50 protein-coding genes (1 of these 50 running past the window's edge) are annotated in these 57,671 nt (G+C 60.8%); 17 read left to right on the top strand and 33 right to left on the bottom strand.

What is annotated here, in order from left to right:
• From pabC to KW824_RS00205, 10 genes are all read right to left on the bottom strand, one after another.
• On the bottom strand, positions 1 to 300 hold the start of the coding sequence (gene pabC, locus KW824_RS00250) for an aminodeoxychorismate lyase (RefSeq protein ID WP_218408541.1). Its footprint begins 507 nt before the window's first position; the window shows 300 of its 807 coding nt (coding positions 1–300); it begins with the start codon at positions 298 to 300; its stop codon lies beyond the left edge, outside the window.
• 67 nt (positions 301 to 367) lie between these two features.
• On the bottom strand, positions 368 to 1,609 hold the full coding sequence (fabF, locus tag KW824_RS00245) for a beta-ketoacyl-ACP synthase II (protein ID WP_218408540.1): 1,242 nt from the start codon (positions 1,607 to 1,609) through the stop codon (positions 368 to 370).
• An 82-nt stretch (positions 1,610 to 1,691) separates the two neighbouring features.
• The gene (acpP, locus tag KW824_RS00240) at positions 1,692 to 1,928 is read right to left on the bottom strand and encodes an acyl carrier protein (RefSeq protein WP_005300909.1); all 237 of its coding nucleotides are present in this window, start codon (positions 1,926 to 1,928) and stop codon (positions 1,692 to 1,694) included.
• A gap of 157 nt (positions 1,929 to 2,085) precedes the next feature.
• Positions 2,086 to 2,820 (bottom strand): 3-oxoacyl-ACP reductase FabG, encoded by a 735-nt coding sequence (fabG, locus tag KW824_RS00235; RefSeq protein WP_025326981.1) that lies wholly within the window; start codon positions 2,818 to 2,820, stop codon positions 2,086 to 2,088.
• Positions 2,821 to 2,833: 13 nt separating this feature from the next.
• A complete protein-coding gene (gene fabD / locus KW824_RS00230; RefSeq protein WP_043131875.1) occupies positions 2,834 to 3,769 on the bottom strand; it encodes an ACP S-malonyltransferase in 936 nt (311 codons plus the stop codon).
• A gap of 66 nt (positions 3,770 to 3,835) precedes the next feature.
• The gene (locus KW824_RS00225; RefSeq protein WP_218408539.1) at positions 3,836 to 4,795 is read right to left on the bottom strand and encodes a beta-ketoacyl-ACP synthase III; all 960 of its coding nucleotides are present in this window, start codon (positions 4,793 to 4,795) and stop codon (positions 3,836 to 3,838) included.
• Between the two features lie 6 nt (positions 4,796 to 4,801).
• Entirely contained in the window at positions 4,802 to 5,821 is a 1,020-nt protein-coding gene (gene plsX / locus KW824_RS00220; RefSeq protein WP_218408538.1) for a phosphate acyltransferase PlsX, read from the bottom strand.
• A gap of 9 nt (positions 5,822 to 5,830) precedes the next feature.
• Complete coding sequence (gene rpmF / locus KW824_RS00215) at positions 5,831 to 5,998, bottom strand: 50S ribosomal protein L32 (protein ID WP_005300935.1); 168 nt, start codon at positions 5,996 to 5,998, stop codon at positions 5,831 to 5,833.
• 20 nt (positions 5,999 to 6,018) lie between these two features.
• Positions 6,019 to 6,540, bottom strand: a complete 522-nt coding sequence (yceD, locus tag KW824_RS00210; RefSeq protein WP_025326977.1) for a 23S rRNA accumulation protein YceD — start codon at positions 6,538 to 6,540, stop codon at positions 6,019 to 6,021.
• A gap of 270 nt (positions 6,541 to 6,810) precedes the next feature.
• Entirely contained in the window at positions 6,811 to 7,464 is a 654-nt protein-coding gene (locus tag KW824_RS00205; protein ID WP_256351208.1) for an START domain-containing protein, read from the bottom strand.
• A gap of 144 nt (positions 7,465 to 7,608) precedes the next feature.
• Here KW824_RS00205 and KW824_RS00200 point away from each other — a divergent pair, with 144 nt between their 5' ends.
• Entirely contained in the window at positions 7,609 to 8,190 is a 582-nt protein-coding gene (locus tag KW824_RS00200; RefSeq protein ID WP_218408537.1) for a nucleoside triphosphate pyrophosphatase, read from the top strand.
• 72 nt (positions 8,191 to 8,262) lie between these two features.
• On the opposite strand, the gene KW824_RS00195 is transcribed toward KW824_RS00200, so the two are convergent.
• Both KW824_RS00195 and rluC read right to left on the bottom strand, forming a co-directional pair.
• A complete protein-coding gene (locus KW824_RS00195) occupies positions 8,263 to 8,910 on the bottom strand; it encodes an HAD family hydrolase (protein WP_218408536.1) in 648 nt (215 codons plus the stop codon).
• The gene (gene rluC, locus KW824_RS00190; RefSeq protein WP_202619452.1) at positions 8,910 to 9,854 is read right to left on the bottom strand and encodes a 23S rRNA pseudouridine(955/2504/2580) synthase RluC; all 945 of its coding nucleotides are present in this window, start codon (positions 9,852 to 9,854) and stop codon (positions 8,910 to 8,912) included. Before rluC ends, KW824_RS00195 begins: the two co-directional genes overlap by 1 nt.
• A gap of 413 nt (positions 9,855 to 10,267) precedes the next feature.
• On the opposite strand from rluC, the gene rne reads away from it, so the two are divergent.
• Positions 10,268 to 13,441 (top strand): ribonuclease E, encoded by a 3,174-nt coding sequence (gene rne, locus KW824_RS00185; RefSeq protein WP_218408535.1) that lies wholly within the window; start codon positions 10,268 to 10,270, stop codon positions 13,439 to 13,441.
• Positions 13,442 to 14,082: 641 nt separating this feature from the next.
• Here the strand turns inward: rne and KW824_RS00180 are convergent.
• The 4 genes from KW824_RS00180 to apbC all read right to left on the bottom strand — a co-directional run bounded on the left by KW824_RS00180 (position 14,083) and on the right by apbC (position 18,384).
• Positions 14,083 to 15,555, bottom strand: a complete 1,473-nt coding sequence (locus tag KW824_RS00180; protein WP_043131893.1) for an inorganic phosphate transporter — start codon at positions 15,553 to 15,555, stop codon at positions 14,083 to 14,085.
• Positions 15,556 to 15,903: 348 nt separating this feature from the next.
• Positions 15,904 to 16,485, bottom strand: a complete 582-nt coding sequence (gene dcd, locus KW824_RS00175; RefSeq protein ID WP_005328350.1) for a dCTP deaminase — start codon at positions 16,483 to 16,485, stop codon at positions 15,904 to 15,906.
• Positions 16,486 to 16,548: 63 nt separating this feature from the next.
• Complete coding sequence (gene udk, locus KW824_RS00170) at positions 16,549 to 17,193, bottom strand: uridine kinase (RefSeq protein WP_041205758.1); 645 nt, start codon at positions 17,191 to 17,193, stop codon at positions 16,549 to 16,551.
• A gap of 108 nt (positions 17,194 to 17,301) precedes the next feature.
• Positions 17,302 to 18,384, bottom strand: coding sequence for an iron-sulfur cluster carrier protein ApbC (gene apbC, locus KW824_RS00165; RefSeq protein WP_005328348.1), 1,083 nt, complete (start codon positions 18,382 to 18,384; stop codon positions 17,302 to 17,304).
• Between the two features lie 185 nt (positions 18,385 to 18,569).
• Here apbC and metG point away from each other — a divergent pair, with 185 nt between their 5' ends.
• A complete protein-coding gene (gene metG / locus KW824_RS00160; RefSeq protein ID WP_218408534.1) occupies positions 18,570 to 20,603 on the top strand; it encodes a methionine--tRNA ligase in 2,034 nt (677 codons plus the stop codon).
• A gap of 67 nt (positions 20,604 to 20,670) precedes the next feature.
• Here the strand turns inward: metG and KW824_RS00155 are convergent, their stop codons facing one another.
• Positions 20,671 to 21,414, bottom strand: a complete 744-nt coding sequence (locus KW824_RS00155) for a CHAD domain-containing protein (RefSeq protein WP_218408533.1) — start codon at positions 21,412 to 21,414, stop codon at positions 20,671 to 20,673.
• Between the two features lie 19 nt (positions 21,415 to 21,433).
• Positions 21,434 to 21,706, bottom strand: coding sequence for an acylphosphatase (locus KW824_RS00150; RefSeq protein ID WP_205641771.1), 273 nt, complete (start codon positions 21,704 to 21,706; stop codon positions 21,434 to 21,436).
• An 85-nt stretch (positions 21,707 to 21,791) separates the two neighbouring features.
• Between KW824_RS00150 and KW824_RS00145 the strand changes: the two genes are divergently transcribed.
• Positions 21,792 to 23,222, top strand: a complete 1,431-nt coding sequence (locus KW824_RS00145; protein WP_218408532.1) for a methyl-accepting chemotaxis protein — start codon at positions 21,792 to 21,794, stop codon at positions 23,220 to 23,222.
• Positions 23,223 to 23,360: 138 nt separating this feature from the next.
• Here KW824_RS00145 and KW824_RS00140 read toward each other — a convergent pair whose 3' ends face one another.
• Complete coding sequence (locus KW824_RS00140) at positions 23,361 to 24,893, bottom strand: flagellin (RefSeq protein ID WP_218408531.1); 1,533 nt, start codon at positions 24,891 to 24,893, stop codon at positions 23,361 to 23,363.
• 338 nt (positions 24,894 to 25,231) lie between these two features.
• Between KW824_RS00140 and KW824_RS00135 the strand changes: the two genes are divergently transcribed.
• On the top strand, positions 25,232 to 26,425 hold the full coding sequence (locus KW824_RS00135; RefSeq protein ID WP_043131905.1) for a class I SAM-dependent methyltransferase: 1,194 nt from the start codon (positions 25,232 to 25,234) through the stop codon (positions 26,423 to 26,425).
• Positions 26,426 to 26,838: 413 nt separating this feature from the next.
• Here the strand turns inward: KW824_RS00135 and KW824_RS00130 are convergent, their stop codons facing one another.
• Positions 26,839 to 27,483 carry a glutathione S-transferase family protein gene (locus tag KW824_RS00130; protein WP_218408530.1) on the bottom strand — a complete coding sequence of 215 codons (645 nt, stop codon included), beginning with the start codon at positions 27,481 to 27,483 and terminating at the stop codon, positions 26,839 to 26,841.
• 328 nt (positions 27,484 to 27,811) lie between these two features.
• On the opposite strand from KW824_RS00130, the gene selD reads away from it, so the two are divergent.
• The 3 genes from selD to KW824_RS00115 are packed head-to-tail and all read left to right on the top strand — an operon-like array spanning position 27,812 to position 30,670.
• On the top strand, positions 27,812 to 28,849 hold the full coding sequence (gene selD, locus KW824_RS00125) for a selenide, water dikinase SelD (RefSeq protein WP_043131909.1): 1,038 nt from the start codon (positions 27,812 to 27,814) through the stop codon (positions 28,847 to 28,849).
• A 52-nt stretch (positions 28,850 to 28,901) separates the two neighbouring features.
• Positions 28,902 to 30,032 (top strand): tRNA 2-selenouridine(34) synthase MnmH, encoded by a 1,131-nt coding sequence (mnmH, locus tag KW824_RS00120; protein ID WP_218408529.1) that lies wholly within the window; start codon positions 28,902 to 28,904, stop codon positions 30,030 to 30,032.
• On the top strand, positions 30,026 to 30,670 hold the full coding sequence (locus KW824_RS00115) for an MBL fold metallo-hydrolase (protein ID WP_218408528.1): 645 nt from the start codon (positions 30,026 to 30,028) through the stop codon (positions 30,668 to 30,670). Before mnmH ends, KW824_RS00115 begins: the two co-directional genes overlap by 7 nt.
• Here KW824_RS00115 and KW824_RS00110 read toward each other — a convergent pair.
• From KW824_RS00110 to KW824_RS00080, 7 genes are all read right to left on the bottom strand, one after another.
• Positions 30,646 to 31,662 carry an HD domain-containing phosphohydrolase gene (locus KW824_RS00110; protein WP_042650066.1) on the bottom strand — a complete coding sequence of 339 codons (1,017 nt, stop codon included), beginning with the start codon at positions 31,660 to 31,662 and terminating at the stop codon, positions 30,646 to 30,648. The two genes, KW824_RS00115 and KW824_RS00110, sit on opposite strands and share 25 nt — an antisense overlap.
• Complete coding sequence (locus KW824_RS00105) at positions 31,659 to 34,829, bottom strand: hybrid sensor histidine kinase/response regulator (RefSeq protein ID WP_218408527.1); 3,171 nt, start codon at positions 34,827 to 34,829, stop codon at positions 31,659 to 31,661. The genes KW824_RS00110 and KW824_RS00105 overlap by 4 nt, the downstream gene beginning before the upstream one ends.
• A 203-nt stretch (positions 34,830 to 35,032) precedes the next feature.
• Positions 35,033 to 35,320 carry a 50S ribosomal protein L25 gene (rplY, locus tag KW824_RS00100; RefSeq protein WP_041205748.1) on the bottom strand — a complete coding sequence of 96 codons (288 nt, stop codon included), beginning with the start codon at positions 35,318 to 35,320 and terminating at the stop codon, positions 35,033 to 35,035.
• Between the two features lie 163 nt (positions 35,321 to 35,483).
• Positions 35,484 to 36,326 (bottom strand): hypothetical protein, encoded by an 843-nt coding sequence (locus KW824_RS00095; protein WP_218408526.1) that lies wholly within the window; start codon positions 36,324 to 36,326, stop codon positions 35,484 to 35,486.
• Positions 36,327 to 36,424: 98 nt separating this feature from the next.
• Positions 36,425 to 40,351 (bottom strand): ATP-dependent RNA helicase HrpA, encoded by a 3,927-nt coding sequence (hrpA, locus tag KW824_RS00090; RefSeq protein ID WP_218408525.1) that lies wholly within the window; start codon positions 40,349 to 40,351, stop codon positions 36,425 to 36,427.
• A gap of 177 nt (positions 40,352 to 40,528) precedes the next feature.
• Entirely contained in the window at positions 40,529 to 40,951 is a 423-nt protein-coding gene (locus KW824_RS00085) for a CBS domain-containing protein (RefSeq protein ID WP_005325086.1), read from the bottom strand.
• An 82-nt stretch (positions 40,952 to 41,033) separates the two neighbouring features.
• On the bottom strand, positions 41,034 to 42,104 hold the full coding sequence (locus tag KW824_RS00080) for a helix-turn-helix transcriptional regulator (RefSeq protein ID WP_171268967.1): 1,071 nt from the start codon (positions 42,102 to 42,104) through the stop codon (positions 41,034 to 41,036).
• A gap of 447 nt (positions 42,105 to 42,551) precedes the next feature.
• Here KW824_RS00080 and KW824_RS00075 point away from each other — a divergent pair, with 447 nt between their 5' ends.
• On the top strand, positions 42,552 to 43,874 hold the full coding sequence (locus KW824_RS00075) for a YjiH family protein (protein WP_218408524.1): 1,323 nt from the start codon (positions 42,552 to 42,554) through the stop codon (positions 43,872 to 43,874).
• Between the two features lie 83 nt (positions 43,875 to 43,957).
• Here KW824_RS00075 and KW824_RS00070 read toward each other — a convergent pair whose 3' ends face one another.
• Positions 43,958 to 44,848, bottom strand: coding sequence for a LysR family transcriptional regulator (locus KW824_RS00070; RefSeq protein WP_218408523.1), 891 nt, complete (start codon positions 44,846 to 44,848; stop codon positions 43,958 to 43,960).
• Positions 44,849 to 44,945: 97 nt separating this feature from the next.
• Between KW824_RS00070 and KW824_RS00065 the strand changes: the two genes are divergently transcribed.
• Entirely contained in the window at positions 44,946 to 45,812 is an 867-nt protein-coding gene (locus KW824_RS00065) for a pirin family protein (RefSeq protein ID WP_218408522.1), read from the top strand.
• A gap of 164 nt (positions 45,813 to 45,976) precedes the next feature.
• The gene (gene ycaC, locus KW824_RS00060) at positions 45,977 to 46,603 is read left to right on the top strand and encodes an isochorismate family cysteine hydrolase YcaC (protein WP_043131365.1); all 627 of its coding nucleotides are present in this window, start codon (positions 45,977 to 45,979) and stop codon (positions 46,601 to 46,603) included.
• Between the two features lie 525 nt (positions 46,604 to 47,128).
• Here the strand turns inward: ycaC and KW824_RS00055 are convergent.
• The 4 genes from KW824_RS00055 to KW824_RS00040 all read right to left on the bottom strand — a co-directional run bounded on the left by KW824_RS00055 (position 47,129) and on the right by KW824_RS00040 (position 51,327).
• Positions 47,129 to 47,458, bottom strand: a complete 330-nt coding sequence (locus tag KW824_RS00055) for a YbaB/EbfC family nucleoid-associated protein (RefSeq protein WP_011706069.1) — start codon at positions 47,456 to 47,458, stop codon at positions 47,129 to 47,131.
• Positions 47,459 to 47,588: 130 nt separating this feature from the next.
• Complete coding sequence (dnaX, locus tag KW824_RS00050; RefSeq protein WP_218408521.1) at positions 47,589 to 50,099, bottom strand: DNA polymerase III subunit gamma/tau; 2,511 nt, start codon at positions 50,097 to 50,099, stop codon at positions 47,589 to 47,591.
• A gap of 172 nt (positions 50,100 to 50,271) precedes the next feature.
• Positions 50,272 to 50,817: an adenine phosphoribosyltransferase gene (gene apt / locus KW824_RS00045; protein WP_005327012.1), complete on the bottom strand. Its 546-nt coding sequence runs from the start codon at positions 50,815 to 50,817 to the stop codon at positions 50,272 to 50,274.
• A gap of 132 nt (positions 50,818 to 50,949) precedes the next feature.
• Complete coding sequence (locus KW824_RS00040) at positions 50,950 to 51,327, bottom strand: YbaN family protein (RefSeq protein WP_139750892.1); 378 nt, start codon at positions 51,325 to 51,327, stop codon at positions 50,950 to 50,952.
• Between the two features lie 177 nt (positions 51,328 to 51,504).
• Here KW824_RS00040 and dusC point away from each other — a divergent pair, with 177 nt between their 5' ends.
• From dusC to KW824_RS00020, 4 genes are all read left to right on the top strand, one after another.
• Positions 51,505 to 52,449, top strand: a complete 945-nt coding sequence (gene dusC, locus KW824_RS00035) for a tRNA dihydrouridine(16) synthase DusC (protein ID WP_218408520.1) — start codon at positions 51,505 to 51,507, stop codon at positions 52,447 to 52,449.
• Positions 52,450 to 52,505: 56 nt separating this feature from the next.
• The gene (locus KW824_RS00030; protein WP_218408519.1) at positions 52,506 to 53,333 is read left to right on the top strand and encodes an AraC family transcriptional regulator; all 828 of its coding nucleotides are present in this window, start codon (positions 52,506 to 52,508) and stop codon (positions 53,331 to 53,333) included.
• A gap of 75 nt (positions 53,334 to 53,408) precedes the next feature.
• Positions 53,409 to 54,374 carry a DMT family transporter gene (locus KW824_RS00025; protein ID WP_218408518.1) on the top strand — a complete coding sequence of 322 codons (966 nt, stop codon included), beginning with the start codon at positions 53,409 to 53,411 and terminating at the stop codon, positions 54,372 to 54,374.
• 81 nt (positions 54,375 to 54,455) lie between these two features.
• A complete protein-coding gene (locus tag KW824_RS00020; protein ID WP_043131350.1) occupies positions 54,456 to 54,824 on the top strand; it encodes an RNA polymerase-binding protein DksA in 369 nt (122 codons plus the stop codon).
• A 153-nt stretch (positions 54,825 to 54,977) separates the two neighbouring features.
• On the opposite strand, the gene KW824_RS00015 is transcribed toward KW824_RS00020, so the two are convergent.
• Positions 54,978 to 55,649, bottom strand: a complete 672-nt coding sequence (locus tag KW824_RS00015) for a response regulator transcription factor (RefSeq protein ID WP_218408517.1) — start codon at positions 55,647 to 55,649, stop codon at positions 54,978 to 54,980.
• 174 nt (positions 55,650 to 55,823) lie between these two features.
• Between KW824_RS00015 and KW824_RS00010 the strand changes: the two genes are divergently transcribed.
• Both KW824_RS00010 and KW824_RS00005 read left to right on the top strand, forming a co-directional pair.
• Entirely contained in the window at positions 55,824 to 56,150 is a 327-nt protein-coding gene (locus tag KW824_RS00010) for a PilZ domain-containing protein (RefSeq protein WP_218408516.1), read from the top strand.
• A gap of 88 nt (positions 56,151 to 56,238) precedes the next feature.
• Positions 56,239 to 57,671 (top strand): cadherin domain-containing protein (locus tag KW824_RS00005; protein WP_218408515.1); only part of this gene is annotated, 1,433 nt, incomplete at its 3' end.

Below are 57,671 nucleotides of genomic sequence, written 5' to 3'. Positions count from 1 at the left end.
GGTAGGCGTATTGCATCCCGCGCCGTCATAGCCCCGTCCCCCACTGCCACGGGTCAGCACTATCTTGGCGACAGCCTGCGTCTGCCCTGCTGCCACTTGCGCCACTTCGGCGGCCAGGCTATCCCAGGGAAGCTCAGCAAACCCCAGTCTGGCGCAGGCATGCTGCAACCTGGCGAGGTGTGCCGGCCACCAGATCACCTGCCCCTGTTTCACCAACATGGTAGTGAAATGGCCGTCCCCGTATGTCAGCCCTCGATCCCGGGCGGACACTGCTTCTGTCGGTATTCCATTAATCAGCAAGGGGATCCCTCCGATAAAAAAGGCCCGATACAGTCGTATCGGGCCTTATCATTTCGCCCAAAGCGAATTATACGCGTTTGAAGATCAGGGAGCCATTGGTGCCGCCGAAACCAAACGAATTGGAGAGGGCATATTCAAACTGGCCGGGTTTGGCCACATGGGGCACCAGGTCCAGATCGCACTCCTCATCCGGGTTGTCCAGATTGATGGTGGGCGGTGCCACCTGATCACGCAGGGCCAACACAGTGATGATCGCCTCGATGGCCCCCGCCGCCCCCAGCAGGTGGCCGGTCATGGACTTGGTGGAGCTGATCATCAGGGACTTGGCATGATCGCCAAACACCTCTTTCATGCCACGCAGCTCGGCCACATCACCCAGTGGGGTGGAGGTGCCGTGGGCATTGATGTAACCGATCGCCTCCGGCGCTATGCCGGCATCCTTGATGGCATTCTTCATGGCGCGAGCGCCACCGTTGCCATCGGAGGGAGGCGCCGTCATGTGGTAGGCGTCACCGCTCATGCCAAAGCCTACCAGCTCGGCATAGATCTTGGCGCCACGGGCCTTGGCGTGTTCGTACTCTTCCAGCACCAGCACCCCGGCGCCATCACCCAGCACGAAACCGTCGCGATCCTTGTCCCAGGGACGGCTCGCCTTCTGGGGTTCGTCGTTGCGGGTAGAGAGTGCCTTGGCCGCCGCAAAGCCGCCCATCCCCATGGGGGTGGAGGCTTTCTCGGTGCCGCCGGCGACAATCACGTCCGCATCACCGTAGGCGATCATCCGGCCGGCCATGCCGATGGCGTGGGTACCCGTGGTGCACGCCGTAGTCACGGCGATGTTCGGGCCCTGCAGCCCCTTCATGATGGAGAGATGACCGGACACCATATTGATGATGGTGGATGGCACGAAGAAGGGGCTCAGCTTGCGCGGGCCGCCGTTGACGAGGCTGCTGTGGTTCTGCTCGATGAGACCCAGACCGCCGATGCCGGAGCCGATGGCAACGCCGACCCGCTCCGCATTCTCTTCGTTGATGACGAGGCCGGAATCATCCAGTGCCTGCACCCCCGCCGCCACGCCGTACTGGATGAAGAGATCCATCTTGCGGGCTTCTTTGCGGTTGATGCCGTATTGTTCTGGATCGAACTCTTTGACCAGGCCTGCGAAACGGGTCGCAAACTCGCTGGCATCAAAGTGATCGATGAGAGAAATGCCGCTCTGCCCGTTGAGCAGGGCTTGCCAGCTGGATTCGGCAGTATTGCCCACAGGGGAAAGCATCCCCAGGCCGGTTACCACGACTCTGCGTTTTGACACTGAGCTAGTCTCCGAGAGGTATTTTGAAAGGGAGTAAACATAAAAGAAGCGGCCCTTGGGCCGCTTCTTTCAGAACAGGAACTTATTCCTGATTAGCGGTGATGTAGTCGATAGCCGCTTGAACAGTGGTGATCTTCTCGGCTTCTTCATCAGGAATTTCGGTATCGAATTCTTCTTCCAGCGCCATTACCAGTTCAACGGTATCCAAAGAGTCAGCGCCCAGGTCGTCGACGAAGGAGGCAGCGTTCTTGACGTCTTCCTCTTTAACACCCAGTTGTTCGATGATGATTTTCTTTACGCGTTCTTCGATGTTGCTCATGACCTGAATTTTCCTTTAAAAATACGCTATTGCGTCTGGTTGGGGTAGTGTATTCAATTGACGTGAGTTTGCAAGTGACTTGCCGCTGGTCAAACCACGAAATTCGCCAAACTTCGGCGTATTATCGCAAATTTGAACAGATCTTACGACAAATTGATTACACCATGTACATCCCGCCATTAACATGCAGGGTTTCGCCGGTAATATAGGCAGCGTCGTCAGACGCCAAGAATACCACAGCGGCAGCAATTTCTTTCGGATCACCCAAACGGGCGGCAGGCACCTGATTCATGATGCCGGCACGCTGTTCTTCATTCAGTGCCTTGGTCATGTCGGTTTCGATGAAACCGGGGGCCACCGCATTCACCGTGATACCACGGGAAGCCACTTCACGGGCCAATGACTTGGTAAAGCCCACCAGACCGGCCTTGGCGGCAGCATAGTTGACCTGACCGGCGTTGCCCATGGTACCGACCACGGAACCTATGCTGATGATGCGACCATGGCGCTTCTTCATCATGGCACGCAACACCGGCTTGCTCAGACGGTACAGAGAGGTGAGATTGGTGTCGATGATCTCATTCCACTCGTCATCTTTCATCCGCATCAACAGGTTATCGCGGGTGATACCGGCGTTGTTGATCAGGATGTCGATGTCGCCAAAGCGCTCCTTGATGGCGGCAAAGACAGTTTCGATGGATTCCTGGCTGGTCACGTTCAGTGCCATGCCACAGCCCTGCTCGCCCAGATAGGCGCTGATCGCCTCGGCACCGCTCTCGCTGGTCGCGGTCCCCACCACTTTCGCGCCACGGGCCGCAAAAGTTTCGGCAATCGCACGGCCTATGCCACGGCTGGCGCCGGTGACCAGCACAACTTTATCGGTAAAACTCATGACTTGCTCCTGTTTATTTGACTTGGGCCAGCGCCAGCTCGAACGAGGCGGCATCGTTGGCGTGAATGCCTTCCACGCGCGGATCGATGCGCTTGGCCAGCCCGGTCAACACCTTGCCCGGGCCCATCTCGAGCTCGAGGGTGATACCGTCGTTTGCCATCCGCTCTACCGTCTCGGTCCAACGAACCGGGCTGAACAGCTGGCGCACCAGGGCTTGCTTGATGGCGGCCGGATCCTGTTCACAGGAGACGTCGACATTATTGATGACGGCGATGGTTGGAACCTTGATCTCGATCCCATCCAGCGCGGCGGCCAGTTTTTCGGCAGCGGGTTTCATCAGGGCGCAGTGGGACGGCACCGAGACCGGCAGCGGCAGTGCACGCTTGGCGCCGGACTCTTTCATCAGCACGTTGGCGCGCTCGACTGCTTCCTTGTGACCGGCGATGACTACCTGGCCCGGGGAGTTGAAGTTGACCGGAGAGACCACCTGCCCTTGCGCCGCTTTCTCGCAGTTGGCGGCGATGGAGTCGTTGTCCAGACCTATGATGGCGGCCATGGCGCCAGTGCCTTCCGGCACGGCTTCCTGCATGGCGAGACCACGCAGTTCGACCAGCTTGACCGCATCGGCAAACGCCAGGGCGCCGCTGCACACCAGGGCGGAATACTCGCCCAGGCTGTGGCCAGCCATGACGGCGGGGGTTGCCCCGCCCTGCTGTTGCCACAAGCGCCACAGGGCGACGGATGCGGTCAACAGTGCCGGCTGGGTGCGCCAGGTCTTGTTCAGATCCTCGGCGGGACCATTCAACACCAGGGCCAACAGGTCATAGCCCAGCACCTGGCTCGCCTCGGCGAAGGTCTCTTTAATCACGGCGTGTTGCTCGGCGAGCTCCGCCAGCATGCCGACGCTCTGGGAACCTTGTCCCGGGAAGGCAATGGCAAATCGGGTCATCATTGATTCCTTTAAGGTAAGACGAAATCGGTAAGCGGGCGCCGAGACGCGCGGCGCCGCTTGGTATCAGAAGCGAACCAGCGCCGAACCCCAGGCAAAACCGCCGCCGAAGGCTTCCAGCAATACTAGCTGGCCCGGTTTGATACGGCCGTCACGAACTCCTTCATCGAAGGCGATGGGCACGGAGGCGGCGGAGGTGTTACCGTGGCGGTCAAGGGTCAGGATCACCTTGTCGAGCCCCATGCCGAGTTTCTTGGCGGTGGCGTTGATGATGCGGAAATTGGCTTGATGAGGGACCAGCCAGTCCAGCTCGCTCGGATCGATATTGGCGGCAGCCAGGGTCTCGGTCACGATCTCGCTCAGGCGCGTCACTGCGACCTTGAAGACATCGTTGCCCTTCATGTACATGTAGGCTTCGAGCTCGGCACCCGGCATGCCACGACGAGGCTGCGGCAACTTGAGCAGTTCGCCATAACGGCCGTCAGCATGCAGGTGGGTAGACAGTATCCCGGGCGTCTCGCTCGCGCCGATCACCACGGCCCCGGCTCCATCTCCGAACAGAATGATGGTGCCCCTGTCTTCCGGATCGCACATGCGGGAGAGCACGTCGGCCCCGACCACCAGGACGTGGCGAGCGGCGCCGGACTTGACGAACTGATCGGCAATGGAGAGCGCATAGGTGAAACCGGCGCAGGCCGCCGCCACGTCAAAGGCCGGGATCCCCGGTACTTCGAGCAGCCCCTGCAGTTCGCAGGCAGCGGCCGGGAAGGCGTTCTCGGCGCTGGTGGTCGCCAACACTATCATGTCCAGATCGGCGGCGGTCAGACCCGCAGCATCCAGCGCCCGCAAGGCCGCCTGATGAGACAGGGTCGCGACGCTCTCGTCGCTCCCGGCGATGCGGCGTTCACGGATCCCGGTACGTTCCACGATCCACTCGTCACTGGTTTCAACCATCTGCTCAAGATCGGCGTTGGTACGAACCGAACTCGGCAGATAACTGCCAGTACCCAGAATTTTGCTATGCATAGAGTTTTATAAATCCCTGTCGGAAAAGACAGATTCAAGGCGATCTGCAATTTGCAATGGAAGTTGGTGTTTGGCTTCTTGTGCGGCCAGCAGAATCGCATGACACAGAGCGCGGCGCTCGGCCCGCCCATGGCTTTTTACCACAATGCCGCGCAATCCTAACAGACTCGCGCCATTATACTGGTCGGGGTTCAGGTAAGAAAAACGCCGTTTGAACATAAATCCGGCGAGTCGACCAAGAAAACTGCGTTTTTTGCGAGGATATCCGGCCAGTTCGGCCATCATTCGCACCACGCCTTCGGCGGTCTTGAGCGCCACGTTGCCGACGAAGCCGTCACAGACGATGACGTCGCTGTCACCGCTGAAGATCCTGTCCCCCTCGATGAAACCGACAAAATTGAGCGTGGCGCACTGGCGCAACAACTCGGCACTGTGGCGTACCAGGTCATTGCCCTTGATCTCCTCCTCCCCCACGTTGAGCAGCGCCACCCGGGGGGATGCTATCCCCTCGACCTGCTCAGCCACGACGGAGCCCATCACCGCAAATTGCAGCAAGGTGTCGGCATCGCAGCTCACGTTCGCCCCCAGATCCAGCATTACTGTGCGTTTTCCGCTCAATGTCGGCAGCGCCTTGATGAGGGCGGGCCTGTCGACCCCGGGCAGGGATTTGAGCACGCATTTGGCCATGGCCATCAGGGCACCGGTATTGCCGGCACTGACGCAGGCATCGGCCTCACCGGCTTTCACCAGATTGAGCACAACCCGCATGGAGGAGTCTTTCAGGGTACGCAGCGCCACGATCGGCTTTTCGCCCATGCCAACCACTTGGGATGCATGTACGAGACGAACGCGGGGATGAGTCAGCAAGCCATGTTGCTGCAACAGAGGGGCGATCAGGTGTTGGTCACCGACCAGAACAAGATTTAGTTGAGGCAGAAGAGACAGTGCCTGCACGGCGGCAGGCACTGTTTCAGAGGGGCCAATATCTCCCCCCATTATGTCTAGCGCGACAGTTTGCGTAGACAAAGGCAATCCTTAAGCGATTACCTTTTTACCGCGGTAGAAACCATCGGCAGTCACGTGGTGACGACGATGAATTTCGCCACTGGTCTGATCAACAGTCAGGGCTGCAGTGGTCAGCGCATCGTGGGAACGACGCATGCCACGCTTGGCGCGGGTTTTACGGTTCTGTTGTACGGCCATGGTAGGCTAACTCCTAAAATTCACTTACGTTTGAGCTCTTCAAGAACTGCAAAGGGATTCGGCCGCTCATCAGCAGGCTCGATGTCACCCCAAGTCATTTCCATGTTTCCTCGCGGGCAGACATCCATGGGATGCATGGCCACCTGAGGCAACGAGAGGATGAGTTCATCCTCCAGGATTTGATGAAGATCTATCTCGCCGTTTTCGTCCAACTCAATGGGCTCATAAGCTTCCGGCAGCTCTTCCTCGTTTGTTCTCTCGAACAGCGGAGTGTAAATAAAACTAGCTTCACAAAGGTGCTCGAAAGCCTCTCCACAACGCTGGCAAACCAGGTCAACCTTGGCATGGGCAGTGCCTTTCATAACGGTCAACTTCTGGACATCTTTGCCAAACTGCAGAGTGACGTCCACATCACTTCGCAAGCCTTCAGTTGATGCTTCCAGTCTGGGCATCTGCGACTTTTCCACTATCCCGACATAATCGAGTAGCTTCAAGGCATTACGGACTGGATCAACCTTAACGGGCAACTTCACCTTTTGCATAGGGCGCGAATATTATAGGTCCAACAAGGGATAGTCAAAGGAAAAAGTCCTTACCGCCGATGATTTTACCTGCACAAGCCCCTGCATGCAGGAACTTGTGTTCATCGGTGGCCGATTATGCCATAAACCGCGGGATCCCGCACAGGATCCTGTGCAGTCATCCCCCTTGGCCAGGATCTCGGGGTCAGTGGGCCTTTTATGCCGTTGCACGTCCCTCCCCCATCCCGTGCCCCGCTCGCCAGGTACCCGGCTTGGCCTCCATTTCCAGATTCAGGACGCGGCAGGACAGCCTCCACCGCCGAGCAGGCGTTGCCTAGGCGCGGCTCTGGGTTGGGCCTCCATCAGGCGACGTATGGCCTGAAAACTGCCCAGCGCCGCCTTGATAGCCATTGGATTGACCAGCCAGCCTGGCAAATGGCTGCCCGGGTTGGTATGGCTTTCGAGCCTGATCAGGGTGCTGCCATCGCGTTGTGGCAGCGCCTCCCAGCGACCGGCACTCTCCCGGATCCGGTACAGACCTGGGCGAGGCGCCAGGGCGTCCGGCTCGGCCCACACCTCCAGCACCAGCGCGCAGCCAGCCCGCCGGCTCAAATGGGAGCGTGTGATCAGTTCCCTGTCTTGCACCGGCCAAGGGGACGCCAAGCGGGTGTAAACCAGATCATCATCGGGGCCGGATTTTGCCAGCAACCGTACCTCGCGACTGGACGGTAACCACTCCCGATGGCGCGCAGTGTCTCGCAGCACGGTCAGCAACGCCATGGGATCCGCCTTGACCCGCATCTCCAGGCGCAAGGCCAGAAAGGGGGACGGAGGGCGTGCCTGGGTCCAGAGCTGTACGCCGCCCTCTCCCTTCTCTGGCTGCCACTCCTGCCCCCAGCTCGCGAGGGAGAGCAGCATCAGGGCCAGCACACCGAATCTTGTCATGTCGCACTCCTGCCTCATCAAGCGGTGTTATCGCCGTTCTCGGTCACCAGCATGCGTGTTGCGCTGGCGCTCGGGGTGGTTTGCGTGGGCCTTCTGCCACAGTTAGAATCAACCAATTGATTTATAAATGGATATCATCAACATATGCACACGCCCTTGATCCTCGCCTCCACTTCCCGTTATCGCAAGGCGCTGCTGGAAAAACTCGGCCAGCCGTTCCTATGCGCCTCCCCCGAGGTCGATGAAACCCCGCTGCCCGGGGAGCCGGCCGAGGCACTGGTCAGCCGCCTGGCCCATGCCAAGGCGAGTGCCATCACCCGCCAACATGATCAGGGGTTGATCATCGGCTCGGATCAGGTGTGCGTCTGTGACGGCCGCATTCTCGGCAAACCGGGTACGGTGGATAACGCGGTGGCACAGCTGATGATGGCCCAAGGCAAGAGCGTCACCTTTTATACAGGCCTGTGTGTGCTGAATGCCGCAAATGGCCGGGTCGAGCAGCTCGTGGAGCCCTTCACCGTACATTTTCGCTCCCTGGATGAAGCGGCCTTGCGCCGTTACGTAAAGGCGGAGTTGCCCCTCGATTGTGCCGGCAGCTTCAAGTGTGAAGGCATGGGCATCATGTTGTTCAAGGGGCTGGAAGGGCGGGATCCCAACGCCCTGATCGGTCTGCCCCTGATCGGCCTGATCGAGTTGTTGGCACGTCACGGCCTCAATCTGCCCTGAGCAGGAAACAGAAACAACAATGGGAGCCAAGGCTCCCATTGTTGTTTCTGTGTTCATCAACCCGGTGCGCACTCAGCCCAGCAGTTGCCTCAGCTCATCCATGGTATCGACGATGGCAACGGGATGATGTTCGGCCAACCTGGCACGATCATGGACACCCCAAGTGACGCCGATGCGGGGCATCTGCAAGGCCTCAGCCATCGCCATGTCATGGATGGAGTCGCCAATCATCACCGCCTGGTGCGGGGCAAAACCCAGCTCATCCAGAATTTGCGTCAACATCAGGGGATCGGGTTTAGAGTTCGCTTCATCCGCACCACGGCTGGCGGCAAAGAGAGGACGCAAACCCGTTTCATCCAGCACCCTGTCGAGGCCCCTGCGGGACTTGCCCGTGGCAACCGCGAGGCCAATGCCCTGTGCCCGCCAGCCAGAAAGCAACTCGCTAGCCCCGGCAAACAGCGGGCTGGGTGTATCGTCATGCAGATAATGGTGACGATAACGGGCGATCAGGGCCTGGGCCCGCTCACTCCCCTCTGCCAGATTGAACAAACGGGGAATGCCGACCGCCAGGCTGAGCCCGATGATCTGATGGATGGACTGCGGCTCGGGCACCCCCTCGCCGCAGTCGCGGGCGGCCGCTTGCACGCAGGCAACAATCCGCCCCACCGAATCCATCAGGGTACCGTCCCAATCGAAAATGGCGAGTCGGACGCGTTTCATCAGCGTGCCAGCTTGTTCAGGAAGGCATCGAGCTCGGGGGCGAGCGGCGCTTCCACCTGCATCTCGCGATCATCGGCCGGATGGGTGAAGCTCAGTTTCCAGGCGTGCAAAAAGAGCCGCTTCAGCCCTAGGGTCCGCATCTTCTCATCAAACGCCGCCTCACCGTATTTGTCATCACAGGCGATGGGATGGCCGGCATGCTGGGTATGAACCCGGATCTGGTGGGTACGACCGGTGATCGGGCTGCACTCCACCAGGGTCGCTTCGGCAAATTGACGGGCAATGCGGAAGCGGGTCTCGGAGGGCTTGCCGTCACTGCTGACCCGCACCACCCGCTCGCCGGATTGCAGATCGTTCTTGCGCAGCGGCGCATTGACCACCTTGACGTGTGACTGCCACTGACCGCGCACCAACGCCAGGTACTGCTTGCGCATGGTCTTGACCCGCAACTGCTCATGGAGGCTGCGCAGGGCACTGCGCTTCTTGGCAACCAGCAGCACGCCGGAAGTGTCGCGATCGAGCCGATGCACCAGTTCCAGGAAGCGGGCTTCCGGGCGCAGGGCACGCAGCCCCTCGATGACGCCAAAGCTCAAGCCACTGCCGCCGTGCACCGCCATGCCGGACGGCTTGTTCAGCACTATCATGGCCTCGTCTTCAAACAGGATCTGGCTCTCCAGACGCTGGATGCTGCCAAGGTTGGCAGAGGGCAATTCGTTCTTCTCGGCCACCCGCACGGGGGGCACCCGCACCTCGTCACCGGCGCAGAGTTTGTATTCCGGTTTGATGCGTTTCTTGTTGACGCGCACCTCGCCTTTTCGAAGGATGCGATAGATCAGGCTCTTGGGGACGCCCTTTAACTGAGTCTTGAGAAAATTGTCGATGCGCTGCCCTTCATGCTCAGCTTCGATGGTGAGCAGCTGCACTTGTTGATGTATCTGTGTCATGGCGCGGATTTTAACACCGCCAGCAGCCCTTGGCTGCATGCTTTGTTAAAAAATGGCGTCTTGCTATAAAAGTGGTTTAAATGGGATAATAAACAAGGTTTTGTCATTGTGTTCAAGCCTTGTACTAAGTGGCCAAAAAGTATGCCACCCAATCCCGAAACACCGTGTATACAAGAACATGACGGTTCCCGGGTGCGAGGTACAACGCATGGAGAACGCAAACAGAGCCGATTTAATTGTCTCCACACCGGTATCCTTAATTCATGCCTTCTCGAGAAGACTGAACCAGAGTGCCCTTAGTTTGCGCCTCATGCATACCCCAACCGGGAGGTTGCCCAAGCATGCTGAAGACCCGAGGCCGGCGCCGGCAGGATCCTGTGGAGGAATCAAAATGACAAAATAATGAGAACTCAATGAAAAGAATGCTAATCAACGCGACTCAGGAAGAGGAGTTGCGCGTAGCGCTGGTTGACGGACAACAGCTCTACGATTTGGATATTGAAAGTCCGGGACACGAGCAGAAAAAAGCGAACATTTACAAGGGTAAGATCACCCGCGTAGAACCCAGTCTTGAAGCTGCTTTTGTTGACTATGGCGCCGAGCGCCACGGTTTCCTGCCGTTAAAGGAAATCGCCCGCAATTACTTCCCCTCCGGTTACTCCTATCAGGGTCGTCCCAACATCAAAGAAGTGGTCCGCGAAGGCCAGGAAGTGATCGTCCAGATCGACAAGGAAGAGCGTGGCACCAAGGGTGCGGCCCTCACCACCTTCATCAGTCTGGCCGGCAGCTATCTGGTGCTGATGCCGAACAACCCCCGTGCTGGCGGTATTTCCCGTCGTATAGAGGGTGACGAGCGGACCGAGTTGAAAGAAGCCCTGAGCGGACTGACCGTGCCGGACGGCATGGGCCTCATCGTGCGTACCGCCGGTGTCGGCAAATCCCCGGAAGAGCTGGAATGGGACTTGAACGTTCTGCTCAACCACTGGGACTCCATCCACAAGGCGTCACAGGACCGTACCGCGCCCGTGCTCATCCACCAGGAGAGCAACGTGATCGTGCGTGCCATTCGTGACTATCTGCGTCGCGATGTCGGCGAGATCCTGATTGACAACCCGGTCATCTTCGAACGAGCCAAGTCGCACATCGAGCTGGTGCGCCCCGATTTCCTCAATCGCGTGAAGCTGTACAAGGGTGATGTCGCCCTGTTCAATCACTTCCAGATCGAGAGCCAAATCGAGTCTGCCTTCCAGCGTGAAGTGCGTTTGCCCTCCGGCGGCAGCATCGTCATCGATCCGACCGAAGCGCTGACCTCCATCGATATCAACTCCTCCCGCGCCACCAAGGGCGGCGATATCGAAGAGACGGCGCTGCAGACCAACCTGGAAGCGGCCGACGAAATTGCCCGTCAATTGCGTCTGCGTGACCTGGGTGGCCTGATCGTCATCGACTTCATCGACATGACGCCGGTTCGCCATCAACGCGAAGTGGAAAATCGTCTGCGTGAAGCGGTCCATCAGGACAGAGCCCGCATCCAGCTGGGCCGGATCTCCCGTTTCGGTCTGCTGGAAATGTCTCGTCAGCGTCTGCGTCCCTCCCTCAACGAATCCAGCAGCCACATCTGCCCCCGTTGCCAGGGTCAGGGTGTCATCCGTGACAACGAATCCCTCGCCCTGTCCATCCTGCGTCTCATCGAAGAAGAGGCCATGAAGGACAACACCGAGCAGGTTCACGGCCAAGTGCCGGTCGATGTCGCCGCCTATCTGCTCAACGAGAAACGCGCCGCCATCGCCAGCCTGGAACAGCGCAATGATGTTCGTGTTTACATCATTCCGAACCAGCATCTGGAAACCCCGCACTACGAAGTGACCCGCATCCGTCAGAACGAGATCCCGGAAGCGGCCAGCTACGAGCTGAAAACCGAGATTGCCAAGCCGGTCTACCAGCCCAAGCAGGCTCAGGTCATCGAGCGCGAGCAGCCGCTGCTGCAAGGTTTCGTCCAGGCGCCTCAACCGGCCACCCCTGTTGCCGCCCCTGCCCCCGTCGCTGCACCGGCACCGGTCGCAGCCGAAGCGGGTCTGTTTGGCAAGTTGTTCAAGGCCATCTCCGGTCTGTTCGGCTCCGACACCGCCCAGGTTGAGGTGAAAGCACCCGCCGAGAAACCGGCCGCCCAACGGGAAGCGCGCAAGGATGAGGGTCACCGTCATCAGCGTGACGAAACCCGCAGCCGTGGCCAGCGTGGTCGTCGCGATGACAACCGCAGCAACCGCAACCCGGCCGACGCTGGCGAGAAGCGTGAAGGCGCTGCCAACCGCGAGGGTGGCGAGAGCCGCAACCGTCGTCCGCGTAAAGAGCGCGAGCCCCGTCAGGAGCGTGAAGCCCGTGGTGAAGTGCGTAGCGAACAGCGCATGGAACGTGAACCCCGTGGCGAAGTGCGCAACGAACCGCGTATGGATCGCGAACCCCGTGAGCCCCGTCAGGAACGTGAACCCCGCGCCCCGCGCCCGGCTCGCGAACCCCGTGCTCCGCGCGAGCCCCGTGCCGAGGTCGTGGTTGAAGCGGTAGAAACCGTCGAGACTGTCGCCGTCAGCGCCGAGCCGCGTCAGGAAAAAGAGCAGAAAGTGGCCGAGCGCCGCGAACGTCGCCAGCTGCGCAAGCAGGTTCGGGTCGATGTCGCCGCCACCGACACCCCTGTCCTGCCGGTAGACGAGCAGGCTCCTGATCTGGCCGAGACTGCGGCCGTGGTCGGTGAGCAAGAGGAGCAGACCGAAGGTCAGCGCCGCTCTCGCCGTACTCCGCGCAGCCAGCGGATCGAAGGCCAGCGTCGCAAACGCATCAACGAAGATGCCCGTGGCCAGCGTGATGATGAACCTCAGGCCGACGTGCAACTGACGACAGCCGCCCAGGCGGATGCTGCTCAGGTGAAGGTGGAAGAGCCCGCCGTGCCTGTCATCACCATCCCGAGTGCCGAGGCCGTTGCCGCCGCGCTGCAAGCCTCCTCCGCCCTGACCGAGCACGTGGTCGCTGAAGCCGTGGCCGAAGAGGCCCATGAGCAGGCTCAAGCGGCTGCGACCGAAGTCGCCGCCCCTGTGGTCGCCGAGGTGGTTGAAGCCCCCGTTGCAGTCGAAGCGGCTCCTGCCGCCATCGAGCCGGCCCCGGTAGCAATCGAAGCAGCTCCTGTCGCTGCCGAACCTGTGACCGAGGTGGTTGTCGAGGAGACTCAGGTCGTGGTCGAGGCCAGCATCGCTGAGCAGGCTGTGGTAGAAGCCGCCCCCGTTGTGGTGGAGCCGGTTCCTGCCCCGCAAGCCGAGGAAGCGATTCCTGCCGCAGAGCCTGTTGCCCCTGTGGTTGCACAGCCCGAGCCTGTCGTCGCCCCGGCCACAAAACCAGTTGCCAAAGGCGCTGGCGTACTGGCCCGTGCCCGCAAGGCTTCTGCCCCCATGGCAACGCCGGCAGCCGTGCCTGCCCAGGCTCCCCGTGAGCCGGTTGAGCAGGCCCCGCTGGAGCGTAGCGAAGTCGCGAGCTCAGGCCGCCACGGTGGCAGCACAGCCGCCGTCAATGTAGCAACCAGCCCGGCGGGTCGTCCCTGATCCCCTAGCTTGTCTGGTCTGATAAAAGAGCCACACCTTGTGTGGCTCTTTTTTTGTCTGACAATTGGTCTGTGTCCTCAATCCCTTGCCCCCTTGCCCCCTTGCTCCTCTTCCTCTTTCAGGGAAGACAAACTCTGGTACCGGGGTTCTCTGCTCTGCACTCCCCTCCATCTCTTGCTTTGTCGCGACCAAGATGCCACGGACAATGCCATGCCATGGGGCGCCGCCCTAGCTCCCGTTATCCAACCCTCTCGCTTTATGGCAAGAGAGCCCGTCACGGGGCAAGTGCAAGTTTCCCCCGCAACTCGACAAGGAATCATGGTCGGTCATACCGACGGCGAACGTCGCGCGTCATGAGCGGATGCATTCAAGGAATGAAGGACGAGAGCTGAAGCCATGATGATAAGATGCAACGGTGGCTTAGCTCTCGGCCCCTGACAGGCGAGATGGGCTGTGGTCAGCAGCCTTCTGTTGACAAGGGGGTGAATGAGGGATAGGTGAGTTGGCAGGGAACTATCAGTAAATAAGCATTCTTGTTTGATGGCATATAAAGCTTGTTTCTGGCCGGCTAGCAGCGGCCTGATCCCTGCCATGAAAAAAGGGCCCGCAGGCCCTTTGTCATTGATGCAGTGTGTTGGCTATCAACCACCGAACAGGTTGTTGCTGATCAGGAACAGCCCGCCGGAGAGCAGCATGGTGAGCGGCAGGGTCAGGACCCAGGCCAGCAAGATGGTCTTGATGGTCTGGCTCTGCAGGCCTGATTTGTTCGCCACCATGGTCCCCGCCACCGCAGAAGAGAGGATATGGGTGGTGGACACCGGCATCCCGGTCAAGCTGGCCACCCCGATGGAGGCCGCAGCCGTGATCTGGGCGGCAATGCCCTGGCTGTAGGTCATGCCGGAAGAGCCTATCTTCTCGCCCACGGTGTAGACGATACGACGCCAGCCCACCATGGTGCCGCAACCCAGCGCCAGGGCGATGGAGACGATGACCCAAGTCGGCGCGTATTCGGCCGTGGCGGTCAGGTCCTTGCGCCATTTGGCCAAGTCAGTCAGCTCCTTGGCTGGCAGCGGCAGCTTGGAGACCTTGCGAGCGGTATCATCGATACAGAGCAGCAGACGGCGCACCTCGCGGCGATCGGTCAGACTCATCTCCTCGTAGGTACGCACCTGGCCCAGACGGTTGTCCAGGGTGGCCATGGCCTCGAGGGCCTCACCGGCCTCGCAGTGAGTCATCAACTCTTCCTGGGCATGGGCAGGTACACTGAAGTTTACGACAGTGGAGACCTGCTCCTGGTTGCGCTGGTAGATTTCCATGATGCGCTGGTTGGCATCTTGGGTTCTGTCCAGATCGTAGGAGCGGCTGCTCATGTCCAGTGCGAAGTAGGCGGGCGCCATGCAGATCAGCACCAGCATCACCAGACCAATACCCTTCTGACCATCGTTGGAGCCGTGCACGAAGCTCACCCCCATGGCAGAACAAATCAAGGTCACACGAGCCCAGAACGGCGGATGTTTCTTGCCATCCACCAGCAGTCGCTCTTCCGGGGTTTTGTGGATCTTGCTGCCAAGCCAGATCCGCTTCATGGCGAACAGCAGCAAGGCAGCAATGATGAAGCCCACGGTGGGAGAGATGATGAGAGAGAGCATGATGTCGATCGCTTTGCCGACGTTGATGCCCTCTTTCAGAGGCTGATCACTGATCAGGGCATAGGCACCGCCTACCCCCAGAATGGAGCCGATCAGGGTGTGAGAGCTGGATGCCGGGATGCCGAAGTACCAGGTTCCCAGGTTCCAGACAATGGCCGAGAACAGCAGGGAGAACACCATGATCAGACCCTGGGTCGAATCCATGCCGAGCAGCAGATCGATGGGCAACAGATGGACAATGGCATAGGCCACCCCCAATCCCCCCATCATGACCCCGGCAAAGTTGAACAGGCCGGAAGCCACTACCGCGGTGTGTGCGGGCATGGCCTTGGTATAGATAACCGTTGCTACCGCGTTGGCGGTATCGTGAAAGCCATTGATGAACTCATAGGCCAGCACAAAAAAAACGGCCAATACCAAACCGATTGACCACCACAAACCCAAACCACTAAACATTTCAAACATAAAAAACGAACCTGTTTATGAGTTGCGGCGGATTATGCCAGAAGGCTCGGTGTGCCATACCCGTTGTTGAAATATTTCAGTAAGAAAAAAAAAGGGCATTCCGTCAGAAAATGTCTTAGGCCCAGCAGGAATGGGGCTTGTCATGGATTAATTAAAGGCCGTCTACGCCTTGTGGATAGGCGCCAATCAACACCAAACATCCATCATTGGGCCACCAAACCAGCGATTTTATACGCGTTTTACCATCACGGCAGCGCATGGGGCGCCGTACAGCACATCCCCTTCCCTTCGCAGAAAAAGCAAGAGGGTGCCGAAGCACCCTCTATATAAGCAGCATGAAGGCGGACATCAGTCCTGGTTGATGCGGCTGGCCACCGCGCCTTGCTGGCTCTTGTACTTGGCGTTTTCCCGCTTGTTGTAGGGACGGGCCGCGGCGCCGGAGAGCATCTCGAAGTTCAGGGCCCCTATCTTCATCTTGGGGCGCAGCGCCAACGGCAGCTTGCCGCCGTTGTAGAACTCCAGCACGATGCGACCGGACCAGCCCGGATCGATGCGGTGCGCGGTCACGTGCACCATCAAGCCGAGGCGTGCCAGGGAGGAGCGTCCGTCCAGCCAGCCGACGATGTCCGCAGGCAGGGTCACGGATTCGTAGGTCACCGCCAGCGCCAGTTGCCCCGGGTGCAGATAGAAGGCTTCGCCGTCCGGGATGTGGATCTCGTCGCTCATCACCCGATCGATGGCATCGGCCATCTCGGCACTGGTACCGCCGAGGTCGATATAAGGCGCGGCATGATCGCGAAACACGCGAAACTCGTTGCCGAGCAGCACATCGACGCTGACGCCACTGATCCGTTCAACACCGGGCCTCGGCTCAATGACGATCTTGCCTTCATCCAGATGGCGTTCGATATCGGTATCACAAAGACGCATTCGGCGACTCTCCTGACAAAAGTTTCATTTAAAAAAGCCGGGCATCACCCGGCTTGTTTCATATCAACCAATCAACATGTGGCGGATACGCGCTTTGAGCATGTCGATGGCGATGCGGTTCTTGCCGCCACGGGGCACGATCACGTCCGCATACTGCTTGGACGGGTCGATAAACTGCATGAACATAGGGCGGACCGTCTTTTGATACTGCTTGAGGACGGAGTCCATGGTACGGCCACGCTCTTGCACGTCACGCACCAGACGGCGCAGCAGGCAGATGTCCAGCGGGGTATCCATGAAGATGGAGGCATCCATCAGCTCACGTAGACGACTGTCGGTCAGCAGCAATATGCCTTCCAGGATGATGACCCGGCGCGGTGCGAAGGCGGTGACTTCGCTCATGCGCGTGTGTTCGGTATAGGAGTACTGGGGAATATTGACGGCATCCCCTTGCACCAGTTGGGTCAGATGCTGCACCAGCAGATCGTGATCCAGGGCATTGGGGTGGTCATAGTTGGTCTTGACCCGCTCTTCCATGGTCAGGTGGGTCTGATCACGGTAGTAGCAATCCTCGGTGATCACACCAATCTGACCTGCGCCCAGCTCGGCCACCAGCTCTTCGTAGATGGTTTGAGCGATAAGACTCTTGCCGGATGCGGACGCACCAGCAATACCGATGATCACACACGAATGTTGAGTATCAGACATTGAAAATACCTAAAGAGAAGAGCACTGGGGATTGTTTAAACCAATCCATTATATAAAAAAGGGTGGGCCATGCCCACCCCAAATCCATTGCAACCGGCCGACAGCCGATTATTCGTCCAGCGCCACCGTGTAGAGCGGGGTCGCAATCGGTTTACCGCTGAAATAGAGCTCGGCCCCCACCCGACGGGCCAGTTTCAGATAGGCCTCAGCCAGTCCTCCCTCCGGTGAACCGAACACGGTGGGACAGCCATCGTCCATGTGCTGGCGGATATCGATGTGCAGCGGCAACTGACCAAGCAGCGCCACTTGATACTGCTCAGCCATCTTCTTGCCACCACCGGTACCGAACAGCGCCTCGTGATGACCACAGGCACTGCAGACGTGATAACTCATGTTCTCGACGATGCCGAGCACCGGCACATTGACCTTGTTGAACATGGCGATCCCCTTGCGGGCATCCGCCAGTGCCACATCCTGCGGAGTGGTGACAATCAGGGCGGCCGTCGTAGGTACCTGCTGGGCCAGGGTGAGCTGGATATCACCGGTACCCGGCGGCATGTCCACCACCAGGTAATCCACCTCGCCCCAGCGGGTCTCGTGGAGGATCTGCGCCAGCGCCTTGCTCGCCATGGGGCCGCGCCAGATGGTGGCATCCTGTTCCGCCACCAGGTAACCGATGCTGTTGGTCTTGAGACCGCAGGCCATGACGGGCTCCATCAACTTGCCATCCAGGCTGTGGGGGCGCTCCTTGAGGGTCCCCATCATGGTCGGAATGGAGGGGCCATAGATGTCCGCGTCCAGAATGGCGACCCGCGCCCCCTCCTTTTGCAGCGCCAGCGCCAGGTTGACGGCGGTGGTGGACTTGCCCACCCCCCCCTTGCCGGAGGCCACCACCAGGATGTTGCGAATGCCCTGTACCGCCGCCAGTTGCTGGGCGCGAGGCATGCTCGCCACCTCGATGTCGCACTGCCAGTCGACGATGGCGGCGCCCGTGGCGGCCCTGATGTGCGCATCAAACGTTTCTTTCATCTGTTCAAACAGGGTCTGACCGGCAAAGGGCAGCACCAGCTTGATGGTCAGGGTCTGCTCATGCTGCTCGACGGCACGCACAAAACCGGCCGCAACCAGATCCTGGCCCCATCCAGCCGGCTTAAATTCGGCAAGGATCTGTTTTACTGAATCAATCACCATTAACTCCCCATTATGTTGTCGTTATCCTGAGGTGAACGGTTACCGCACACAAATCAGTGGCTTGCCGACGCCTTGCTGATGCCGTCAGCCAAGGCCCCGGGGGCCACAACCCTAGGCAGGCCGCCCCCAATTCGGGTAACATGCTCGGCACTGTATCATCCCAACAGGCACATCAAGAACGTATTATGGCAACTGATCCTCGTAGAATGCTGGTAACCTGCGCCCTCCCCTATGCCAACGGCTCCATCCATCTTGGCCACATGCTGGAACACATCCAGGCCGATATCTGGGTTCGTTATCAGCGAATGCGTGGCAATCAGGTGCATTTCGTCTGTGCCGATGACGCGCACGGCACCCCCATCATGCTCAAGGCGCAGCAGATGGGGATCACTCCCGAGGAGATGATCGCCGCCGTATCCCAGGAGCATCAGGGGGATTTTGCCGGCTTCAACATCAGCTTCGACAACTATCACTCGACCCACAGCGACGAGAACCGCGAGCTGGCCGGGCTTATCTATGGCCGCCTCAAGGCGTCCGGCAAGATCAAGATCCGCACCATCTCCCAGCTGTTCGATCCGGAAAAGTCCATGTTCCTTCCGGACCGCTTCGTCAAGGGTACCTGCCCCAAGTGCAAGTCTCCTGAGCAATACGGTGACAACTGCGACGCGTGCGGCGCCACCTACAGCCCGACCGAGCTCATCGATCCGAAATCCGCCGTCTCCGGTGCGACACCGGTGATGAAGGACTCCGAGCACTTCTTCTTCGATCTGCCCCAGTTCGAAGCCTGGCTCGCCGACTGGGTGCGCGGCTCAGGTGCCATCCAGGAAGAGATGGCCAACAAGATGCAAGAGTGGTTCGAATCCGGTCTGCAGCAGTGGGACATCACCCGCGACGCCCCCTACTTCGGCTTCGAGATCCCGGGCGCCCCGGGCAAATATTTCTACGTCTGGCTGGATGCCCCCATCGGCTATATGGCGTCGTTCAAGAACCTGTGCGACAAGCGCGGCGACATCGACTTCGACAGCTACTGGAAGGCAGACTCCGACGCCGAGCTCTATCACTTCATCGGCAAGGACATCGCCTACTTCCACTGCCTATTCTGGCCGGCCATGCTGGAAGGAGCGGGTTTCCGCAAGCCGACCAAGGTCAACGTGCACGGCTATGTGACCGTCAACGGCGCCAAGATGTCCAAGTCCAAGGGCACCTTCATCAAGGCCTCCACCTACTTGAAGCACCTGGATCCCGAGTGCCTGCGTTACTACTACGCCGCCAAGCTCAACAGCCGCATCGACGATCTGGACTTGAACCTCGAAGACTTCGTCTCCCGGGTCAATGCGGACGTGGTCAACAAGCTGGTGAACCTGGCTTCCCGCAACGCCGGCTTTATCGCCAAGCGTTTCGACGGCAAGCTGGCCGATGTGTGCAGCGAACCCGAACTCTATAACGAGTTCGCGAGCGCCCGTGCCTCTATTGCCGATGCCTACGAGGCCCGTGAGTTCAGCCGCGCCATCCGCGAGATCATGGCGCTCGCCGACAAAGCCAACCGCTATGTGGATGACAAGGCTCCCTGGGTCATTGCCAAGCAGGAAGGGGCGGATGCACAGCTGCAGGACGTCTGCTCCGTCGGCATCAACCTGTTCCGGGTGCTGATGGCCTACCTCAAACCTGTCATGCCTCACCTGGCCGAGCGCGCCGAAGCCTTCCTGGGCGAGACCCTTTCCTGGGATGGCGTGGCCAAGCCGCTGAGCAACCACCAGCTGGCCCCGTTCAAGGCGCTCTTCTCCCGCATCGAGCCCGCCAAGGTGGAAGCCATGGTGGAAGCCTCCAAGGAAGATCTGGCCAAGGAGCAGGCGCCAAAAGCGACAGGTCCCCTGGCAGACGACCCCATCAGCGAGACCATCAGCTACGAGGATTTTGCCAAGATTGACCTTCGCGTCGCCCTGATCAAGAAGGCAGAAGCCGTACCGGAAGCGGAGAAGCTGCTCAAGCTGCAACTGGATATCGGTGGCGAGACCCGTCAGGTGTTTGCCGGCATCAAGTCCGCCTACAATCCGGAAGATCTGGAAGGCAAGCTGACCGTGATGGTGGCGAACCTGGCCCCGCGCAAGATGCGCTTTGGCATGTCCGAGGGCATGGTGCTGGCCGCCGGCCCGGGCGGCAAGGATCTCTGGATCCTGGAGCCCCAGGAAGGCGCCCAGCCAGGTATGCGCGTCAAGTAAGCGCAGCCGGCATCCCATTGAAAAGAGAGGTCCAGCGCCTCTCTTTTTTTATCCCTCTTTCTTCCCGCTAATCTTGGCGCTGCAACGCCATCCGCAGACCAACAAGCTCCGCCTGCCGGCAGTCCAGCTGGTGCAACTGGCAACGTATCGCCTCCCGCAGGGCGCGTACTTTCTTGTCACGCCCCTTCTCGCGACGCAGCCGCCTGCGCCATTGCCGCGCGTCTTGCAACTGACCCAGCCTGTCCTGCCACTCGATCAGCATGGAGAGCCATGCCGGATCGCCCTCCCCCTGTCCCACCAGCAGCTCCACCCCATAACGGGTCTGCTTCAGGACCAGCCGCAACCTGTGCCAGTGGCGCAGCCGCAGCCTGTTGCCGGCCGACGGTCTCTCCAGCCCGGGCTCGGCCAGGCAATCCGCCAGACCGAGCGCGAGATGCATCTGAAAAAGCGGCAGGGGATTGAAGTCGGCAGGGACTTGCAGCAGCCGATCCAGCCAGCGCGCTAGTCGTACCGTCAGCATGGGCACCCGGGGCACAACCTCGGGTTGAGCCTTGCCACCAAAGTGCGCCGCATAGACCTGGGCATCCCGCAGGGCGGAGAGTCTACCCGCCGCACGCATCAGTCGCCGCTCCAACCCGGGTTCATGGATCAGAGGACGCCACAGGGCCTGCAGGGCGAGCAGGCGACGGGTCGCAATCCGGTAGGCATGGACCTCTTCCGAGCCCGCCCGCTGGCGCAGGGCCAGGGTGGCGGCCCAGTATTGATCCATGAGACAGCGTGCCTGCTCTAGCCCCTTGCCCTGATCCATCATCTGCCGGCCTCCTGCCTGCTCAGTTGGTATGAAAACCGGATCCCGCAGGAGGCAATGCCCGGGTGCACTCCATTTTGGTCACAGTGGCCGTTCGGGGCCCGTGTTCCAGCCAGCCCAGCATCATCTGCACCTTCTGCTCAGGGCCGGCGATAAGGATCTCCACAGAGCCATCCTCCAGGTTGTAGGCATGTCCTCTGAGCCCCAGCTGCAGTGCCCGCTCCCGGGTGAAGTAACGAAACCCCACCCCCTGTACCTGGCCCCACACCCGCACGACAAACGATTGCTCTCCCATTTATCACACCTTCCCCTTAAGAAATTTTCCCCCAAGGCGATAATGAGCACGACACTCTCTCTCCCTTGCAGGACGCAATACCATTATGAAAGAAGTTAAATTCCGGTGGGTTGACCGTTATCTCATTCACCTCACGATCAGCGAAAAATTTCTCATCACCTTCTGGTGCCCCTTATTGTTCATCGCCTTTCTCACCTGGTACCTGCTAGCCGACGGCCATGATCAGCAGATGCAGATCCGGCTGGATCAACTCAAGCAACGGGTAGAGACCACGGCCCAGCTGATCACCCAGCAGCCCACCCTCACCCTGCCGACCGAGCTCACCCTGGCCCCCACCGGCAGCGCCGGTCTGACCCAGCAGGGCGATCGCTTTCAATATAGTGCCCAGGCCGGTCAGGCCGGTTTTGTCAGCGGCACCCTGGATGCCGGCAACTTTTCCATGTGGGATGGACAGGGGACGACCCTCACCATCATAGCCGTGCTGGCCGCCCTGCTTGCCCTCATCACCCACTATCTGATGACCTTCGTCTCCGGGGCCCTCTACTCCACCAACAAGGCGCTGCAGACGGTGGCGAACGGGGATCTCACCTTCCGCCTCAACTTCTTCCCGGTGCGGGACGAGTTCTCCATTCTGGCGGGCAGCATAGACCGCTTCACCGATCGCCAGCACAAGATAGTGAAACTGGTGGAGGAGTCCGCCGAAGCACTCACCATGGCCGCCGACGAGTTCCGCGAGCACGCCAGTGACGGAGAGACCCTGGCCCGCGCCCAACGCCAGCACATGGACTCCCTAGCCGCCGCCATGGAGCAGATGTCGGCGGCCATCCGCGAAGTGGCTCGCAACGCCAACGACACCCTGCTGCAGACCCGCCAGTCCAGCGAGGAGGCAGCCAACGGCGCCCAGCGGGTGGCTCGCACCATAGCCGCCATCCGTACCCTGGCGGATGAGATAGGCAACGCCTCAGGCGCCGTCGAGCGGCTGACCCACAATGCCAACCGCATCAACGAGGTGGTCAACGTCATCAACGCCATCTCCCAGCAGACCAACCTGCTGGCGCTCAACGCCGCCATCGAGGCCGCCCGGGCCGGCGAGCAGGGCCGCGGTTTTGCCGTGGTGGCAGACGAAGTGCGTACCCTCGCCAGCCGCACCCAGCAGGCCACGGTGGAGATCCAGCAGATGATTGAAGAGTTGCAGGCCGGCACAGGGGCGCTCAACGACATCATGGAGAAGACGGTCGGGCGCGCCGCCAGCAGCCAGCAGCTCATCACAGAAGTGGGGCAGGACATCGACAAGCTGAGCAGCCACAGCGACGCCGTGCTGGAGATGAGCACCCAGATCGCCACCTCCAGCGAAGAGCAGAGCTCGGTAGCTGAAGAGATCACCCGCAACCTGGATCAGGTGCGCCACGAGGCCAGCCGGGTGGAAGAGTCCGCCAGCGCCTCTGTCGCCGGCACCGCCGGCCTAAAGGCCACCGCCACCGAGCTCGGCCAGGCCATGACGGGCCTGCGGATCTAAACACTGAGCATGTCCGGTCCTGGGATAGGACGAGATCATTCCAACTTGCCTTCTGTTACTCAAATTCCCCGATGTTCCGCATCGGGGAATTTAATTTAAGAGTCTCATTCGGCCGTTACAGCTCCATATGCAACAAGCTCAGGACTGCAACAAACTCAGCGCCAAGTTGGGGCGGCTATTGGCCTGACTCAATATGCTGGTACTGGCCTGCTGCAAGATTTGGATTCGAACCATGCGTGCAGACTCGCTGGCCATGTCGGCATCCCGGATCCGTGAGCGGGCAGCACTCAGGCTTTCATTGCTGATGCTCAAATTACGCCCCCTTGCCTCAAGTGCATTTGCTTGAGCCCCAATATGGGAACGCTGTACACCGAGCTGCTTCATACCTGCATCCAGTGTCTTGATGGCACGACTGGCATTGCTCTCGTTCAGTACGTCTACGTTGTCTACCGTATATTTCTGCTTATCTTGAAGGAAAAAACCAAGGGAGCCCAAGGTGTTACCTTCCATATCAATATTTGAATATTGAGTACCCGATGAGCTGAGCTCAAGTTGTCCAATATAGGTCGTGCTGCTCACATCCGTGAGCAAGGCCGAGAGTGACGGATTGGCGGAGATAGGTGGAACTGGGGGTGCTGGAGGGGCTGGCTGAGGTGGCTGGGGTGGATGAGTGGTGCCATTCGCCAGAGTAAGACTCTTTCCCTGGGAGCTATTGATGGTGAGCTGATTATTGGCAGGATCGTTGCTATATGAGCCACTGACAGAAAAACCAAGACCGGCGGATTGTGCCGCCAGATTGATCCGATGGACAACCGTTGCCATCAACCAACTATTCTCCGACGTTGGGTTCACAGGATCCCAGCCAGTCATGTCGATGCCCGTCGTCAAATCCACTGTCTGTCCTTCGATATCGATATAGGAGGGAAGAGTGGACAGATCGATTGACGACCTTACCGAAAATGGATGCTGCACAGCCTCCACCGGACCCTGATTATTGGGAAAGCTGGTGCTATTGATGTCGGAGACAAAGGCTTCCATTGTTGAATAGTTCTTGTCAAACGTCACGCCATTGAGCGTGATTGGCTGTACCCCAAGCTGTAAACCATCAATGCTGTGAGCGCCGGGTTTGCTGCTGACTGGGCTGCGGGACTGCCAGACCATTTCGCCCAAATTTTTGGTCTGTGCATTCATATCCGTGATGACCATGTTTTGGCCAGCATAAGCCCCGATAGAAAATATCCCCTTATATGTCCCGGCCAATAGACTTTGCCCGGCAAACGTCGTCTTGGTCGCGATCCTATCCATTTCCAGGCGCATCTGCTGGAATTCAGCATTGAGTGCGGCGCGGTCATCCGCCGAATTGATGCCACTGCCCGCTTGCAGAGCAAGCGTCCGCATACGCTGCATGAGATTCATCGATTCATCCATCGCCCCATCGGCCACATTGATGACGGAGGTGGCATCGTTGACATTGCGAATAGCCCCATTGGTACCATTGATTTCGCTGGTCAGACGATTACTGATCTGAAGTCCTGCCGCATCATCCGCTACACTGTTGATACGCAGACCCGAGGATAAACGCTTGAATACAGAGTCAAAAGTACCCAATGTACTACCGAGATGACGTTGTGCCGTCATCGCGGAAACATTGGTACGAACAGAGAGTGACATGATGTGTCCACCGAAGAAGATAAGATTCAATTTAGTCTTTAATCACTATCGACATCACCATATGAATCTTTATAAAAAACTGACTGGCAAGATGCAAAATATTAATAATTTCAACGTTCCCAAGCATCGATGACTTCTTCATGGCGCTTCGCGATGAGATAAAAGGTCATCATTACTGCCATTCCACCGTTGCTTTCACCTTGAGAAACACCTCACGGCTTTTTCTTGCTATTGACCATCTGCAACAGCCCATCTTATCCATGCACGCAAACTCTGGCTTAGCAACGCAGTTGCACTTAGAATGTGACCCCTTTTCTATTGACCATCTGGCAACTCCCATGAGCGCTTCCATCTATCTCGTCAAAGGCCGCGAAAAATCCCTGCTGCGCCGTCACCCCTGGATCTTCTCCAAGGGGATCGACAAGGTGCAGGGCAACCCCATCGATGGCGATACCGTCGAGATCTACTCAAACGATGGCAAGTGGCTCGCCCGGGGCGCCTGGTCAGGCAGCTCCCAGATCCGTGCCCGGGTATGGACCTTCGACAAGGACGAGACCGTCGACCTCGACTTCTTCATCCGCCGCCTCAAATATGCCCAGGAGTCCCGGGATCCGCTGATCAAGCGTCAGGGCCTCACCGGCTATCGCCTGTGCGCCGCCGAATCCGACGGCCTGCCGGGCCTGACCATCGACCGTTACGCCAACTTCCTGGTGTGCCAGATCCTCTCTGCCGGTGCCGAGTTCCAGCGCGACCTCATCACCCAGGCCCTGCGTACCCTCTACCCCGAGTGCAGCATCTATGAGCGCTCCGACGTGGCGGTACGCAAGAAGGAAGGGCTGAAAGAGCGCACCGGCGTCATCCATGGCGAGACCCCCACCGAGCCTGTGGTGATCGAGGAGAACGGTGGCGTCAAGATCCTGGTGGACATCCGCAACGGCCACAAGACCGGCTTCTATCTGGATCAGCGTGACAACCGCCAGGCCGCCGCCAAGTACACCGAAGGCAAGCGGGTGCTCAACTGCTTCTGCTACACCGGCGGTTTTGGCGTCTATGCCCTCAAGGGTGGCGCCAGGGAAGTGGTCAACGTGGATCTCTCCCAGAATGCGCTGGACATCGCCCGCCAGAACGCCGAGCTGAACGGGCTGGATACCAGCACCACCCAGTTCGTGCGTCACGACGTGTTCAAGCTGCTGCGTGAATACCGCGAGAAGGGCGAGAAGTTCGACGTCATCGTGCTGGATCCGCCGAAGTTTGCCGAGAGCAAGGCCCAGCTGCTGGGTGCCTGCCGCGGCTACAAGGACATCAACATGCTGGCGTTCCAGCTGCTGGCGCCGGGCGGCGTGCTGCTGACCTACTCCTGCTCCGGCCTGATGGAGCAGAGCCTGTTCCAGAAGATCGTTGCCGATGCGGCGCTCGATGCCGGTCGCGATGCCCAGATCCTGGAGCTCTTGTCCCAGGCTTCCGATCACCCCATAGGTACCGCCTATCCGGAAGGCTTCTACCTCAAGGGTCTGGTGGTGCGCGCCCGCTAAGCCGCGCCAACCAACGCTGGCACAGTGCCAGACCAAGGCTTGATGGCAAGCAATACCCTAGAGAAGGCCCGCTAGCGATAGCGGGCCTTCTCTGTTTTGCGTCCCCAAGAGATAACGAGGCTCACTCCGTCTGTCCCCTCCTCAACTGGCCGCTACTCCTCACGTGCCCTCGCCTTTAGCTAAGGTTCATGCTCATCGGCAGATGGCACTCACCAGCGGTGAACATGGTCGATTACTTTATGCAAAAACATGAAAATAAAATCACATACCTTGGAGAATACTCGGGGAAATATCAGACAAAAGCGCATCAAAACTCATTTTCCTGCATATAACACGCCCCCCCTCTCCCGACCATTCCTCCGTCCGGCATCAGGGCTGGGTTGGTTACCTTCTGCCGGGATCTCGCGCCCGGCTCAGTCACGGGCCGGCGCCCCCAGGGGGAAGTAGTGGCGGTAGGGCCTCGCCTCATCCACCACCCGGACTATGGAGGGCTGACTCAGCAGACGGGCACGGTAGGCACGCAGCCTGGTGAGTGAGTGCGGGATCTCATGGGCCCAGTCGGCATAGAAGAGCGAGGGGGCGGCGGCGCAATCGGCCAGGGTGAACGCCTCCCCTGCCGCCCAGGTGCGTCCGGCAAGGTGTTCGTCAAGCCAGGGGTAGATCTTGTCCAGCAGCTCTCTGGCTTGGGCGACGCCATAGCCATCGTGATCCCCCGCCGGGCGCATCCTGTCCAGCACCACCTTCTGCATCGGCGTCATCACATAGTTATCGAACAGGCGGTCGAGCATGTGAACCTCGATCCCATCCTCCCCCGCGGGCACCAGACAATGGGGGCCGGGATGCGCGCATTGGAGATATTCGATGATGGTGCTGCTTTCTATCAGGGTGCGCCCCTGATCCACCAGCACAGGAAAGCGCTTGAGGGGCCAGAGACTGGCGAGTTCGGCCTTCACCGCCGCCGCCTCCAGGTTGAGATAATCGAAGGCGATGGCATTCTCGTAGAGGGCGATCAACACCTTCTGGCTGTAGGACGAAAAGGGATGGGCATAGAGTTTCATCGGGATCACTCCTGTGTGGGTGGCGCCCTGCCAGTTTATTCCCATCTGCCCTCGTCTGCCGCCTGGACCATCCAGGACACTGATGAGGCAGCAGTCTCTTGGCCCTCTTGCCGTCAATGGGGTTCGGAATCCTCACCCTCTTTGTGGCATAATGCGCCGTCCCGTGACTCCGTTGGCGCGACCCTGGGGGCCAGACTCTCAATGCCATCCGGCACACCCTGCCGGCCCGCCGCCCATTCGGATCACCCGTCTCTGGTGGACCCTCACAGGGGTCGCACCCTTATCGCGTCACGCGCGCCGACATGAGTTTGAACCAAGAGGGGTAAGCATGTCTTCCATTCGTCTGACCCAGTACAGCCACGGCGCTGGCTGCGGCTGCAAAATCTCCCCCAAGGTGCTCGACACCATTTTGAAGAGCCAGATCCCGGGCTTTGACGACCCGACCCTGATCGTCGGCAACAGCAGCAAGGATGACGCCGCCGTGGTGGACATCGGCAACGGTCAGGGCATCGTCTCCACCACCGACTTCTTCATGCCCATCGTCGATGACCCCTTCACCTTTGGCCGCATCGCCGCCACCAACGCCATCAGCGACATCTACGCCATGGGTGGCAAGCCCATCGTCGCCATCGCCATCCTCGGCTGGCCCATCAATACGTTGGCGCCGGAAGTGGCTCAGCAGGTGATCGACGGTGGTCGCCAGGTGTGTCATGAGGCCGGTATTTCGCTCGCCGGTGGCCACAGCATCGATGCCCCCGAGCCCATCTTCGGCCTCGCGGTGACCGGCATAGTGCCGCTGGGTGCCATCAAGCAGAACGACACCGCCAAGGTGGGAGACACACTCTATCTGACCAAGCCCCTTGGCATCGGCATCCTCACCACGGCCCAGAAGAAGGGCAAGCTCAAGCCCGAGCACGAGCAACTGGCCCCCAACGCCATGTGCACTCTCAACAAGATTGGCCAACGCTTTGCCGAGCTGCCCGGCGTGCATGCCATGACGGACGTGACCGGTTTCGGGCTGGCGGGCCACCTGCTGGAGATGTGCGAAGGCTCAGGGGTGTGCGCCCGCCTGGATTTCAAGGCGCTGCCATTGCTAGACGAGGTGGATCACTACCTGAGTGAGGGCTGCGTACCAGGCGGTACCCTGCGCAACTTCGACTCCTATGGTCACAAGCTCGATGCCATGAGTGATCGCACCCGCAACATACTGTGCGATCCGCAGACCAGCGGCGGCCTGCTGGTGGCCGTCGGTCAGGAAACCGAGGCCGAATTCCTCGCCATTGCCGAGCAGGCCGGGCTGGCCCTCTCCCCCATTGGCCGCTTGCAGCCACTGGATGGCGCGCGCTTTATCGAGGTCATCCAATGAGTGCACTGCGGTTTGTCGCCCCGACGGTTCTGACCTGTCAGAGGGATGCACGATGAGTGAACTGCCGCTCGAAACGAACCTGGCGCGCATCTTCCTGGAAGACGTGCCCCTCATCGATCTGCGCGCCCCCGTCGAATTTAAGGAAGGGGCCTTCCCCAACGCCGTCAGCCTGCCGCTGATGACGGATGACGAACGCGCCCAGGTGGGTACCTGTTACAAGCAGCAAGGTCAAGCGGCGGCCATCGAACTCGGCCACAAGCTGGTGGGGGGCGCCGTGCGCGCCACCCGTATTGAAGGATGGCTGGCGCAGTTGCGCCAGCAGCCCGATGCCCTGCTCTACTGTTTTCGCGGTGGCCTGCGCTCGCAGACAGTGCAGCAGTGGCTGGCTGATGAAGGTGTCATCCGCCCGCGGGTGGCCGGCGGCTACAAGGAGCTGCGCCGCTTTCTCATCGATACCCAGGAGAGCGCCAGCGCCCAGTGTCACTGGAGTGTGCTGACCGGCATGACCGGCTCCGGCAAGACCCACATGCTGGCGAAAATTGCCCAGTCGGTGGATCTGGAAGGGCACGCCCATCACAGGGGATCCTCCTTTGGCCAGTTGCCGGGGGGACAGCCCAGCAACATCAACTTCGAGAACCGGCTGGCCATCGAGCTGCTCAAGCGCCGTCACAATGGCGAACATGCCTTCGTGGTCGAAGACGAGAGCCGCCTCATCGGTCGCTGCGCCCTGCCGCTGAACCTCTATGAGGCCATGTGCCAAGCTCCCCTGGTGGTGGTAGAGGTGCCTCAGGAGGAACGGGCCGAGCAGATCCGGGTGGATTACGTGCAGGATCTCTGGCAACGCTATCTGGAAATGTACGGCAGCGAGGCGGGTTGGCCACAGTTTGCCGGTTACCTGACCGATGCCCTGGCCCGCCTCAAGCGTCGCCTCGGTGACAAGGACCACCGGGAGCTGGATGACCTGATGCAGGCAGCACTCAATGAGCAGGCCAACACGGGGGATACGGCGCTGCACCTCGCCTGGATCCGCCTGCTGCTGACCCGCTACTATGACCCCATGTACCTCTATCAACTGAACAACAAGCGCGAGCGGATCCAGTTTCGTGGTGACAAACAGGCCTGCCTCGCCTTCTTCGCCGAACAGCACGCCCGTCAGACCCATCAGGAGAGTCCCACATGTTGAAGTTCGAGGTGATCCCGGTCACCCAGTTTGCCCAGAACTGCTCCCTCATCTGGTGTGACGAGACCAACCAGGCTGCGCTGATTGACCCCGGTGGCGAGGCGGAGAAGCTGCTGGCGGCCATCGCCAGGCGGGGGCTGACCCTGACCCATATTCTGCTGACCCACGGGCATCTGGATCACGTGGGGGCGGCGGCCGAGCTGCGGGAGAAAACCGGTGTGGCCATCACGGGGCCCCACAAGGATGATGCTTTCTGGCTCGACATGCTGCCCCAGCAGAGCCAGATGTTCGGCTTCGCCCATACCCCCGCGTTCACACCGGATCACTGGCTTGAGCAAGGTGACAAGGTGCAGTTGGGCCAGTGCGAGCTGGAGGTCTATTTCTGCCCGGGCCACACCCCGGGGCACATAGTGCTGCTCAGTCAAGCCGAGCGACTCGCCTGGGTGGGAGACGTGCTCTTTGCCGGCAGCATAGGCCGCACCGATTTCCCCCGCGGGGATCATGCCACCCTGATCCGCTCGATCACCGAGACCCTGCTGCCCCTTGGGGATGACATCGTCTTCGTGCCGGGCCATGGCCCCAGCTCCACCTTGGGTCGCGAGCGGGTCAGCAATCCCTACCTGACGCAACCTATCTGGTAATCCCCCCGCGCCTCGCGGGTGTCCCACTGAGTCTTGAGGCGCAAGATCTCCGGCATGATCTCGAGAAAACGTGCGAGCAGCCGGGGATCGAAGTGCTGACCAGCACCGTCACGCATCGTCGCCAACACCTGCTCCAGAGGCCAGGGGTCCTTGTAGGGGCGACGCACGCTCAGGGCGTCAAACACATCGGCGATGGCCACGATCCGCGATGCCTCGGGGATCCCTTCTCCGGTTTCTCCTGCGGGGTAACCCGAGCCATCCCACTTCTCGTGGTGATGCAGGGCAATCTCCGCCGCCATGCGAAAGATGAGCCCGTCGGAGCGTTTCAAGATTTCGTAACCGATACGCGGATGGGTGCGCATGATGGCCCACTCCTCTTCGGTGAGGGGGCCGGGCTTCTTGAGGATGTGATCGGGGATCCCGATCTTGCCCATGTCATGCATGGGGGCCGCCAGCTCCAGCAGGTCCGACTGCTCCGGGCTCCAGCCAACCGCATCGGCCAGGGCACGGGCATAGGCGGCCATGCGCCAGATATGCACCCCGGTGTCGGTGTCGTTGTAGTGACCCGCCTCGCTCAACATCACGATGGCGGTACGGTAGCTGCGCTCGAGCTGATCGAGACGCACCAGGGAGAGGTGGTTGCGTACCCGGGCACGCACCGTGCTCGGGCAGACCGGCTTGTAGATGTAATCCACCCCGCCCGCCTCGAAGCCCTGACTCTCGCTGTCTGCGTTGTCGCTCGCCGTGATAAAGAGCACCGGGATCCCGGCATACGCCGGATCGGCCTTGAGCCGGCGGCACACCTCATAGCCGTCCATGTCGGGCATGCGCACGTCAAGCAGGATCAGGGCTGGCTCGTGACGACCCACGGCGGCCAGCCCTTCCTCCCCCCCCTTGGCAAAGAAGAGGTTGTACTCTTCCTTGAGGATTTGCCGCAGCAGCCCAAGGTTACTCGGCTCGTCGTCGATGATCAGCACTCGCGGTCGATTCATGGTGCAGGTTCCTCACGCTCCTCCAGATAATCCTCCAGCTTGCGGGTGGCGAACGGGATATCAAACAGCTCCAGAGCCGCACTTATTTCACTCACCAGCTCGCAAGGCAGGTAACTCTTGGCCTGACTCAGCGCCGGCTCAATCAGATCCAGATCCTCACTCACCAGAGCCTGATGCAGGGCGTGCAAGCACGCCTCCCGCGCCTCCCCCTGGGCCTGCGGGGAGCTGACTGCGCCCGGCTCGCGCCCGGCATAGGTATCGATGGACTGTTGCGCCCGCTCCAGCGCCTCGAGGAAGGGAGCGATGAGCTGACTGGTGTCGCCTCCCTGCTCGATGGCCTCGTTCAGCTCGGCGCTGACGCGCGCCACATCGGTGAGCGACAGGCTGCCCGCCACCCCCTTTATCTTGTGTGTCAGGCTCGCGGCCGCATCGGTCTCGTGCTGGGCTATGTAGTCAGGCAACACGGTGCCGACCGTCATGTAGTCATCGCGAAAACGGCGCAGGTACTTGAGATAGACCGAGGCTTCGCCCCAGTTGCGAAGTCCGGTATCAATATCGATGCCGGCCACCGGCTCCTGGACGAGGGGCTCGTCGCTCACGGCGAGCGGCAGGACGCTGTCCGGGAGATAGCGCAACAAGGTCGCGATCAGCTGCTCCACATCGAGCGGCTTGGCGATGAAGTCGTTCATGCCACTGGCCAGCGCCGCCTCGCGCTGATCCTTGAACACCCCGGCGGTGAGTGCCAGCACGGGAGTCTCCTCCCGTCCCGGCAGCTGGCGCAGGCGACGGGTCGCCTCGTAGCCATCCATCACCGGCATCTGTACGTCCATGAGCACCAGATCGATACGCCGCGCCGGATCGGCGAGACAAGCCAGGGCCCGCTCTCCGTCGATGGCGGTGATCACCTCAGCCCCCTCCCGTTGCAGCAAGCGGGTCGCCACCTCCAGGTTGATGTCGCTGTCATCGACCAGCAGTACATGTACGCCCGGCAGCCGCAGACGGCGCTGGCCACTCTCCAGCGGCTCCACGTGCTCGCGCTTCTCGTGGATGAGGCGCGCCACCGCGTTGTAGAGGCTGGAGCCGGTGACCGGTTTGTGCAGCACCAGATCCACCTGCTCCGAGCCGGGACGGTGCATCAGTTCGTCCTGGGAATAGGCGGTCGCCATGATGATGATGGGTGAACGCTCCTGCCGCTCGAAGGCACGGCGAATAGCCAGGCAGGTCTCGAGCCCGTCCATGCCCGGCATGATCCAGTCGAGCAGGATCACGTCGAAGCGCTCACCCTGGCGCAGCAGGTGGTGCAGCGCCTGCTCACCGGATTCCACTACCCGTGACTGCCAGCCGAGGGAACCCACCGTCATCGACAGGGCGTCGCGGGTCACCTGATTGTCGTCGGCGATGAGCAGCGAGATGTGTTGCAGACGCTCGCTCAAGGCCTCGGGCCGTTCCACCTGCTCCAGCCGGACGCGGAACCAGAACTCGCTCCCCTTGCCCAGTTCACTGGTGACGCCGATCTCTCCCCCCATCAGGTTCACCAGGCGGCGACTGATGGTCAGGCCAAGCCCGGTTCCCCCGAAACGGCGGCTGGTGGAGGAGTCTGCCTGGGAGAAGGCATTGAAAATGTTGGCCTGCTGCTCGGGCGGAATGCCGATCCCGGTGTCGCGCACCCGAAACAGCAAGGTGGCCATGCCATCTTGCTCGGCTTCCAGCTCGACCCTGACCTCCACCTCCCCGCGCTCGGTAAACTTGATGGCATTGCCGGTCAGGTTGAGCAGCACCTGCTCGAGGCGCAGGGCATCCCCAATCAGATGGGAAACCTGCTCGGGGGCACTGCTCACCACCAGTTCGAGGTGCTTCTCGCCAACGCAGGTGGACATGATGGCCGCCACATGATCGAGCACCTCTTCCATGCTGAATGGCACCCGCTCAAGCTCGAGCCGGCCCGACTCAATCTTGGAAAAATCGAGGATGTCGTTGATGATCCCGAGCAGCGCCTGTCCGGCCTGGTGGATCTTGCGTACCAGAGCATGCTGACCATCGTCGAGCCCTCCCTGCTCGAGCAGGTAGGTCAGCCCCATGATGGCGTTCATGGGGGTACGGATCTCGTGGCTCATGTTGGCAATGAAATCCCCTTTGACCTGCGCCAGCCTGGCCGCCTCCTGCTGCGCCAGTTGCTCCCGACGCCGGCTGCGCACCAGCGCGGCCACGCCGGCACCGAACAGCAACAGCAGCATGGCGCAGGTGACCGAGATGCTCCCCCAGATGTGAGTGCGAATGGCCAGCAGCTCGCTGCGCGGTACCAGAGAGGCGGCTTTCCAGATCAGCTGATCGTGATTCTGTGCCGGGTACAGGGTGGTCCAGCTCCACAGCCCATCGGCAGACTCCATCTGGCCACTCGGAGCGCCCCAGAACGCATGCCAGGCCTGGGGAGAAGCGTGCTTCAGGGTGAGTTCCGGGCGGTCGAGCATGAAACCCCACTCCTGAGATGGGTCCGGGCTACGCAGCCAATAACCGTCCTGGTTGAACAGCATGGTGTGATCCGTCGCCTTGCCGCTGCTGTTGGCGAACGCCTTGAGCATACGAGCAGCCTGCACGTTGATGAGCAGCAAACCAAGATCATGTCCCCCAAGGCGAAGGCGCTTGGCAATGCGGATCATGGGGTTGAAGGGGCGATCGATCACCCCGTGTTCAACGTTGAGATCGAGCGGAGAGACGTAGACTCGCTCCCAGGGCAACGCCATGGCGTCGCGAAAATAATAACGCTCCACCTTGTTCTGCAACTGCTCGTCCGCCACACGCAGCAGGCGCTGGCCCTGACGATCGATGCGTACCCGCTCCATCCCATCCGGGGCCAGCCAACGCACCTGGGCATAGTCGGGATTACGGTTCATCAGGATGGTGAACTGGACTGCCATGGTGTCATGGTCATTGCGACCCGCCGCCTCGAGCAGGATGGGTTCTTCCGATATGCTGCGCACATGGCGCAGCGGCACCGCCAGTTCGTCGTCAAGGCGGCCGCTGGCGAGCGCCAGGAAGGTGCTCTCATCGCTGCGAACGCGGTAGAGCTCGCGCTCAATCAGTGCATTGCCCAGCAGATACCCCCCCGCCAGGACCAACAGCAGAATAGGTGAAAACAGCAGGAAATATGCCCGTACGATTCCCTTCATAACGGTCAACATCACCCCAGAAAATGGCCTTGAATGAATACCTTGTGGACATCAGAGCACCACAACACGTGTCCTGCTGTCAATCATGCCTGCAAGTAAAGACCAATAGTGCTGTTCGAGTATTTTATTTTCCCGACAAAAATACCGTAAAACAAAGAGGCCACCCGATTGGGTGGCCTCTTTACAGGAAAGTTCGTTGCCGATTAGACGCGAACGAAATCCAGGTGAACCAGCTTGTAACGTACCGGGTGACGTTGGATCGCCTTGACGTTTACTTTTACTTCTTCGCCGTTGATGACCAGGGTCAGCTCGGAGGAGTAGAACTCCGGCTTCTCTTGGGCCAGGATCAGCTTTTTGTGGTCCAGGGTAACGGACACGGCTTCTTTGCCTGCACCGTAAACGATGGCAGGAACTTGGTCAGCATGACGCAGGCGGCGGCTCGCACCTTTCCCCAGGTCAGAACGGACTTCAGCTTGGAATACGAAAGACATAGTGGTTATCTCTTTTAAGATGAATATATGGTGTTGACTGCGACCGGTCAGCACCTCGCAAAACGAGCGCGAATACTAGCATGGGCCTGGGGTGGATACAAGGTACGAGCGACTCGCCATCCATACCTCCCTGCCGCGGCACCAGATCATATCCGAACGCAGCTCAGCGCTGCTGCTCCAGGCGGGCAAATTGCTGCTGACGCTGGGCCGGGCTCATGGCGTCGAACCGAGCTAGGGTCTCGGCATTGGGGCAATAGAGACGCTGGCCTGTTTGTACCCTTATCCCCTTGCCCATCCCGGGGCGGTTCTCCTCCACCAGCGCCAGCAGATAGCTGTAGGTATCAGACCCGCTGCCCACCTGCGCCTGGAGCTGGCTGGCGATGCGCCAGAGCGTCTCCCCCGCCGCGACCTGGTGGCAGACTCGCGATGCCCCTTCCGCCGCTGTCGTAGACAGGGTCAGAGTGGTCCCCTCGGCTCCCTGGCCGAGGGCAGCGATCTGAACAGCCCCGATCTGAGCGGCGGTTCTCTGAGGGATAGGCGCCGCCCGCCCAATCAGGTTGGCCAGCAGCGGCTCAGCCTCCGGCATTCGTCCCCTCCCCGCACTCGCCCCCGGCAAGGAGAACTCGGCGATGAAGGGTGCCACCCCCAGTTCCTGAGAAGAGAGAGAGGTGGTGGTGACGGGCAACACGGATGAATGCGGGGCCATGCCATAGGCCATCTCATCGATGCGCTTGAGCCTGGCCAGATAGGCCTTGGAGAGCTGGGCCTCCCCTTCGAACAGATCGAAGGGGGGCACCAGACGGGCAGGAAACAGGATCTGCCAGCGGCCGTTCTTTTTTTTCTGCTCCAGCGGCGGGAACTGATTGCCCCGCCAGGCGGCGAAGATGGGCGGCACGGCCCTGTGCACCGGATAGTACTCCGGATTGAGCTGCACCCAGGTTTGCTCCGCAATGGGCTGATAGCCGCTGATGTTGACCAGCGCAACCCCCAACCAGATCCCCAGCATGTGATGGCCTCCCTTCCTGCGCTTCCCTGGCTCTTATCGCCACACTCTTCGCCACGCTCTTCGTCACACTATGGCTCAGAAAACAGACACATAGCAGCTTAGCACTGGGCTATGGCGCTCTGCACCCGTTTATCCGAGATGGGGTAGGGTGTCCCCAACTGCTGGGCGAAGAAGGAGACCCGCAGCTCCTCTATCATCCAGCGGATATTGGCCACCTCCGGCGGGATCGGCTGGGATTTGGGGATCTTGGCGAGCAGCGCCTTGTAGTCGCTCTCCACGCTCTGCACCTTGAGCATATGGACCCGGTCCCGGTTGGGATCGATGGCCAGTTTCTCGAGGCGCCGCTCGATGGCACGCAGGTAGCGCAGCAAGTCAGGCAGTCGCTGCCAGCCGGTCTCGGTGACAAACCCCTTGTGAATGAGGTTGCCGAGCTGCTGCTGGATATCCGACATGGCAAAGGCGGTGTCGAGCTGCATCTTGCCCTTGAGCCGCTTTTTGATCTCGTGGGAGAGGGTCAGCACGGCCTCCACCTGCTTGGCCACCTCCACCACCGCATCGTTGAGCTCGGCGCGCACGAACTCCTTGAGCGACTCAAACCCGGCCTCATCCCAGGCCAGGCCACCGTGCTGCTCGATCAGCTTGTCACAGCCACAGGCGATGCAGTCGTCAATCAGCTCGGCCACCTTGCCAAAGGGGTTGAAGTAGAGCCCGAGCTTGGCCTTGTTCGGCAGCTTCTCCTGCAGATACTTGATGGGGGATGGCACGTTGAGCAGCACCAGCCGGCGCTGGCCCGCCCACATCAGCTGCTGCTGGGCCACCGGGCTCTCCACCAGCTGGATGGCGACTGAATCTTTCTGATCCACCAGGGTCGGATAGGCCTTCACCTCGAAACCGCTGCGCTTCTGGCTGTACTCCTGAGGCAGTTCACCAAAGCTCCACAGGGTGAGACCGGACTGCTCGATATCGTCGTCCGCCACCTGGGAGAGGGTCTCCTGCACCTTGCCGCGCAGCGACTCTTTCAAGGCCTCGAGATCCTTGCCCTCGGCGATAGGCTTATGCCTATCGTCCACCACCCGGAAGGTGAGTTTCAGGTGATCGGGCACCGCAGCCCAGTCCCAGGATTCGCGGGGTACGGTGACGCCGGTCATGCGGCGCAACTGGCGCTCCATCTCGTCCAGCAGCGGGCCCTGCTCGGGATTGAGGGTGGCGAGCAGCGCATCGGCGTAGTTCGGCGCCGGCACGAAGTTCTTGCGCATCGGCTTTGGCATCGACTTGATGAGGGCGACCAGCAGCTCATGACGCAGCCCGGGGATCAGCCATTCGAACCCTTTCACCTCCACCTGGTTCAAGAGCGGCAGCGGGATATGCAGCGTCACCCCGTCCGCAGCCTCCCCCGGCTCGAACTGGTAGGTCAGCTTGAGCTTGAGGCGCCCCTGCTGCCAGAAGTTGGGGTAGTCGAGATCGCTGATGTGGGCGGCATCCCCCTTCATCAGCATCTCTTTCTCGAAGTTCAGCCGCTCGGGATCCTGCTTTTGCGCTTCCTTCCACCACTTGTCGAAGTGGCGGGCGGAGATGACGTCCTCCGGCAAACGGGCGTCGTAAAAGCGGAACAGATCTTCGTCATCCACCAGGATGTCGCGACGGCGCGACTTGTGCTCCAGCGCCTCCACCTCGGCCAGGAGCTTGCGGTTCTCGCCAAAGAAGCGGTGGCGGGTTTCGAAGTCCCCTTCCACCAGGGCGCGGCGAATGAAGAGCTCGCGGCACTGGGCCGGATCGATACGGCTGAAGTTGATGGTGCGCTCATTGACCAGGGTCAGGCCGTAAAGGGTCACCTTCTCCTTGGCCATGACGGCGCCGTTTTTCTTCGACCAGTGGGGATCGCTGTGGTGCAGCTTGATGAGGTGCGCCGCCAGCGGCTCCACCCATTCGGGCTCAATCTTGGCGTTGATGCGGGCGTAGAGGCGGGAGGTCTCCACCAGCTCTGCGGCCATCACCCACTTGGGCGGCTTCTTGAACAGACCCGAGGCCGGGAACAGGTGGAAGCGACCGTTGCGGGCACCAAGGAATTCGGGCTTTTCCAGATCCTTGTTGCCGATATGGCTCAAGAGGCCGGTCAGCAGCGCGCAGTGCACCGTCTTGAAATCCGCCGGCTCCTGGTTGGCTTTAAAACCCAACTCTTTCACCGTCTGGCGCAATTGGAAGTGAATGTCCTGCCACTCGCGCACCCTCAGGTAGGAGAGAAACTCCTTCTGGCACATGCGGCGGAACGGGTTGCTGCCCAGCAGATCCTGCTGCTCTTTCAGGTAATTCCACAGATTGACGAAGGCGAGGAAGTCGGAATCCTTGTCCTCGAAGCGCCTGTGCTGCTCGTCGGCGGCCTGTTTCTTCTCCATGGGCCGCTCGCGGGGATCCTGGATGCTGAGGCCCGCGGTGATCACCATCACCTCGCTCAGACAGCCGGTTTGCGCCGCCGTGATCACCATCTTCGCCAGACGTGGATCAAGGGGAATACGCGAAAGCTGACGACCGGTTTCGGTCAGCTGCAGCTTGGGTTCTTGCTCGCGGGTACCGGGCAGCTCTCTGACCGCCTCCAGCTCTTTCAAGAGAGTCAAACCATCCTTGATATGACGCGACTCCGGTGGCTCGACGAAGGGGAAGGCCTCCATGTTGCCAAGGCCGAGTGCCAGCATCTGCAAGATGACGGAGGCCAGGTTGGTGCGCAGGATCTCGGGGTCGGTAAAGGCCGGACGGTTGTTGAAATCCTCCTCCGAGTAGAGGCGGATACAGATACCGTCCGCCACCCGACCGCAACGCCCTTTACGCTGGTTGGCGCTGGCCTGGGAAACCGGCTCGATGGGCAGGCGCTGCACCTTGGTACGCCAGGAGTAGCGGCTGATGCGAGCAGTACCCGGATCGATGACGTAACGAATGCCCGGCACCGTCAGCGAGGTCTCCGCCACGTTGGTGGCGAGCACGATGCGCCGACCGGCGTGTTGCTGGAACACCTTGTTCTGCTCGGCGTTGGAGAGGCGGGCGTAGAGCGGCAGCACCTCGGTGTCGCGCAGGTTGAGTTTGCGCAGGGCATCGGCGGTGTCGCGGATCTCCCGCTCGCCGTTCATGAAGATAAGGATATCCCCCAGCCCCTCCCGGGCCAGCTCTTCCACCGCATCGAAGATGCCCTGCAGCTCGTCGCGCTCCTCCAGCGCCTCACTCTTGTCTGCGCTCTTGTCACCGCTCTTTTTATCAGCAAACAGCGGGCGATAGCGCACCTCCACCGGGTAGGTGCGCCCTGAGACTTCTATGATGGGCGCCTGGTTAAAATGGCGGGAGAAGCGCTGCGGGTCTATGGTGGCCGAGGTGATGATCACCTTGAGATCCGGGCGCTTTGGCAGCAATTGCTTCAAGTAGCCCAGGATGAAGTCGATGTTGAGGCTGCGCTCGTGGGCTTCATCGATGATGATGGTGTCGTACTGGGTGAGCATGCGGTCGTGCTGGATCTCGGCCAGCAGGATACCGTCTGTCATCAGCTTGATGTGGGTCTGCTCGCTCACCTGATCGGTAAAGCGCACCTTGTAACCCACGTAATGCCCAAGTTCGGACTCCATCTCTTCGGCAATACGAGCCGCCACGGTGCGGGCCGCCAGACGCCGCGGCTGGGTGTGGCCGATATAGCCCTTGACCCCGCGCCCCAGCGCCAGACAGATTTTGGGGATCTGGGTGGTCTTGCCCGAGCCGGTTTCACCGGCGATGATCACCACCTGGTGCTCGCTGATGGCGCGGGCGATCTCCGCCTGCTTCTGGCTGACCGGTAAATTGCCTGGATAGGTCACCTTAGGCACGCCCGCCAACCGGCTCTTATAGCGCGCCTCGGCGACATCCAAATCAGCGGCGATGGTCTCCAGCATGGCGGCCTGTTTGGCATCGGGCAGCTTTTTGACCCCGTGCAGGCGACTGGAAAGGCGACGGGCGTCGAGATTCATGCAGGCAGAGAGACGGCGGCGCAGCGCCTCGATAGAGAGAGACAAGGTAGGAATTCCTTAAAATAAGTGCCCAGAGGGGCCATATCGATAAGCTGGGAGCGATCCTAAAGAGCGAGCGGGGGCGGTGCAAGCCTTAAAGCGGCACCTGTCAGGTTCAATGACGCGGCGGACAATAAAAAGAGCAGGCACCCGGCCTGCTCTCGATGATCCGGCGAAACCGGATCAGACCCGGGCCTGGTGCACGAAGCAGGTACCAAGCTGGGCATGGATGGCCTGCATCACATTGTGCCGGCTGATCACCCCGAGCAGGCGACCCTCCTCCACCACCGGATAGATCTTCGGCTTTTGGCCCATCATCATCTCCGCCAGATCCAGGATGCTGGTGTCCGGCCCCACGGCCAGCACCTCCTTGCGCATCACATCCTTGACCTGGGCCACCTGTTCACAGTGATAGGCCTCTTTCAACATGACGGCAATGCAGTCCTGCTCGGACACCCAGCCAATCAGGTGGCCCTGGCTGTCCACAACGGGGCCGCCGAGCTGATGACTGTTGAGAAACTTGGTGACCGCATTTTGCACCATCATGTCCGCGCTGAACGTGATGGGTTTGGTCTGCATATAATCCTTTGCCTTGAGTGATTCCATGACGCTTCCCCCAACAGGCCTCCCGACAGGAGGCGCGAGCCGGGCACTATGTCCGGCTCACACCAAGCATAGCTCGTGCCTATCAGGAGATGGACTGCAGCAACAGCAGCAGCTCGTTCTGGCTGTGGCAGTCGGTCTTCTTGAACACCCCCTTGAGGGTGGAACGCACGGTTTCCACCTTGACCCCGCGCAGCTCGGCGATGTCGTTGCTGCTGTATCCCTTGCTCATCAGCACCAGCAGCTCCTTCTCACCGATGGTGAGGGGATAAAGGCTGGCCAGCGCCTCTATGTCGGGATTGAAAGAGTGCTCGGGATCGCGCAATACCACTTCCACGTAACGCTCGAAGCGGCTGAGCCCGCTCATCAGAGTGCACTGGATCAGCAGCGGCCTGAGATTGGCCTGACGGGGAATGGACATATAGGCGCTGGCACCTGGCAACAAATAGGCAAAGCCATTCAAGGTCTCCTTGAGCTGGCGTTGCTGCTCCTTATTTTGCAAAGAGAAAATACCATTGACGGCCCGCAATTCGACGTTTTCATCGGCGATGCGGTTGAACGCCACATTGGAATAATGAATATGCCCCTTGTCATCTATGATGGCGCTGGGTTTATTATGGTTTTTCACCAGTTGCTGCAGCTGATAGTTCTGGGTTTCCAGGGCCAGCAGGTTCCAATAATGCTGGCTCCAGGCGGCCAGACCAGAATAGATCTCTGTCAGCGAGGTGAGATCCCGGCTGCTGAAGTCATCCTGGGCGGCGCCGCGGTAACTGCACAGTGTGCTAAGACCCCGCCCCTTCACGCGGCAGACGCCGCCCGCCGCAAACTGGGCACCAAAACTGGCCAGCAGCCCCACCGAGCTGGAAATGGTATTGGCGCTGACGATCCCCTGACAGCCCTTGTCCAGATAATGATTGAACCACACATCCTGGCGATGGTGTTGCACATAGAATTGCTGCTGGGCCTCAGTCAACCCGCTTGAAAAGAGCTTTATTCCATCGCTCTTGTCATCATCCCGCAATAAAAACAGGGATGAACTGCCGGACAAGTCGGTGCGAAATTGGTCTACCACCAACTTAATGTCAGAATCATTAATACCGCACTCGTATAACTGGCTGATATAGGGCGATATCCTTTCTTTCTCTAATGCCTTCACACCCGAACTCCTAATTCTTATTTTTATTGAAGTGGCATCTTACTCCGCAATGAGATACTCGAAAAGTAGTCAAATGAACAAAGGCTTTATGACCAACTCATAAATAGTTATAAAAAATTCACCTTGAGGAAGATTGTAGAGATGTTTAAATCCAGGCTCAGGTTCCCTGTTTTTTTGGTCGATATGGAACATCTTTAACCGCATCCCTCCTGCGTATCTGCCGGCCTTGCCCTGGCTCATGCCTTGACAGGCAAGGTCGGCACGACCTGACCGCTACCCGACCCGCTCCCCGCGGTATGTTCCTACCGAAGGTTTCATACGAATTCACCCCTCACAAATGTTGCATTTTAGTGTCTTTATTGTTTCCATTTTCGATTTCGGCAGATATTGTATATACAAATACCTGTCATCAACGGAATTGGATCATGTGGATCACAAGGAGAGGAAATGGAACCTGAACACGCACTCACCGCCCCTGCACGTTCGGGGGCTGGCATCAAACTGCTGCTGACCAGCCTGCTCGGCATCGCCATCTTTTTCGTGCCCTTCGAGCTCGCGGGCCGCAGCACCATACTGGTGGATCACCTGGCGGGCTTCCTGATGGCGCAGCGCCCGCTCGCCCTGGGGCTCATCCTGCTGCTGATCGCCTATGGCGCCATCAGCCCGTTGCTGGATGGCCGCTGGCGCGCCCGCCCCATCGACAGGGTGCTGAGCCTGTTCAAGCTGCTCGGGCTGGGGCTGGCCATCATGTATGTGGCAGGCTGGGGCCCCGCCTGGCTGATGACGCCGGATCGCCTGCCTTTCCTCTTTGACAAGCTGGCCATGTCGGTGGGGCTCATCGTGCCCATCGGCGCCATGGCCCTTACCTTCCTGCTCGGCTTCGGCCTGCTGGAGCTTATCGGCGTACTGATGCAGCCGGTGATGCGCCCCCTCTGGCGCACCCCTGGTCACTCCGCCATCGATGCAGTCGCATCTTTCGTCGGCAGCTACTCGGTAGGGCTGCTCATCACCAACCGGGTCTTCCTCGCGGGCAAGTACACGGTACGGGAAGCCGTCATCATCGCTACCGGCTTCTCCACCGTCTCCGCCGCCTTCATGATCATCGTGGCCAAGACCCTCAACCTGATGGGGCACTGGAACTTCTACTTCTGGTCCACCCTGGTGATCACCTTCGTCATCACCGCCATCCTGGCCCGGGTTCCCCCCATCAGCACCATGGCGCACCAGGGCGAGACCGACGAACCGCTGCCGGCAGGCATGAGCCGCTGGCAAGCGGCGCTCGCCTCCGGGCTCACCCAGTCCAGCCAGGCAGATCCCGTGCTGCGGCAGTTGCAGGACAACCTCAAAGATGGCCTCTATATGGCTGCCGCCGTGGTGCCCACCATCTTGTCCGTCGGCCTGCTGGGGCTGCTGCTGGCCCAGCACACGCCGCTCTTTGATCTGTTGGGCTGGCTGCTGTGGCCCCTCACCTGGCTGCTGGATCTGGGGGAACCGCTGGAAACTGCAAGAGCGCTCTCGGCCGGCTTGGCGGAGATGTTCCTGCCCGCCATTCTGCTCAAGGATGCGGATCTGCTGGTACGCTATGTGACCGCCGTGGTCTCGGTGAGCTCGGTGCTCTTCTTCTCCGCCTCCATTCCCTGCATCCTGGCCACCAAGATCCCGGTCAACCTGGGGCAACTGGTGGTGATCTGGCTGCTGCGCACCCTGCTCGGTATCCTGCTGGCCGCCCTGTGCGGACGGCTGGCCCTGACGATGGGCTGGCTCAACTAGCCTAAGGTGATATCAAAGAAACAAAGCGCCATCAGGCGCTTTGTTTCTTTGTGCGGGCTGACAGCCACCACATCGGCGAGCTGTCATTCGAGCCATTGTCGCAGCGCCAGCGTGGCGAGATCCACGAAGGCGCGCAGCCTGGGAGGCATGAAGCGCTGCCTGGGGTAGACGATATGGATGGGATCCGCCTTGCCATGCCACTCGGGGAGGACAGGCACCAATCCTCCCTCATCGCAGGCCTGACGACACAGGTATGACGGCAACAATGCCACCCCCCCTCCGGCCGAGACCATGGTCATGATCAGGCCGACGTCGTTGATCAGCGTCTGCCGGGCCAGAGAGACGGTCACGCTGTTGGCGGCTCCGTCGTGGAGTACCCAGGCCTCCTTGCCCAATGGGGTGAACTGCAGGCAGGCATGCTGTCGTAGCGCCTGCGGTGCATCGATCGCCGTCGCACTGGCGAGGTAATCCGGACTCGCAAACAGGGCCCAGCGTGCAACGCCCACCTGCTTGGCTATCAGCGTCGAGTCCTTGAGAGGACCGGTACGGATGGCGACATCGACGCCTTCTGCGACCAAATCCACGTAGCGGTTCATCAACACCAACTCCACATCGACCTTTGGCCACTGGCTACGCATCTCCCCCAGGATCGACGACAGGATCTGGTTGCCGATATCAACGGGCGCCGTGATACGCAGCAGACCACAGGGCTCTTCCCGCGCCTCGGTCACCGCCGCCTCGGCGTCAAGCACATGCACCAAGCCGGCCGAGGCGTGGTCAAAATAGATCTGTCCAGCATCGGTCAGATGCAACCGGCGGGTGGTCCGCTGCAAGAGGGTGACGCCCAGACGCTTCTCCAGCATGGCCACCCGATGGCTGACGGTGGAGGTCGGCAACCCCAGCAGACGCGCCGCAGCGCTGAAGCTGCCGGCTTGTACGACCTTGACGAATACGACGACCTGATTGAAGTCCATCTTCCAACTCAATAGAAAGTGTTTTCTTATTTAACCATCTAGTCCGGTAAATGGCGACTTTCTACACTGTGTCCATTGATTCAACGGAGACACCGAGATGAAAGAACTGGCATTTATCAAGCGCAGCAACGGACAACACTGGGTGGGTGACGGCTTTCCGGTCAGGAGCATCTTCTCCTATAACGACATCGCCGAGGAGATGTCCCCCTTCCTGCTGATGGACTACGCGGGCCCGGCCAATTTCCCGGCCACCTCCCATCAACTCGGCGTCGGCCAGCATCCTCACCGCGGGTTCGAAACCGTGACCATCGTCTACGAGGGGGGGGTCTCCCACAGAGACTCCTCGGGGGGCGGCGGCACCATAGGTCCGGGTGACGTACAGTGGATGACGGCCGCATCTGGCCTGATCCACGAGGAGTACCACAGCCCGGCATTCGCCAAGGCAGGCGGCCCCTTCGAGATGGTGCAGCTGTGGGTGAACTTGCCCGCCAAAGACAAAATGACGGCCCCTGGCTACCAGGGCATCACCGCAGGAAAGATCCCTCGGGTGGCACTGCCAGATGGCGCAGGTGAAGCGCGCATCATCGCCGGTCGCTTGGACGACACCTCCGGCCCTGCCCGTACCTTCACCCCGATGAACGTCTGGGACATGCGTCTGAGGGCCCATCACCAGGTGACGCTCGAGTTACCAGAGGGACACACCACCGCCCTGTTTGTGCTCAAAGGCACCATTCGCCTCGGCAACCGCCACGCGGTCCGCGCCACCGAGCTGGCAGTCATGGATCGCCGCGGCAGCAAACTGGTGATGGATGTCGAGGAGGAGACGACGTTGCTGCTGCTCAATGGCGCCCCCCTCGATGAACCCATCGTCGGTCACGGCCCCTTCGTGATGAACACCCAGGAAGAGATCGTGCAGGCCATCAATGATTACAACAGTGGCCGCTTTGGCCAGATCGGACGCTAAACAGCCAACATCGGGAAAGCATCCTCAGCAAGCAGGCACCACGCTTATACGCTGACAATCATCGATCAACAGCCATTGATCGACCGCGGCGCATGGCGCTGCAAAACAACGAAATGCTGGCCCCCCAGCGTTAATCTCTTTGCCAACAAACCTGGAGAAAGGTCATGAACAAGCCCTACGTCAAACTCGACAAACACAATGCTGCCGTGCTGCTGGTGGATCATCAGGCCGGCCTCTCTTCCCTGGTGCGTGACATCGAGCCGGACAAGTTTCGCAACAACGTCCTGGCGCTGGCCGCACTGGCCAAGTACTTCGAGCTGCCGACCATACTGACCACCAGTTTCGAAAACGGGCCCAACGGCCCACTGATGACAGAGCTCAAGGAGACCTTCCCGGATGCCCCCTACATTGCCCGCCCAGGGCAGATCAATGCCTGGGATAACGAGGAGTTCGTCAAGGCGGTCAAGGCCACCGGCAAAAAGCAGCTGATCATCGCCGGCATCGTCACCGAGGTGTGTGTGGCCTTTCCGACCCTGTCCGCACTCGAGGAAGGCTACCAGGTGTTTGTCATCACCGATGCCTCGGGAACCTTCAATGAAATCACCCGTCACTCGGCCTGGGATCGGATGTCCGCCGCCGGGGCACAGCTGATGACCTGGTTTGGTGCCGCCTGTGAACTGCACCGCGACTGGCGCAACGATGTGGAAGGCCTGGGTACCCTGTTCGCCAACCACATCCCCGACTATCGCAATCTGATCAACAGCTACACCACCATCCAGAGCAGCAAGTAGCACATGCCTGCCCCGGGAAACTGGGGCCTTTTGTCTCCCGCCATTTCCCCCCAGCCCCCTCAATCCCCATGCCTCCCCGGCCAATGCTATGCGTGAGACAGATCTGGCCCGCAGAAGTGGGACGCAGCTCCCGGAGCTCGTGCCTGTGTCGGATCAAGGCGCCCGTGAGCTTACCGGCGGCTTATGCTGGCAACCGCCTCTGATACACCCGAGGCGAGTTTCCAGGTGACTCCCCTCGACAGGCGAGTCAGGGGATCCTCCACGCCAGCAAGTATGATCATGCAGGATGGCGGATAGCGGGGCGGCATCGCACGGGTCAGAGCAAGACAAGAAAAGATGCGAAGAAACGCGTTTGGGAAGGCAGCATGCCTTGGCCAGAGGCTGAGTTGGTGACTGCGTCACCATGCCAAGCAAATGCCGGGCAGGCAGGCCAGAAAAAACAAAGCGCAGCTGACACGGAGAAAACCGTATCGGCTGCGCCATCGCCATGGGTCATGGCTTCTTGATTTGAAAGGCTTTTAACCCTTAGAACGGCATCTTGAAGCCTGGGGGCAGTTGCATGCCACCGGTCAGCTCGCCCATCTTGCTCTTGTTCTGCTCTTCCACCCGGCGCACGGCGTCATTGACGGCGGCGGCGACCAGATCTTCCAGCATCTCCTTGTCATCTTCCATCAGACTCGGGTCTATCTCGATACGGCGCACGCTGTGGCTGCCGGCCATGGTGACCTTGACCATGCCGGCGCCGGCTTCGCCGACGACTTCCATCTGAGCCAGCTGCTCTTGCATCTTCTGCATGCGCTCTTGCATCTGTTGGGCCTGTTTCATCAGGTTACCCATTCCACCTTTACCAAACATAGGTCGTCTCTCGTCTTGAAATCCGGCATCCAGCGCCGGGCTGTGGGCTTGTTCTACCCCGGATATGGGGGCAGCCAAAAGATTTTTCAACCGGGACTCGGGTCCCGGCATGGGATTTAACTCATAGCGCTCAGCGACTCAGAGGTTCGATGCTCTCGGGATGGAGCACGGCGCCGAATCGCTGCTGCAGGAACTGCACATTGGGATCGTCCGCCAGATCCCGGCTCACCTGCTCACGTACCCCCAGATAGAGGCGATGCTCGATCTCGAGTGGCGTCTCCCGCGCCGGATCCGTGCCCAGGGTCACCTCGACACGCACCGCCTGCCCAAACTCCGGGCCTATGATTTCGGCCAGATCGGCCAGGGCTCTGTCGCTGACCAGATGGCGCTGCTCCGGCTTGAGCACCAGGGACACCAACTCCCCCTGCCGGGTCATCACCGAGTTGATGGCAAGCTGGCGCAGCCGGCCACCGACCCCGGTGCGGGCGATGAGCTCGGCCCAAGCGTCGCCGCAATTGACCAGCAGGGAAGAGGGGATCAGGCGAGCGATCTCCTCCCCCTCCGCCGGCTGGGCGTCACTCTCCAGTTCATCCCAGTCGATGGTCTCCATCACCTGGGCCGTCGTTGGCTGCGCATTTTCGGGCACAGAAAGAGGCGTCGCAACCGGCGTTGTCGGCGCCGCGGCGACGGTAGCTGCGGCAGCGCTGGCGGGTGCACCGTCCAGATCCCAGGGGGGCAAGTCATCCGAGGCGGGACTGGCCTTCCGCGCAACACTCGGCCTTGGCGCCGCAGGGGCACTGACCGGCCCGTCGCCGAAGCCCTGACTCAGGTACTCCTCGTAATCGCTGCCACTGTCGTCATAGGCATCGAGCGGTGGCAGATCCTCATAGCCCGTCATGGGCCCGGCATCGGCAGGGGCCGCAGCGGCCTGCCTGGCAGGCGCGGAGGGTGCTGGCGCCACTGGTTGCACGGCGGCAGTCGCCACGGGCGCAGCCTGTTTGCTTGGCGTCGCCCTGGGAGGGGCAGAGACGGTCGCAGCCCCGGCGTCGCCCCGCAGCCGGCTGCGCAGCAGATTGCGCTTGCCCAGCAGGCTCTGCATGCTGGAGGCCGCCGAGGGGGCAGCTTCGGGTTCCGGGGCTATGGCAGGAGCCTCCGTCGGTAGGGCCTCCTCATGGGAGGAGACAGGCTGCTCGGGTTCAGGGGGCTGCGCTTCCTGTACCTGGGGGGCGCCACCGGTCTGGTACTCTGGCTGCATCGGCTGCGCCTCGAACCCCATCTGCTGCGCGGCTTGCAGCAGCTCTTGCTGCTCGGCAAAGAGGGCTGCGCTGGCCTCATCGTCGCCGGCAGCCGGCTCATCTTCCTGCACAGCCAAGAGCGGCGCTGTCGGCGTCTGGGCTACGGGCGCGGCCGTGCCGGCCGCTGTCGCGGCCTGATGCGGGGCTGGCTCAGCCCCTGACGGCTTTCCCGGCAGGGCCGAGACTGCCTCCCTCCCCGCCCCGGGTTGTGCGCCCATGGACACGGGCAAGGCGCTCAGATTGGCGGGATGCACCGCCTCGCGGCGCGGCGAGAACGCCAGCATCCTCAGGCAGGTCATCTCCAGCGCGGTGCGGCCATCGGGCGCCCAGGGCAAGTCCTTGCGCCCCCCCAGCACTATCTGGTAGCAGAGCTGCACCTCTTCCGGGCTCATGGCCCCCGCCAGCTGCAGCAAGGCATCGGCATCCGCCCCCTGCTCCTGCACGCTGGCAGGAAGCAACTGGGCCATGGCGACGCGATGGAGCAAGGCTTCCAGTTCGGCGTGGAGCTGATCGAAGTCCGGCCCCAGGGTGGCGATTTCGGTGATCTTGGCCATGGTGGCCGGCGCATCCTGGCGCAGCACAGCCTCCAGCAACTGGTGCAGGTGGTGATGATCCAGCGTCCCCAGCATGGTCAGCACGCTCTCCAGACGCACGCTGCCGTTGCCATGGGCCAACGCCTGATCCGTCAGGCTCAGGGCATCGCGCATGCTGCCATCGGCCGCCTTGGCCAGGGCCAGCAGGGCGCGGGGCTCGAACGGCTGACCTTCCTGATCCAGCACCCATTCGAGCTGCCGGGCGATCTGGGTCTGATCCAGGCTTTTGAGGTGGAACTGCAGGCAGCGGGACAAGATGGTGATGGGGAGCTTCTGCGGATCCGTGGTGGCCAGCAGGAACTTCACATAGGGAGGCGGCTCTTCCAGGGTCTTGAGCAGCGCATTGAAGCTGTGACGCGACAGCATGTGCACCTCATCGATGAGGTAGACCTTGAAGCGGCCGCGGGCCGGGCGGTACTGCACGTTGTCCAAGAGCTCGCGGGTGTCTTCCACCTTGGTGCGGGACGCCGCATCGATCTCCAGCAGATCGACGAAGTTGCCCTGATCGATCTCCCGGCAAGTGTCGCATACGCCGCACGGGTGGCTGCTGATCCCCTGCTCGCAGTTGAGGCTCTTGGCCAGGATGCGGGCGATGGTGGTCTTGCCGACCCCGCGGGTGCCGCTCAGCAGGTAGGCATGATGCAGCCGTCCCTGATCAAGGGCATTGGTCAAGGCGGTCAGCACATGCTGCTGGCCAACCACTTGTTCAAATGTATGGGGGCGCCATTTACGCGCCAGAACCTGATAGCTCATAGATCTCGATGCTGGAAAACGAGGCATTGAGGCAGGATGCTAACACAAATGGAGGGCGGGCTGTATGGGCTATCGGCCGCCGTGGGAGGGATCGCTTGATTTTCAAACCGGTGCCCATTCAGGCACCGGTTCGGGGCATTGGCGGGTTGACGAGGCCCGCCTGCCAGGGGGATTACTCGCCTGCGAGTTCCACCAGAGAGACCACCTTGACGCCTGCGGCGGTCAGGCGGGCATCACCGCCCAGCGACGGCAGGGAGATGATGAAGGCCGCATCGGCGACTTCACCGCCGGCGCGGCGAATGAGCTTCACGGTCGCATCGACGGTGCCACCGGTGGCCAGTAGATCGTCCACCACCAGCACCTTGTCACCGGGCACGATGGCGTCGGTGTGCAGTTGCAGGGTATCGGTGCCGTACTCGAGGGCATAGGACTCTTCGATGATGGCGCGGGGCAGCTTGCCCGGCTTGCGAACCGGCACAAAGCCCAGTCCCATGGCGTAGGCCACCGGGGCGCCGAAGATGAAACCGCGGGCCTCGGTGCCGACGATCTTGGTGATCCCTTGATCACGATAATGCTCGGCCAGCAGATCGATGGTGGCCTTGAAGGCCTCGGCATTCTCGATCAGGCTGGTGATGTCGCGAAACAGGATGCCCGGCTTCGGATAGTCGGGAATGGTCTTGATGCTCGCTTCGATAAACTTCAGGGTATCCGGATTCATTATTTGACCGCTTATTTTTGAGCCCAGGCGTGGCGTCTCTTGCGCTGCCCGCCAGCGGGCAATAAAAAGGCCCGTCATGCAAAAAATGACAGGCCGACTCCATAGCATTATTGCCGCGATAGCTTAGGGATTTCACTTCTCCATTGCAACTGGCTCCAGCACCGGCAGACGCATTAACCAGGTGAGCAGGATCACCATTATGACAACCAGCAGCAGCCTCACCCAGGGCAACGGCACCACCATCAGCGACACCGAGAAGGAGAGCAGGATGAAGACGATGGCACGGCGTCTGGCATGGCGCCGAATGCCGCGATATAGCTGCCAGTCATGGATGGGGGGCCCGAACCAGGGGTGTGCCAGCAGCCAGCGGTGAAAACGGGGGGACGAGCGAGCAAACAGGGCCGCCGCCAGCAACATGAAGGGGGTGGTCGGCAACAGGGGCAGGACTATCCCGACTATCCCGGTGGCGAAGGCGAGCCAGCCCAGGGCCATCAGACACCAGCGTTTCATGGGTACTCCTCTGAATGCATCTCTGCCTTTAGCCTAACAGAGTTGGCCCAAAAGCTGACAGCCCGGCCCATGCAGCGGCAGTCGATTAGGCTCATCGAGCGGGCAGACGGCTGACAACGCCGCCCATTGCCACTACAATCTGCGCTCTTTTTTCTCCCCTTGTCTTCGGAAGCAGCTATGCGCGTTATTTTGGCCCCCATGCAGGGGGTGCTGGATCACCTGATGCGGGAGGTACTCACCTCCGTCAACGATTACGACCTCTGTGTCAGCGAATTCATTCGGGTCGTCGATCAGCTGCTGCCCGCCAAGGTGTTCTATCGCCTCTGCCCCGAACTCAAGCAGGATGGCAAGACCCGCGCCGGCACCCCGGTGCGGGTGCAGCTGCTGGGCCAGCACCCCGAATGGCTGGCGGAAAATGCGGTGCGCGCCATCGAACTCGGCTCCCCCGGGGTCGATCTCAACTTCGGCTGCCCCGCCCCCACAGTCAACAAGAGCAAGGGGGGGGCCGTACTGCTCAAGGAGCCAGAGACCGTCTACCGCATCGTCAAGGCGGTGCGCGAAGCCGTCCCTGCCCACCTGCCGGTGAGCGCCAAGATCCGTCTGGGGTACGACGACAAGGAGCTCTACATGGACAACGCCCAGGCGGTCTATCAGGGGGGCGCCAACGAGCTCGCTGTCCATGCCCGCACCAAGCGGGAAGGCTACAAGGCGCCGGCGCACTGGGAATACGTTGATCTCATCCGCCGCGCCCTGCCCATTCCGGTGACCGCCAATGGCGAGATATGGGATCACAAGGATGCCCTCGCCTGCGCCGGCGTCTCCGGCTGCGACGCTCTCATGGTGGGCCGCGGTGCCATCTCCCTGCCCAACCTGGCCAACGTGATGAAAACCGGCTGTGCCCACATGAGCTGGGCCGAGGTGCTGCAGCTGATGGTGACCTATACCGAGCAGGATCTGGCGAGCGAGAAGGCCGATTACTACCCCAGCCGCATCAAGCAGTGGTTCTCCTACATAGTGCGGGAATACCCCCAGGCCGACGAGCTGTTTCGCCGCATCCGCACCATCAAGACCGCGGACGAGATCCGTATCGCCCTCGAGCGTGAGTGCGCCGCACGGGCCTAGTCTTGGCCGCCGCCCCACGGCACCCTATGATGAAGGCTCAATGACAGGAGGTCAGGATGCAGGGAGTACCGATCACATTTACCCATCAGCACGACAGGGCCGATTTTCGCGCCCTGCCTGGGCAGCCTGCGACCGAGCTCTACCGCGCCCACATCCAGCACCACACCTTCGATCCCCATAGCCACGAGGGGTTTGGCCTCGGTGTCATCGAGTATGGCGCCGAGCGTTTTCGCTATCGTGGCAGCCAGCTCCTGGCGGGCCCCGGCAGCCTGGTACTGATGAACCCCGATGAGCTGCACACGGGCGAGGCTGCCTGCGAGCAGGGGTGGCGCTATCGGATGCTCTACCTGCCCGCCGATCGGCTCGAGGCCATCAGCGGCGAGCGCGGCTGGTATTTCGCCGAGGCAGTGCGAAGCGACCCGCACGCAGCCCCCGTCCTGCAAGCGACCCTGGACGCCCTCTGGCACTGTGACAGCGATCTCGCCGCCGACGGCCTGCTGCTGAGCGTGTGCGACACCCTGCGCCCCCACGCCCGGGCCCTGGCGGCCCCGCGCGAAGCAGCCCATCCTCTGGGCCGCGCCATCGACTATATGCAGGCGTACTTCGCCCGCCCCATCACCCTGACCGAGCTGGCCGGTGCGGTGAACCTCAGCCCCTATCACTTCCAGCGCAGCTTCAAGTCCCGCTTTCACGTCACCCCCCAGCAGATGCTGATGGCCATCCGCCTGCAGCGCGCCAAGGGGTGGCTGGCCGCCGGCCTGCCTGCCGCCGAGGTGGCCGCCGCCTGTGGTCTGGCCGATCAGTCACATCTCAACCGCGCCTTCCTGCGCCGCTATGGCACCACCCCGGTGCGCTACCAGAAACAGGTGCAGGCCGGCCGCTAAAGCGCAATCTGGTTCAATACGCCGCCCTTCCCCGCCTGCTAGGCTGGCCTCCTTCTTCTCCACCGGAAATAGAAAATGTTGCTCGGAGTCTTGTTTGCCCTGCTGGCCGGCCTGATGTGGGGGCTCATCTTCGTCGCCCCCCTGCTGGTCGACGGCTATCCCCCCGCCCTGCTCGCCAGCGGCCGCTACCTCGCCTTCGGCCTCATCGTGCTGCCGTTCGCCTGGCAGGCCCGCAAACGCCTGGCGGCCCTCTCGGCCAGCGATTGGCGCGAGGCACTCGCCCTCACCCTGGTGGGGAACCTCATCTACTACTTTTGCCTCTCGGGGGCCATCTTGCGCATCGGCTCGCCGCTGGCAGCCATGATCATCGGCACCCTGCCAGTGGTGACGGCCCTGGCCGCCAACTGCCTCTATGGCGCACGGGACGGCCGCCTCTCCCGCGCCCGCCTCTACCCGGCCCTGCTGCTGATGGGGACCGGCCTCTATCTGGTCAACCACGCCGAGTTGACCTGGCAGGCAGAGGCGCGCACCGAGCAGCTGTTCGGGCTCGCCCTGGCGGTGGCCGCCGTGCTGTGCTGGACCTGGTATCCCCTGCGCAACGCCCGCTGGCTACGCGAGCACCCGAGCCGCAGCCCGGTCGTCTGGGCCACGGCTCAGGGACTGGTGACCCTGCCGGTGGCGCTCATTGCCTACCTCGGCAGTCTCGGTCATCTCGCCCTGAGCGCACCGGACTTTCCCCTGCCCTTCGGGCCGACGCCCCTGCGCTTCGTGCTGCTGATGGGGGCGGTAGGGCTCTTTTGCTCCTGGCTCGGCACCCTGTGCTGGAACGAGGCGAGCCAGCGTCTGCCGACCGTGCTGGTGGGACCGCTCATCGTGTTCGAAACCCTGGCGGGGCTGCTCTACGCCTTCATGCTGCGCGGGATCATGCCTACCATGAGCACCCTGCTCGGTGTCGTCTGCCTGGTGGTGGGGGTGCTCTACGTGATCACCGGCAAGCCACGACACCTGCCGGAAAAACGCGTCAAAGCGCGGTTAACTTGACTCATGTCATCTTGATAAACCGCGGCTTTCCCTATACTGGCCGAGTTTTATCACTCGTCTTTGGGGGCTGTTGTGTGTGAAGTGACGCAAGCCCGGTTGGCCGAATGGCGTGAGCGCCTGCTGACCGATTGGGCACAAACAAGAGAAGCGCTGATTACTCAGCTCAAGGCCTGTCGACGTGACGACTGGGCACAGAAGGTGGCATCCTGCGAGCGGGATCAGCTGGTGGACCTGACCAGTCGCCTCGACTTGCCCAAGGTGGAGTCGAGCGTGGCACGGCTGAAACGCCTCGACGCGGCGCTCTGCCAGATGGAACTGGGTCTCTATGGCCTCTGCTCCGATTGCGAGGAGCCGCTCGCCATCGAGCAGTTGGATCAGGATCCCAGCCTGCAACGCTGCCCGCGCTGCGAGACCCGTTATCGCAAGGGATTCCACGCCCACGAACTCTGATGGCCCTTCCCCTGCCCACAGCCATCCATGTCCTCCTCCTCTTGCCAAGGCCATAGCTGACTCTCCACTCGACAAGGGCGCCCGGCCCCTTCATCACGCGGGCCCCGGTGGCCTGCGGCAGAGCATCGCTGCCTTGGGAGGCCGACAAGCATTTCAGGTCTGGGAGCCTTGCTCTGTCAGCGCATGCTTCTGTGCATAGGCATAGAGGCCCATTCGATTGCGAATGCCCAACTTGGCATAAATGGATGTCAGGTGATTGCGCAGGGTGTGCTCACTGATGTTGAGGCGCCGCGCGATCTCGAGGGTATTGGCATCAACGCCCAGGGTAATGGCCGCGATGGTCAGTCTCTCCTTGCGGGTCAGCCGCGCTATCTTCGCCTGCTCGCCATGGTGAGCCCCCTTCTCCCTCGCGATGGCCATCAGGATCCGCTCGGTGGCGGCGCGATCGACCCAGTACTCACCCCCGTGCACCTTGCGGATGGCCTTGTACAGCACCTCCACCGGTTCCCGCTTGCTGATGGCGCCGCAGGCCCCGGCCAATACCGCTCTCTCCTGCAGTTCAGTGCCCTCCGCTGTGGCGATCACCAGCACGCGAACGTGGGTATCGCACAGCAGGGAAGGTATTTGGTCGATGCCATTTCGACCATCCAGATCAAACAGGACGACACACGTCTTGCCTGGCACCATCCACTGCACGGCATCGACGGGATCGGCCACGCAGGCGATGACGTTCATCTCGTTGGGCTGTGCATTAATGGCCCCGCGCAAACCCCATGCGACTATCGGCAAGTCGCAGATCACGATGACATTGATTCTGGTATCCATACCCTGCTCCCCAACGCCTACGACAACGTGACAGGCATCCTGCCTGACAATGGTCCCCTCTCAAATTAGTCGAAATATCCTGGTTTTGTCCTGGGTCGACCGTCACTTTGTCCCACATAAATCGGTCTGATTCTTCCATTTTTCATCTTCCCCTTCTGGCCTAGGCTAATCGGCATGACAACACCCACATATATCCATGCTCGCCAGCATGATCGCATCAGGACGGTGATACCTGTCCGGCTCTCGGGCCAGACAGGGTTCACCCGGGACATCAGCATCGGGGGCTGCTACCTGCAATTCGAGGAGGCTGCCACGCCTGAGAACGAAGTGAGTAATGTCTGCTTCGATCTCGATCCCGGGGTGACGCACGGTGCCATGAAGATCCGGTGTTGCGGGCAGATAGTGCGGCGAGACCAGGACGGCCCTCTCACCGGTATGGCCATCAAAATCAAAGACCTGCAACTGCTGGTGAAAGAGATCCCCGACAGTTGCACCAGATGAAGTGTTACGCGGTACAAGAGCAGATGGCCAGGACGGCGATCTTGTCTCCATACCGAATCATCTTCCCGCTTTCTGAAGGAGCAGACCCATGGCTGACATCAGCGGCACCAATAAAAACGATTCGCTCATTGGCGGCACAGGAGCCGACCTCATAGATGGAGGCAATGGCAGTGACATGCTCGACGGCGGCAGCGGGAGCGACACCCTGCTGGGCGGCAACGGCGAGGATACCCTCTACGGCGGGCTCGGGGACGATATCCTCTCCGGCGGCAACGGCCAGGACCTCGTCTATGGTGGATCCGGCAACGACGTCATCGGGACATCGCTCGTCAACAGCGAGAACGGTAACGACGTCATCTACGGCGACGGCTGGGATGACTACCGGCAGCAGAGCCGAGCCATCGCCGGCAGCGACACCATCTACGGCGGCAATGGCTCGGAGACCATCTATGGCGACAACGGCGATGGTCATGCAAGTGGCGGCAACGACTCTATCTATGCCGGCAACGGCAACGACACCGTCTACGGTGAAGGTGGTGACGATACCATCCAGGGCGGCAATGGCGCCGATTTGCTGAGCGGCGGTAGCGGCAATGACCTCTTCGTCTACCAGAGCGCGATGGAATCCAATAGTGGCGGGATGGATACTATCCGTGACTTTTCCGGTGTGCGTGACGCCAACCCGGACAACGACAAGGTCGACCTGCGTCCGTTGCTGGGTTCCACCGACCTCAAGTGGGGAGGCACCACTTCCCTGATCAACGGTGTCTGGTACGAGCAGAACGCCGGGCAGAATGCCACCTACATCAAGGCCGATACCAACGGCGACGGCCAGGCCGATCTGGTGATCAAACTCGACGGTCTCAAGGACCTGAGCAACACCGACTTCCTCGGTGTGCAGAACAACGGCCCCACCATCACCTCCGACGGGGGGGGCAGCTCGGCGGCTCTGGCCATCGACGAAAACACCACTGTGGTCACCACAGTGACGGCCAGTGACCCGGACGTCGGTGCGCTGCTGACCTACACCATAGTCGGTGGCGCCGATGCAGGACTCTTCACCATCAATCCCAACACCGGCGCCCTGTCGTTTGTCAACGCGCCCAACCGGGAAAGCCCGAGCGACAGCAACGGCGACAACACCTATGAAGTGGTGGTGCGCGTCTCCGATGGCAGTGCCTTCGACGAGCAGACCTTCACCATCGCCATCAACGATGTTGACGAGTTCGATGTCACTACCCCGACCGACACCAACGCCGCCACCAATGCCGTCGACGAGAACATCGCCATCGGCTCCCTGGTCGGCATCACCGCCTTTGCCAGCGACGCCGACGCCACCACCAATGCCGTCACCTACAGCCTGTCCGGCAATCCCGGCGGCCTGTTTGCCATCGATCCCGCCACCGGTGTGGTCACCGTCGCCGCCGCCATCGACCGTGAAGCCCTCGGTGCCAGCGTGAATATCGAGGTCACCGCCACCAGTGCCGATGGCTCCAGCCAGGCGCAGACCTTCACCATCGC

Origin of the sequence: Aeromonas sp. sif0611 (assembly GCF_019218845.1) — a bacterium.
Taxonomy (GTDB): Bacteria; Pseudomonadota; Gammaproteobacteria; order Enterobacterales; family Aeromonadaceae; genus Aeromonas; species Aeromonas media.
The sequence above is the reverse complement of the archived record's forward strand: the minus strand, read 5'-3'. Positions and strand labels throughout refer to the sequence as shown.

Bases quoted from the DNA above. Each gene is read 5' to 3' on its own strand.
- KW824_RS00085 (WP_005325086.1), bottom strand. From the start codon at position 40,951: ATGGAATCACTCAAGGCAAAGGATTATATGCAGACCAAACCCATCACG.
- fabD (WP_043131875.1), bottom strand. From the start codon at position 3,769: ATGACCCGATTTGCCATTGCCTTCCCGGGACAAGGTTCCCAGAGCGTC.
- fabG (WP_025326981.1), bottom strand. From the start codon at position 2,820: ATGAGTTTTACCGATAAAGTTGTGCTGGTCACCGGCGCCAGCCGTGGC.
- apbC (WP_005328348.1), bottom strand. From the start codon at position 18,384: ATGGTGATTGATTCAGTAAAACAGATCCTTGCCGAATTTAAGCCGGCT.
- KW824_RS00015 (WP_218408517.1), bottom strand. From the start codon at position 55,649: ATGGATACCAGAATCAATGTCATCGTGATCTGCGACTTGCCGATAGTC.
- KW824_RS00225 (WP_218408539.1), bottom strand. From the start codon at position 4,795: ATGCATAGCAAAATTCTGGGTACTGGCAGTTATCTGCCGAGTTCGGTT.
- rplY (WP_041205748.1), bottom strand. From the start codon at position 35,320: ATGTCTTTCGTATTCCAAGCTGAAGTCCGTTCTGACCTGGGGAAAGGT.
- dusC (WP_218408520.1), top strand. From the start codon at position 51,505: ATGCGCGTTATTTTGGCCCCCATGCAGGGGGTGCTGGATCACCTGATG.
- metG (WP_218408534.1), top strand. From the start codon at position 18,570: ATGGCAACTGATCCTCGTAGAATGCTGGTAACCTGCGCCCTCCCCTAT.
- selD (WP_043131909.1), top strand. From the start codon at position 27,812: ATGTCTTCCATTCGTCTGACCCAGTACAGCCACGGCGCTGGCTGCGGC.
- KW824_RS00195 (WP_218408536.1), bottom strand. From the start codon at position 8,910: ATGAAACGCGTCCGACTCGCCATTTTCGATTGGGACGGTACCCTGATG.
- KW824_RS00070 (WP_218408523.1), bottom strand. From the start codon at position 44,848: ATGGACTTCAATCAGGTCGTCGTATTCGTCAAGGTCGTACAAGCCGGC.
- udk (WP_041205758.1), bottom strand. From the start codon at position 17,193: ATGTCTGATACTCAACATTCGTGTGTGATCATCGGTATTGCTGGTGCG.
- KW824_RS00075 (WP_218408524.1), top strand. From the start codon at position 42,552: ATGGAACCTGAACACGCACTCACCGCCCCTGCACGTTCGGGGGCTGGC.
- KW824_RS00205 (WP_256351208.1), bottom strand. From the start codon at position 7,464: ATGACAAGATTCGGTGTGCTGGCCCTGATGCTGCTCTCCCTCGCGAGC.
- KW824_RS00150 (WP_205641771.1), bottom strand. From the start codon at position 21,706: ATGGGAGAGCAATCGTTTGTCGTGCGGGTGTGGGGCCAGGTACAGGGG.
- KW824_RS00140 (WP_218408531.1), bottom strand. From the start codon at position 24,893: ATGTCACTCTCTGTTCGTACCAATGTTTCCGCGATGACGGCACAACGT.
- KW824_RS00135 (WP_043131905.1), top strand. From the start codon at position 25,232: ATGAGCGCTTCCATCTATCTCGTCAAAGGCCGCGAAAAATCCCTGCTG.
- apt (WP_005327012.1), bottom strand. From the start codon at position 50,817: ATGAATCCGGATACCCTGAAGTTTATCGAAGCGAGCATCAAGACCATT.
- dnaX (WP_218408521.1), bottom strand. From the start codon at position 50,099: ATGAGCTATCAGGTTCTGGCGCGTAAATGGCGCCCCCATACATTTGAA.
- KW824_RS00180 (WP_043131893.1), bottom strand. From the start codon at position 15,555: ATGTTTGAAATGTTTAGTGGTTTGGGTTTGTGGTGGTCAATCGGTTTG.
- KW824_RS00040 (WP_139750892.1), bottom strand. From the start codon at position 51,327: ATGAAACGCTGGTGTCTGATGGCCCTGGGCTGGCTCGCCTTCGCCACC.
- KW824_RS00110 (WP_042650066.1), bottom strand. From the start codon at position 31,662: ATGAATCGACCGCGAGTGCTGATCATCGACGACGAGCCGAGTAACCTT.
- KW824_RS00200 (WP_218408537.1), top strand. From the start codon at position 7,609: ATGCACACGCCCTTGATCCTCGCCTCCACTTCCCGTTATCGCAAGGCG.
- KW824_RS00155 (WP_218408533.1), bottom strand. From the start codon at position 21,414: ATGATGGATCAGGGCAAGGGGCTAGAGCAGGCACGCTGTCTCATGGAT.
- mnmH (WP_218408529.1), top strand. From the start codon at position 28,902: ATGAGTGAACTGCCGCTCGAAACGAACCTGGCGCGCATCTTCCTGGAA.
- KW824_RS00115 (WP_218408528.1), top strand. From the start codon at position 30,026: ATGTTGAAGTTCGAGGTGATCCCGGTCACCCAGTTTGCCCAGAACTGC.
- ycaC (WP_043131365.1), top strand. From the start codon at position 45,977: ATGAACAAGCCCTACGTCAAACTCGACAAACACAATGCTGCCGTGCTG.
- rpmF (WP_005300935.1), bottom strand. From the start codon at position 5,998: ATGGCCGTACAACAGAACCGTAAAACCCGCGCCAAGCGTGGCATGCGT.
- KW824_RS00130 (WP_218408530.1), bottom strand. From the start codon at position 27,483: ATGAAACTCTATGCCCATCCCTTTTCGTCCTACAGCCAGAAGGTGTTG.
- KW824_RS00105 (WP_218408527.1), bottom strand. From the start codon at position 34,829: ATGAAGGGAATCGTACGGGCATATTTCCTGCTGTTTTCACCTATTCTG.
- rne (WP_218408535.1), top strand. From the start codon at position 10,268: ATGAAAAGAATGCTAATCAACGCGACTCAGGAAGAGGAGTTGCGCGTA.
- dcd (WP_005328350.1), bottom strand. From the start codon at position 16,485: ATGCGTCTTTGTGATACCGATATCGAACGCCATCTGGATGAAGGCAAG.
- KW824_RS00055 (WP_011706069.1), bottom strand. From the start codon at position 47,458: ATGTTTGGTAAAGGTGGAATGGGTAACCTGATGAAACAGGCCCAACAG.
- rluC (WP_202619452.1), bottom strand. From the start codon at position 9,854: ATGACACAGATACATCAACAAGTGCAGCTGCTCACCATCGAAGCTGAG.
- KW824_RS00065 (WP_218408522.1), top strand. From the start codon at position 44,946: ATGAAAGAACTGGCATTTATCAAGCGCAGCAACGGACAACACTGGGTG.
- yceD (WP_025326977.1), bottom strand. From the start codon at position 6,540: ATGCAAAAGGTGAAGTTGCCCGTTAAGGTTGATCCAGTCCGTAATGCC.
- KW824_RS00030 (WP_218408519.1), top strand. From the start codon at position 52,506: ATGCAGGGAGTACCGATCACATTTACCCATCAGCACGACAGGGCCGAT.
- KW824_RS00010 (WP_218408516.1), top strand. From the start codon at position 55,824: ATGACAACACCCACATATATCCATGCTCGCCAGCATGATCGCATCAGG.
- acpP (WP_005300909.1), bottom strand. From the start codon at position 1,928: ATGAGCAACATCGAAGAACGCGTAAAGAAAATCATCATCGAACAACTG.
- KW824_RS00095 (WP_218408526.1), bottom strand. From the start codon at position 36,326: ATGCTGGGGATCTGGTTGGGGGTTGCGCTGGTCAACATCAGCGGCTAT.
- KW824_RS00025 (WP_218408518.1), top strand. From the start codon at position 53,409: ATGTTGCTCGGAGTCTTGTTTGCCCTGCTGGCCGGCCTGATGTGGGGG.
- KW824_RS00145 (WP_218408532.1), top strand. From the start codon at position 21,792: ATGAAAGAAGTTAAATTCCGGTGGGTTGACCGTTATCTCATTCACCTC.